This window comes from Streptococcus porcorum, assembly GCF_053203725.1.
Genome location: NZ_JBRUDG010000006.1, coordinates 1 through 57,671, shown reverse-complemented (window position 1 = coordinate 57,671; position 57,671 = coordinate 1). Strand labels below are relative to the sequence as shown.

Sequence of the window (57,671 nt, the reverse complement as noted above, 5' to 3'; positions counted from 1 at the left end):
AAATTTAAAGCTTTAGAAATCACTGATGATTTTTTTTGAACGTTTTTGATAGATTTTTGGCTATTACTTAATTCTTCCTGTAAATGTGTTTTCAGTTCTGCTCCACCATGAACACGGCAGAGCTTACCTTCTAGCTCCAATTCATCCAAATCCCTACGGACCGTTGATTCAGACGACTCTAACAAAGGGACCAGATCCTCTAAACTGACAAATCCATGTACCGATAATTTATCCATGATAATTTGTTTACGTTCAGATTTTAACATTTCCCCTCCTTCTGAAATCGTTTACAAATATTATTATACCTCTTTTTTACATTTTGTCAATAAAAATCTTCCAAAAACTTCCAAAAATCGTCAAAAAAGAACTCGCCCTTCATCTTAGCACCATCAATCAGACTAAATAAAGTTTAAACCATATAAACTTTACTGTTAATCTCATACCCGCTAACATGTCAAACAAGTTCTTAATAATAGAGTTGGTCTTTCAAGTTAATCTCTTATAAGTATCTTAATAAGGATAATAGAACTGAGAGAGTAACCAAAAAGACTACAATGAGATAAAATAAGGGTTTTCTATCTTTTTTCTTTTTAGAAGGTTTATACCTTGCTTCGTCAATGTTTTTTAAGATATCTTCATCTAATAATTCATTACGCTTTGCCATATGCCCTCCCTTCATTATATGGTGAGTGGATGTTATTAAAAATCACTCCGAATTGGATATAATACTAGACAAAATAAATAGAGTGCTTACCATCTGGAGTTTTATCAACACTACTCAACATCACGTTTCGAATAATCTTTTTCTTGACTTCCTCACCCAAACGGTCATAAGACAATAGGGATTCCTCATAGTATTCAAACATCCCATTACGTTGAGCAATTTGACGGGTAGAAACCACACTTTTTAATTGTTGGAGGTGATCAACTTGTTCAATCCAACATTCATCAATCGCTTTTAGGATAGAGACACGATAAAACTCTGAAATTTTCTCCGGATTATCAATGATTTCTTCTTTTCGAATTGTCTCATTACGATACAAATGCCAAAGCAATCTATAGACTGAATGATCAGATCTTATATCAAAATCTTGAGAGTAATACTGAAATTTATAACTATAATTATCTAAAATATAACGACGCAGACTTTGTAAGGTACGCTTAGGATGATGAGCAATATAATACTTGATCATTTCTTTAAAAATAGCATCAATTTCATCTTTAACAGATTCTTCATCAAAGATAAGACTATCTCTCAAAGCATATATTTTTTTACGCTGAACTCTCAGACTTTCATCATATTGGATAGTAAAATTACGCGCACTAACCGCAGCATCCTCACTTTTTTCTTGTGCTTGTGCTACAGCTCGCCTAAAACGTTTTTGCGTGAGTAACTTCCCTTGACTTTTATCTTTATGATTTTTGAAGTAACGTCTCACCCACTTAGGACCATGATTGATTAAAATCTCATCTTCCAAAGATACAAAGAATAGACTCATCCCTGGATCACCTTGTCGCCCAGCACGGCCTCTCAGTTGCCAATCTACACGACTATTTGGCATGCGTTCTGTCCCAATAACAGCTAGACCACCTAATTCTTTAACACCTTTCCCTAATTTGATATCCGTTCCACGTCCTGCCAAGGGAGTCGCTACCGTCACTGCTCCCAATTGACCTGCTTCTTTGATAATCAAAGCTTCCTTAGCAACATTTTTCGCAGTCAATACACTATGAGCAATTCCTTCTTGCAGAAGTAGTTTCGAATAGATTTCTGAAATATCAACTGTACCCGATACCAATAAAATTGGTTGACCTGTTTTATGAATTTCTTTCACAGTATCAATGGTAGCCTGTAATTTTTCAGGAAGGGTTGTATAAACCTTGTCAGGAAAATCAATTCTTTGGACTGGTGTATTTGTCGGAATCACAATGACAGGTAATTTATAAGTTGAAATTAGCTCATCTTCTGCAATTTTAGCAGTTCCAGACATTCCTGCGATTTTAGGAAACATGTTAAAAAGCGACTGATAAGTCACAGAGCCCATTGCTCTAGATTCCTTTGTTTTTTTAACTTTTTCTTTGGTCTCGATAGCTTGATGGATGCCAGATTGCAAACGTGTTCCTTCCAAAATTCTACCCGTTCGAATATCTAAGAGCTTAACTTCATCATCCTCAACCACATAATCTTTATTTTTTTTATAAAGATTATGAGCTCTCAAGGCTAAATTAATATGCCGATTTAATTCAAAATTTTTATTAGAGTACAAATCATCAATATCAAAATACTCATCAGCATAACGACTACCTTTGGACGTTAGGTAAACGACCTTATCTTCTTCATCGTAATAATATTCTTCCTCGCTTAGTGTTTGAACAAATTGGTCAGAAATATCATACAAGTTAGATTGTACCCGTGGTGAGCCTGAAATAATCAGTGGCGTCTGAGCACTATCTAAAAGAACTTCATCTGCTTCATCAACAATAACGTAATTAAAATCACGCATAAACTTCTCGTTTTTTGAAGCAACCAAATTATCTGTTAGATAATCAAATCCTAACGCAGTACTGGTTGTATAGGTAACATCAGCATCATAAACAGCCTTACGTGTCTCCGTATCAACATCTTCATCATCCTCGAAAACACCGACACCTACTGTCAAACCTAACCATTTAAAAACTTGCCCCATTTCCTCAGCATCACGTTTAGCAAGATAGTCATTGGTTGTCACTAAAATGGCACCTTTGGAAGATAGCCCGTTTAAATATAAAGGAAAAGTGGCCGTTAGAGTCTTTCCTTCACCTGTCTTCATTTCAGCAATATTACCTTGGTGGAGGGCTATCCCCCCTAAGATTTGGACATCGTAGGCAAACATCCCCAAAACTCGTTTATTAGCCTCTCTAATTGTAGCGAAAGCTTCAGGAAGGAGGTCATCTAATGTTTCACCATCATCTAAACGTTGGCGAAATAAGATGGTTTGATTTTGGAGCTCTAGGTCAGATAATTTTTCCATGGTAGCTTTTAGCTGATTAATTTTTAAAAGTATTTTTTCAAATCGTTGTAATCTTATTCTATCTAATAAAGATCTCTGCTCCACTCTTATCCCCTTTCTAAATAGTTGTAATCAAAGTCTTAACAAAATTCAAATCTTGAGGAATATCACTTTCTGTATAGCGTTTAGAAAGTGGTCTTTCAAATTTTATCGCTACTTTCTCATCTTCATGAAAAATCGATAAAGAGCGGAACACAACAGCACTACAGCCACCACTCATCAACGTAATGGTATAAGAGAAGGCATCCTTTGGATATGTAAATTCTTGTTCAACGCTTCTTAGTACTGTAAACCCAATATTTTCGTTTAATCGATTCACAAAATCTAAACGAATGAAGACTCTGTTCATAGGAGTTGACTCCAAATCTGCTTTTAATAAATATGTCTTTCCTGGTTTTAAGACAGGGAGAGCAGGACTCCTACGATTCCCTTGATAATTTGTTCGTGATTGCCAACGGCTAATTGGTTTTCCTGATGCCATTAAAAGATTTTCAAAAGAGACACTATCTTCTAAGAATTTAATCGTTGAGCCATAAAGATAAGAATTACCCGATGTTACTCTATCCCATTTAATCGTAGCTAGTAAGGTTTTAGTCATTAATAACTCCTTCCGAATCGCTCTGATAAAATGGTAATATATTGTCTCATAAACCACTTATTGATGGCACTACTATTATCATTGTGACGGCCTTCATATCCCTTTGTATAGATATGGGCATTTTTATCAGATAGATTTTCTACTAATTCTTTGGTAGCAGTTCCATCATAATCATCATTTTCCATAAAAGCAATTGCAAAATCTGTATTGGGAAAGTCTGATTGATTAAATTTATTCCAAAATTTATGATTTAACTGCTTAATATTTTCCTTTGTTGTGCCACCAGTTAAATTTCTCAACATGTCTCCCATGGTTTCAAATTCATCTGGACGTTTTAATTTCATCCCAACAGCAGTATTTCCTAAACTAGCAAAGGGTTTTCCAACAACAATACCACTTGGATTAAAGTGAGATGCGTAATATAAAGCCCCAAAAGTTCCCATAGACAAACCTGATAAGATGAGTTGAGAAGAATCAAAACCAAGATAATCTAAAGACTCTTGGATACTATCTTCAATAGCAGCTTCTAATTCTGGTGTTCCACCATAGAAACTGCCACCTTCCAATCTAGGATCTCCAATCAGCATAAACGGAGCCTTCATTGATTTCATCATAAAGAATCCCTCAAATCCTTCAGCTCCCCTAAAACCTGAAAAATAAACATTTAGTGGCGGTTTCATATCGCCAGGATTGAAATAAGAAATAAACTCTTGTCGTTTAGAGTCGCTAAAGCGCCGCCCTCCTAAGACAAACTGTCCTAACCCTTTTCGAGAATATCGCCAATGCATTGGACCAAATCTTAAACTTCCACTACCTTTTGCATAAATTGTAACACCATAGTATCCCTCACCATCTTCTGGGTCAAGAATAAATGGTGTTTCAAGTGCTTTCCCTGAAATAAATAGCGTTCGACGGATATCATGCAAAGAACCTGCATAAAAACTAGTAACTTCAATTGCTACCTCACAGTTATCTGATGCAATATATTCTTGCCACAATTCCAAAGCCATTGAAAACTTACTTAGATTATATCTGTAAGTATAAAGTGGTTGAAAATCTTCTCCAAAATCTCCTTCAAAATGAACAGCAACATGGCCTTCATAGGTCACTTTTCCATTGAAATCTGGTGTCACATCAATTTCTGGGATTTTTAACTTAGCACCATATTGCCCAGAAAAAAGATTCTGCTGTAAAAATTTAACAATCTCTTCTTTACTTCCAGCAAAGGGTAACGTTTTAGCTACTTTCTTTCTGAAAAAACCATCGAAAGATTTAGAAGAAAAAGGAATGCCTTGTTCAAAAAAGACAGCATGTGCTTCAACTGCACCATTCAACAAATCAAGTTGTTCCTCTTCTACCACAGAAGTGATAAAGAGGGCATTGAATCGTAAATTGATTTTAGGAACTTCTTCTCCAACTTTAACTTTGATTTTTGATAGTTCTTCAAGCTTAAGCTCCTCTAAGTAGTCGGGTAAGTGATCAATATCAGTGTAATACCAACTGATATCCTCGGGCATCTCAACATCTTGAGCCCAATCACTTTGCCCAATTTGTAATATTTTTATGGCCATACCTTACCTTTCTAAAAGCGCTTTCCATTGCTCTAATATACGTCCACTTGTGTAGTCAGCCATTTTTTGAACTGAAAAAACTAATGAATGGTTCCAATTTTTTAACCCATCAAAATAATAATGGATAGCTTTAGATAGCTCCTTATCATCTGCCAATATCCAACCATTTTCCTTGTGTGAGACATATTCTGTCTTCACGGCATTAATTTGTGGGACGCCTGCACTAATACTTGCAATTTGAGTATAAAGATTGGGATGACGACCAAGATCAATCACAAGGCGAGCAGAGTCTAGAGCTTTTATCACTTGATTTTCATTAGTAAATAAATTTAGAGTGACTCTATCTAATTCCTCTGCTGCTCCATCCACTTTATTTTCACCTGAATCTTCTCCATCAGTCACAAATTTCTCCATATGGAATTTAGACGCAATCATTTCTGTGATGTCATCCTTAACTTGTTTGATAGGGTAATTTCTATCATAGGTCACCAAATCTAAATAGATCAATCGATTATTTTCCATCAAGCCTAGGATGGTCTCAATATTGTCAAAAAGTTCGGTCTTTGAAATACTGTCAATGAAAAAGTGAATTCGCAATTCTTTAACATTTTGACTATGTCCCAACCTCAAACGTGTATCAAAGGGTGAAATTCTCATCACAGTTTTATCTGATAGCTGATTTTGATGGAAGGCGTCTCTAAGGGTTGACTCCATACTTTCAGTATCAACAACAAAAAATTTAGCAATCTCATGTAATTTTTTAAGATCAGATAATTGAGACGTTACATCACGTTCGTGATAAAATGAAAAAATCTTATCTTGACTAGGAAAATTATCCATTATTAGCTGATTGTGTTGAGGATTAGAAGCGATCACTAAGTGGTCGGAATCTTCTAACACCTCTTTTGAAAATAATGTTAGACGTTCCTCTAATAACTGCTCCCAATTAGTATAATAACGTTGACCAAAGGAGAAATCCGCAAATAGATTAATCTCAATTTGCTTATCACCTGTTAAATGCTCTCTAACTTGCCAAACCCCATTTTCATTTAGATAATCTCGATGTGATTCTACTCCATTTTGATAATAAAGAATACTAGATAAAAAACCACGATCATCAAATTGATAAGTTCGATCTTTCTGATTTTCCACCCTAAAATCAACATCTAATAAGTTTCCATTTTCAGCAAAATTAATATAGGCTAAAATTTTTCCTTCATGCTTTGCAATAACTACAAAGGGAGTATAGACAAAAGTTGTTTTAGGTGGCCAATTCAATGATTTAAAATCAATAGCTTGAACTTCAGTCCTATGAATATTTTGAATATCATCAAAAAAAGACCAATAAGGTAAACCAATTAAATCTTGCTTATGCAGAAAATACCGTAGTTGTGGCTGATAATTTAAAATAATAGCACAACTTGGCTCATCGACATTGTAAAACATTTTCAACTGATTAACCGTGTCATCAAATGTCATTTGCTCAAATACACGAAACCAAAGCGGTGTATTGTCCCCCCACTTTGAAGTTGTGTTATACCATGATGGTACAAAATAAAACATAGTTTCTCCTACAATAACTTACCGTATTTTCTCCATGTCAATAGCACATTGACTTGCTCTACTATTCCTAACATTAAACTAGTGACAACAAAGATATTACTAACTAACATGGCAATACTAGTTTTATCACCTTGACCAATAATAAAAAGTAATGGGACAACGCCAATAACACAAACAAAAATGGCACCGATTTGAGATAGAATCGATAAATATCGACGTAAATATAGCTCAGTTTCTTTGCCTGGTCTAACAAATTCAATATAATCTCCACCTTGACGCATGGTTTTTGCGATATTAACAGGGTCATAATTGTAATAAGTAAATCCAATTGTCAAAGTGTAAAGAATAATAGCATAAATTAAAGCCCCTGTCCAAGTAGATAACCCAATATTTTGAGATATCAATACTAATGTTTCATTATCAGGAAATAATCCCATTAATCCTTGAATAATGACGGGTGGTAACATCATCAAAGTCATTCCATACATGAATGGCATTCCTCCTGCAGGATTGACACGAATAGGGATATAATTTTTATCGGTGTAACTATTACTAACACTAATTCGACGAATGGGAATACGATATTCTCCTCGATATGAAAAAATAGTCACTAAAATCAATGCATTAACAGCTATAATAAAAATTAAAATTTGTCCCCAAACAACTGGTGACTGAAGTGATTTCCCTTCAAAAAATGATGAAATATTACTAAAGAAGGTTAAAATCATATTAACAATAATAATAACCGTAGGGCCACCTAACCCTTTTTCTGCATTTCTATTCCCTAACCACATCAAAGCAAAGGCACCTGAGATGATCATCGTCATTGTCATGACACGCAATACTATTGGTGATTGAAAAAGACTTCCTTCCACTGGTAAAAATGTACTAGAAGCTGTAATTCCAAAGGCTTGGATAAGTGCGACAACAAACGTTAAAGTTAAACGCGCGCGATCAGATTGAGCTTTAGTTGAACTTTTAAAAAGCTCAAATACTGTCACAAAACGCCATAAGATCATAGAAGTCATCCAAGGACTCAACCCTAGCGAAAATAAAGTAATACTACTTAATTGACCACCTGTAATCGAAGCTAAACTATTTAAAGCATTGGCAGTGGCTGCGTCTCTAGCTACTCCTGTATTAATTGGAACAGTCACTACAGGCAAGCTACGCCCTAACATATAGATAAAAATAATTCCCGTTGAAAATAGAATTTTTTTTAGCAATAATGAACTTCTCAGTTTAATTTGTAATTTTCTAAACATATATTTCCTATACTTACAATACTAGCAGTATGCCCAATTGCTTTAACAGAAGATTAAATGTTCTCTGTATGATGATTGAGCTTTCTAAGATGACATAATCATTTTAAAACCAAAATAACATGTTTTAATTTTAATCTTAAAATAATAAAATCTATTCTATTATAAATTCCCTATCATTGTCAAACATTCTATCAAAAATGACCTCATTACGAATTCCACTTTGATAGAATTTCTAATTTTTGAAGGGTTTGTTTATAATGATAGTAATCACCTGAAGCGAGATATGAATCACGATGTTTATCTAAACGCCATCTATAAGCTCTTAACTCCGATGAAATATCAAATCCAATTAAACTTAATAAAGTGATTCTTTCTTCAATACTCTTAATCGGAAAAACATCTACAAAATTCACTGTTTTCGTCACACTAGATGAACGTTTTCTATGGTAATAAATCCCAATATGACTATAGACAATTTTATTAGCCAATAGATAAATTTTCCAAGTAGTATAGTCATCCTCCACTTTCTCAGAAACTGGATAGAGAATATTTTCAAACAGACTAGCTTTATACAATTTTGACCATGGAACTGTGAAACATTGACTAAAGGCATTTTGTCCCACATATTGTTTGTCAAACCATTCTTTTGGAGTAAAAACTTGTTGGTAATAATCCTCGCTTCTTAAATGAAAGTGATACACTGATTTATCCTCGATAAATTCAGTGAAATTAGCAACGGCAATATCACTATCTGTTTCTTTTAAAGCGCAGTATAGAAGCTCAATATGATTAAGTTCTAGCCAATCATCATTATCAACAAATAATATATAATCGCCCGTCACTAGGGACAGAGCCGTATTACGTGTCGCTCCAACACCACTTCCACCAAGTGGCTTATGATGCACACGAACACGAGAATCTTTTTCTCTGTATTGCTCACAAATGAGGGCAGAACCATCTTCAGAGCCATCATTAATCAATAATACTTCAAGATTCGTATAAGTTTGATTTAAAATACTATCAATACATTGGTGTAAATACGGTTCTGCATTATAAACAGGTACAATAACCGTTACTTTTTCCTTCATTGCCCCTCCTGATTTTGATAATGGTTGATTAGATCGAGTTTTGCAGATAATTCTTGATATAATTCAATCTGTCCTGCTTGAAGGCTATCTGTTTGGCATTTTTTCAATCTGGCAATATACGATGCTACATGTTCTGTAACATCAAACCCCATACTAGCTAATAAGGCAATTCTTTCTTCTGCATTAGAAATCATAGAAGCGATATCATCCAACATACGTGTCCGTGACAAGCCGTCCTGTCGCTGAGAATAATAATACAGACCAGCATTCACAAATGTAATCTGATCAGCTTTTAAGTAGAGTTTATAGATTGTTGCATCATCCTCACGCAACCTTCCTAAAGGAAAACGTATCCCTTCAAATAATTCCTTTTTAAAAAGTTTAAGAGGTGAGAAAGTAAAAGCCATATACAAATTATGTCTAGCCATATTTTCTTGATCTAGCCATTCTTGACGCTTATAATTTTTTTCAAAATAATTTTCTGAAGTAATAAAGAATAAGAAGCTTTGGCGTTCTTCATTAAAAGATGAAAAATTAACAGCAGAAATATCCGAGCCATTATCCTTCAGAGCTTTATAAAGTTTTTCTAGATAAATATCCTCCACAAAATCATCTGAGTCAATAAAGGTTATATAGTTACCGTTTGCCTTATCAATTCCCAAGTTACGTGCAGCAGAGACACCTTGATTGTTTTGATGATAAAGATGAATACGAGAATCTTTTTCGACATACTCTTGACAAATTAAAACACTTCCGTCAGTTGAGCCATCATTGATCAGTAGCAATTCAAAGTCTGTGTGAGTTTGTTTTAAAATAGAGTCGATGCAACGTTTTAAATAAGGTGCAACATTATATACGGGAACAATTACACTAATTATTTCTTTGTTTTTATCTAATTCTATCATTTCTACCTTATCCTCATCACCTGATAAAGATACTTTTTCTAAAATTTGAGAAGAGTAACTTGTATCATCATCGAACACAATGTCTTTATCGTAATTAAATTCAGCTGTATGTTTATTGGCTAATTTCACTTTATGAGTCGCCCCCATCTTAAACCACTCATACTCTGAGTCAATATGCCCGATATCAATTGCTTGATACCCTTCTTGAGATAAATCATAAGCAAGAACTTTTGCTGTAGGACCTAACATTAACAGGATTAATTTCCCTTCAGCATGGCGTTTTATTGCGTTATAAATCGCAGAACGCTGTTCAAATGCATCTTTTGATGGACAAATAATACGTGAAATTGAGGCTGCATTGTCAAATAAATCATTTCCCACTCCTGAGCGTGAAGTTTCCCCTTCCACAATTAGAATATCTCTACGCTCCCATAATTTTTTCAACTTCTGAAAAGAAGACTTCGCCTCTGTTTTATCTTTTAAATCGATATAGGGACGAGAAATAAATGTTGAGCCATACCAATCTGATTGACAATATTTATCATAAAATGATGAATATTGATTAAAGTGATGATGCCAGAAAGACTGGGCTGATTGATTGTATCTCTCCAAGTGCTCAAAGACATCAGGTAAACAAACCATTAATTGAGAATTACTAGGAGTTAACAAAATTTGTTTCAAAAATGCTGCTAAAGCAGGATCATATTTCTGATAAGGAATACTTCTCCCCATCATGATATCTACTTCACCATCACCGAAACGAGCAACAGAGGAAAAATGCTCTAAAACAAAATCTAAGCTCTCACTAATCGAAAGAACATGTACCGCCTTCATTACTATCTCCCTTATTCACATAATGCCGAAAAGACCGCATCTGTCAGCAATTTTTTTGTAAAGTACCCTTGCCTAATCAGAGGATTAAATTTTCTCACTGATGCTACCTTTTCTAAATATTGCCCATCTGTCATCTGTTGGATCATTTCCACAACTTCATCTAAACTATCCACTACCCAACCTAAATTATTATTTTCGATAATTTCCTGATTAGCAATTCCCCTTTGAACAAATACTGGTATCCCTGCAGCAATGAAGCTAGCCAGTTTATATGGGCAATAAAGTTTTTGGTAATCCTTATCGTGATCGTCCATCCATACCAAACCGAAACCACCTTGTGACATATCTATCAGTAACTCTTCATTAAAACGCCAAGGTTCTCTAACAACAGTATCGGGTAGTTCAACCTGTTTTGAGGAGTAAAGGTGCAAGGGAATAGAATAGTTCCACTTGGTAATAAAGCTAAATCGAACAGGATCCCCTGGAAAATGAATTTTTCTATCAAGTCTAGCTTGTTTCATAGGAACTTGAGTTGGATGGTCCCACATTCCTTGAATAATAGCTTTTTTCACTGTTAAACCATGATCTCGTAAAGTGTCTAACATTTGTTGACTCGGTACAACAATAACATCTGCTTTATTATAGTAAGAAACAGTCTGATCCATCAGGTAATAATTACCTGCAAACATCAAGGGTACAACATCATGGACAAAAACTACAATTTTAATTTGGTAAGCTTTTAATTTATTCATCACACGTTCATCAAACGCTGTCGTATTCCATGTGGGTGTTTGAAAAATAACAACATCACCATGTCTCAAACCTGCTACAATACCATCTAAACGCTTACTCAATTCATTTTCACTGTCACCATGGAAATTATAAGCATAGATCCCCAACTCTCTATAACCTAAAGTAGATGCAATATCAGTAACAACGTTTTGAGCTAGTTGAGCTGTACTTTGAAGTGATTGTCCATTAATATTTGTAATATAAACTCTCATTTTCTCTTACCATATTTTTCCATCAACTTAATTCTAAATTCTAGATTTTTATAGGAGACAACATCACCATTTCTTAATTTAGAGTCACGATTAATCTGAGATCGCCATTGGTATGCCTGAATTTCTCGAGAAAGATCCAAACCTAAAAGCCCTAGAACTTCCAGACGTTCAGTAACGGGAACAGTAGAAAAAATTGTTGCTTGATCAGCAACTTGAGTCATAGAACCTGCATTAACACGATAAATCAATGTGGAACGATGCATATAAGCAATCCTATCAGCCATTAAATAGGTTTTCCAAGTTGTACGATCATCCTCACCAAACCCATCAGTTGGATATAAAATATACTCAAATAAGGATTTCTTATACATTTTGCTCCAAGGAACAGTAAAACACAAACTCAAATTATGTGGTGCCCCATATTGATAAGCAAACCACTCTTCTGGCGTATAAACTGCCTCATAATAATCCTCTGGGTTGATATGAAGATTGTATCGCCCTTCTGATTCAATGTATTGACTAAAGTTTGAAATAGCGATATCGCTATTTGTTCTTGTTAACAAGTCATATAAATCACTGACATGATTAGGGTCAATCCAGTCATCAGCATCAAGAAAAACAATATAATCACCACTTGCCACATCTAAAGAGGTATTACGAGCTGCACCTAGACCTTCATTTTTATATTTATGAATGACCTTTACACGAGAATCCTCTTGACGCAATTGTTCACAAAGTAAGGCGCTACCATCTGTTGATCCATCGTTAATCAACAAGATCTCCAATTTCTCATATGTCTGCTTAAAAATACTTTCAACACACTGCCTTAAATGTTTTTCTCCATTGTACACTGGCACAATAACACTTACCAAATTACTCATTTTTCTCTCATTTCAATTTTATCTATAAATACCATAATATTGGTGAGCACTCCACAAGCCTGTTACAAACGATTGGATCAATTCTGGATCATTTAAAAACTGCTCTAAGGGGCGTCCATTAAGGTAACCTGCTTGGCTTTGAAATCCTGTAAATTTCTGACAACGACGCTCTAATTCTGCACGAATCTTTAAATAATCTGTAGGATTTTCCAAAGGATTATTGATATCATAACCTTTAGATAAAAACTCTTCTACTGTCATATGATGTGCTAAGTCTCTAAGCCCTTCAAATCGTCCTGGTTCAAAATTCGGTAATTCTAGATTCAAAACAGGTGTCCCCAAGGCTAAACAAGGTAGAGTGCCATGAAGCCTCGTTGTCACAACAAAGCGTGCGGATTGATACAGATAGAGATAATACTGTGCTATTTTCATGCGTCTCTCAGGTGACATATATCGATGATTTGTATCAGCACTCATACGCAAAACAGGATACTTAGATTCCTTCTCAACTTTATTAAAGACATCATTTGGCAAATCAATTGCCAGAATAAAATCTTGTTTTGGAATATTTTTTTCTGGCTGTAACGTCAGAGTTAAACAACCTGAAAAATAAGACTCTACTCCCAGACTAGCCATATAGCGTTTAGTATCAAAACTTCTCGCTCCCACGGGTCCATACTTTTTAAAAAAGTTAACATTAGCCTCTGACGAAAAAGCTTCCTTAACCTGATCATCAAAATACATTGACAAAAGTAAGGGATTAATCTGTTCCAACGTCAAAGGGAAATTTTCGGGGCGATGTGAATACCAACCATTCATAATCAGCTTAATTTCTTCATCAGAATCTACTTTAAATTCATTAGAATAATCTCGGTTGATATAATAATCAACCCGTGGCAAAAATCGTTTAGCTGCTAGTGATTGAATCTCATCGCCAATGTTTCCTGTAGAGTAGGTAAACAGTGCATATTTTGTCATTTATCAATTCCCCATTTTTGATATCAATATATCATCTATTTCTATTTATCAGTCTCTTATATATTAAAAAACCTATTATATTATTTTAGTTTAAAAACATTATTTTGTCAAAAATACCAATAAAAAAGGGGGCTCTCCCCTTTTTTATCAATTAATCAACGATGTACTATGAACAACACGATTATCTCTATCAGGATAAATATAATTGATAGCTTGGTTTATCGCGACTGGTGCTTCTCCAAAACCTGTTGCAATCAAATCAACTTTTCCATCATAGGCAGCAGCATCCCCAATTGCATAAACACCTTCTTGACTTGTTTCAAACAACGAGGACACAAAAATGCTACTTCGCTTGCTATCAAGATTCCAATTTTTTAGGTTTTTATTAGAAGTTGAAAATCCAAAACTCACAATAAGAGCATCAAGAGGAAGTTCCACCTGTTCCTCCTCTTTTACCTTTTGAATGACAAGAGACTGTGCCAAGTGGCCATCTCCTTTTAATTCAAGAGGCAGATAAGGTGTGAACACTTGCACATTTGATTGCCCTAGAAGTTCAACACTGTGTTCATGGGCGCGAAAAACTTCTCGACGGTGGACCAAGCTCACTGATTTTGCCAAGCCATCAAGCGCTAAAGCCCAATCAAGTGCAGAATCCCCTCCTCCGCAAATCACAACATCTTTTCCAGCAAACTGATCTAACTGATGAACATTGTAAACAAGGTTAGTGTCAGCATAAATCTCTTCATTTTCCAATCCCAAAGGGCGTGGAGCAAAAGCTCCATTACCACAAGCAATAACGATGGCTTTAGAAAAATGTTGATTCTTGTTGGTTTGGATAGTAAATAGACCATCTACTTTTTCAAAAGTTTTAACTTCTTCTTTTAAACAAATGGTTGTACGGTCTTCAAAGCGCTCTAATTGTTTTAGGAGGTTTTCGATGAGCTCAGCACCTGTCACTTCTGGATAGGCTGGAATATCATAGATTTTCTTTTCAGGATATAAAATAGCAGGTTGTCCACCTAGCTCGGATAAGCTTTCAATGATTTTTACGGACATACCACGTAAACCCGCATAAAAAGCCGCAAATAAGCCCACCGGTCCACCACCAATAATTGTAATATCAACAACTTGTTTTTCCGTCATTTATTTTCTCCAAATATTTAACTTTTTTCATTTAGTGCACGTAAGATTTAACTCAAAATATTTTCTAGGCTTTTAAAAATTGAGCTGATGTCCTTACTCGGCTTTGATCTTCTCCAGCAAAGCCGCCTCTTCTTCAGTTAGGCTGTAATTTTCTAATAAGTCAGGACGGCGCTGATAAGTTTTTCGTAAACTTTCTTCCAAGCGCCATTTACGAATATTTTCATGATGCCCACTCATCAGCACATCTGGCACCAGCATCCCACGAAAGTTATAAGGGCGTGTGTACTGAGGATATTCTAAAAGACCAGATGAAAAGGAATCGTCTTGATGACTTGCTTCTTTTCCGATAACATCTGGAATCAAGCGAACCGTTGCATCTACTATTGTCATCGCAGCTAATTCACCACCTGTCAGTACAAAATCTCCTAAGGACACTTCATCTGTCACTAAGGTCTTAATGCGCTCATCGTATCCCTCATAGTGTCCACAAATAAAAATTAACTCGTCTTCTTGAGCTAGCTCTTCTGCAAAAGATTGATCAAAGCGACGCCCCGCAGGATCAAGCAAGATAACACGTGGTTTTTCAGCTCCAATCTTTTCAATTGTATCAAAAATTGGCTGAGCTCTAAGCAACATCCCTTGACCTCCACCATAAGGCTCATCATCTACATGACGAGCTTTTTCCGCATTTTCTCGGAAATTATGATAATTAATCTCAAGCAAACCTTTATCTTTCGCTTTTCCAACTATAGAGTGCTCAAGGGGAGCAAACATCTCTGGAAAAAGGGTCAAAATATCAATCTTCATCATCCAAACCCTCTAAAACATCAACGTCAACACGATGATTAGCAATGTCAACATTCAAAATAACCGGAGGAATATAAGGAAGTAATAAATCCCGCTTTCCTTTACGCTTTACCACCCAAACATCATTTGCTCCTGGTTGAAGAATTTCTTTAATTTGACCAATCAGGAGATCATTTTCATAGACATCTAAGCCAATAATTTCATGGTAGTAATACTCACCATCATCTAAATCTGTCAGATGTTCTTCTGCCACTTTTAAACTAAAACCTTTATATTTTTCAATGTCATTGATATGATTCATATCCTTAAATTTAATAATATCAAAGTTTTTATGTTTACGGTGTTTTGCAATTGTGACGACAGAAACAAATTGATCCTTATCATCAAAAAGAGCCAGCTCACTCCCTTTTTTAAAGCGGTCTTCAGCAAAATCAGTCACACTCAAGACACGCATTTCACCTTGAAGTCCTTGTGTATTGACAATTTTTCCAACATTAAAATAATTCATCTTCTCTCCACTCTTGGCTACCTAGGCACCTTTGCCTTTCAATATTTTTTCCTTCCCCACCAAACACTAGCAAATCTCTTTTCTAGGTAATTGGTCAGACAAACTTAGAGTAGCCATTCTTACCCATTCTATCATGATTTCTCTTTTTTCTCAAGATAACAAAAAAGAGCTAGAGTAATGCTACTCTATGCTCCTTCATCAATAACGATTCTTGCTTTTTTACCTTGAGTTGGAACCGAATAGACAATCGATCTTATTGTTGTGATGGTCCGCCCTTTTCTTCCGATAACACGTCCAATATCACTGCTAGCAAGATGAAGATGATACTCTAAAAATTCAGGGGTATCTTCAATTTTTATTGTAAAAGCATCTGGTTGTGAAATCAAGGGCTTCACAATTGCAATAATGAGATTTTCAATCGTATCCATAAGCTAAATTATTTTGAGAATTTTGAATCGTGGAATTTTTTCATAACGCCTTCTTTTGAAAGGATGTTACGAACTGTATCAGATGGTTGCGCACCATCAGCCAACCATGCCAGAACACGCTCTTCTTTAAGTGTTACTTGGTTTTCAGCAACAAGTGGGTTGTAAGTTCCAACTGTTTCGATAAAGCGACCATCACGTGGTGCACGTGAATCTGCTACGTTGATACGGTAGAAAGGTTTTTTCTTAGAACCCATACGAGTTAAACGGATTTTTACTGCCATTTTAAATAATCTCTTTTCTGTTTTATTATTTTTGGTTTCATTGAATAGCACAGCCATCAATTTACCTTTACTATTATAACAGATAATTACAAGCTGTCAAGTTTTTTTCTTGACAGCTTGTATTTTTTTAATCTGACTGGCTAAACTGGCTATAATACAAGTCATGATAAAAACCTTTTGCTGCCAATAAACTCTCGTGATTGCCTTGTTCTATAATCTGACCATCTTTTAAGACTAAAATCTTATCAGCTTCTTGAATTGTTGACAAGCGATGAGCAATCACAAAAGAAGTTCGCCCCTGCATCAAGCGCTTCATAGCTTTTTGAATTAATATTTCCAGTCGTGTGTCAACCGATGAAGTCGCCTCGTCCAATATTAAAATAGCTGGATCTGCAAGTAAGGCACGAGCTATGGTTAACAATTGTTTCTGTCCTTGTGAAATATTGCTAGATTCTTGATTCATCTCCATGTTATAGCCACCTGGAAGCGTGCGGATAAAATGATCTACATTTGCCATCTTAGCGGCTTCAACAATTTCTTCATCTGTAGCCTCTAGCCTGCCGAATCTCAAATTTTCTTTAATGGTTCCTTCGTATAGCCAAGCATCCTGCAAAACCATACCAAATTGCTGGCGGTAGCTTTGGCGATTAATCTGGCGAATATCATGGCCATCAACAGTAATCGCACCACTCCTCACATCATAAAAGCGCATCAAGAGATTAATTAAAGTGGTCTTACCTGCACCAGTGGGACCAACAATTGCAACCATCTCCCCAGGTTTAACTTCTAAATTAAATCCCTGAATCAATGGCTTATCTGCCACATAAGAGAAATCCACCGAATGAAAGGAAACCTGCCCTGTTAAAGGGGAAGTCAACACCATCTCTTTTTCACTCTTTTCATCGATTTCATCCAAAACTGAAAAGATACGCTCTAGCGAGGACTTAGCACTTTGTAGTTGTGGTGCAAGCTGTGTCAATGTCTGTACAGGTTGTGTAATCTGCCAAACATACTGGACAAAAGCCTGCATATTACCAATCGTTAATTTTCCAGCCATAACTTGAAGACCACCTACAAAGGCAACAACCATATAAGTCACGTCTGATAACCCATGTAATAATGGCATCAACATACTGGACATAAAACTGGCTTTAAAACCGACTTCTTGTAAGTCAGAGGTAATTTTTTGAAACTCTTGACTTGACTGTTCTTCTCGTCCATAGAGTTTGATAATGTTAAAACCTGTCAAATTTTCTTGAACAAAACCATTTAACTGTCCCAAGATATCTGCCTGAGCTTTAAAATAAGGTTGAGATTTCTTCATGATCAACCTTGAACCAAAATATGTCGCTGGCACCATCAAGACAACAATCAAAGCTAATCCAACATTCAGGTAAAAGACCATCACCAATACTAATATCAAGGTCAGCACTGCATTAACAATTTGAAGAAAACTTTGTTGCAAAGCGTTAGATACAGCTTCGACATCACTAGTAAAGCGGCCTAATAAATCCCCAAATTGATGCTTGTCAAAATAAGAGACTGGAATACGATTAATTTTTCGACTCAAATCTTCTCTTAAGTCCATCACCGCACCTTGCACCCCTTTAGTCATGTAATAGTTAGAGCCATAGGCACCAATTTCATAAAGCAAGGCACGAAAAGCATATAAGGCTAACAAACTGACAATATAAGGGACATTGATTGCTGCACCAGCCACTCCTTTTGCTATAGCTAATAAATTAGATGTTAATTCTGTGATGATTAACCCTAGAACAAAAGGTTCTAAAACATTCATGATACTGCTAAGAATCTTTAAAGAAATAGCCAAATAGATGGAACCTTTATAAGCTGAGAGGTAGGTCCAAACTCTTTTAAACACCTTAGTTTCTTTCATCTTAACCTCCTATTTCTCTGTCAGTTTTTGACGATTCAACTGAGAATCGGCAATTTCTTTGTAGATAGGGTTTGTGGCCATCAATTCATCATGAGTCCCACGTCCTACAATCTCACCTTTATCTAAGACAATAATATGATCGGCATCCATAATCGTTCCAACACGTTGTGCAACGATTAAAACTGTCGCTTCTTTAGTTACTTCCTTCAAACGTCGTCGCAAAGTAGCATCAGTTTGATAATCTAAAGCTGAGAACGAATCATCAAAAATATAGATATCTGGTTCTTTCACAAGAGCACGCGCAATAGATAAACGCTGTTTTTGACCGCCAGATAAATTGCTCCCACCTTCTGATAAATGTGTATCAAAACGCTCCTGTTTACTGTCGATAAAATCTTTGGCCTGGGCTACCTCTGCTGCTTTATGAAGATCCTCAAGACTGGCATCATCCTTACCATACTTTAAATTCTCTGCAATCGTCCCTGTAAAAAGAAGAGCCTTTTGAGGAATAAATCCAATCTTCTCACGCAAACTTTTTAAACGATAGTGTCTGACATCTACCCCATCTACTAAAATACGACCCAAGGTGACATCATAAAACCGTGGAATCAAACTCACTAAAGAGGATTTTCCCGATCCTGTTGAACCAATAAAAGCAATTGTCTCGCCTGGCTTGGCCTTAAAGCTAATATTGTGTAAGACTGGGTTTTCTGTCTCACCAGGATAAGCAAAGGTAACATTGTCAAACTCTAAATAACCATGCGTCTTTGTTTCGGTTATCCCATCTTCATTTTTAGAAATGGAAATAGGTAAATCCAAGACCTCTTGCAAACGTTGGCTAGATACTTGCATCCTTGGATACATGGTAAACAAATTGGCAAACATCAAAAATGAAAACAAGGCATGAAAACTATATTCAATAAAGGCTACCAAGTCCCCTATTTGCAAACTTCCTTGAGCTAATGGATCTAAAGCAAACCAAACGATAGCTACAATCATAGCAATAATAATCTGAACGAATAAGGGTTCTGTCAATCCCGTCAAAACAAAAAGTTTTTTAGACGTTTCAGAATAGGATTGATTTGCTTGATGAAAACGCCCTTCTTGAAAGTCTTCTCTGGCAAAAGCACGAATGACCCTCAAACCTGTTAAATTTTCACGAACATACTGATTGATTTTATCAAGTGTTTTCTGCTGTTGTTCTGACAAAGGTCTGGTCTTAATGGCCACATAAACTACTGTCAAAACAAGAAAGGGCATCGCAACTGCAACTGTCCAAGCCAAACTTGGACTAGTTAAGAGCGTCATTACTACACTAGAGATCATCATCATCGGGGTAATAATCCCCAATTTCAGTGACTGTTCTGAAAATTGCATCAAGACAAAGGCATCACTTGTTATCCTTGTAACGAGTGATGAGACTCCTATCTTTTCATATTCATGGTGAGAGTAATCTTGCAATGCCTCATAAACATCATTACGAATGTCCCTTACCATATGTGTTGTCAATTTTCCAGCTGCATAGGCCAACAATAGCCTTCCTACAATCCCAATTAAGACCACAAGAAACATCATTTTAGCCCAAAAATACAGAGCTTGCTGATCATTTTGCGTTATCCCTTGATCAATCATTCTCGCTAGGATCGTTGGCAGACCTAGATTAACAACAACAAATAAGAAGGCCGCAAATACATCTAAAATTAGCCATTTTGGATACGGCTTCAAATAATTCCATATTAACTTCATCTCTTCTCCTCCCTAAATTTTTACACAAATAATGGTCTGGAAAGTTTTTCTAGACCATTATTTCTCTAATTCACTCAAATATTCATAACGTTCATATTTTTCTAACAGTTGTTCATTGTTTTCATCTAATTCACGTTGAAGAACTGCCAATTGACCATAATCACTACTATTGGCTAACATCTCCGCTTCAATTTGTTCAATTCGATCCTCTAAAGCTGTGATGGCATCCTCAATAGTAGCCCATTCTTGTTTTTCTGCATAGGTCATTCGTTTTTTAGACTCTTTGATTTTTTCTGTCTTAGAGCTTTTTTCTTTTTTCATCAGAGTGGACTGAGTCTCGATAAAAGCTTTTTCATCAAGGTAATCAGTATAATCTCCAAAAAACTCTCTAACTTGACCACCCTCAAATGCTAAAATCTTATTGGCAACCTTATCCAAAAAATACCGATCGTGACTCACTGTGATCACAGGACCAGAAAAGCTTTGTAAAAAGTTCTCCAAAACAGTCAATGTCGCAATGTCTAAATCATTTGTTGGTTCATCTAATAATAGAACATTGGGTTTTTCAATCAATATTTTCAAGAGGTATAAACGCTTCTTCTCTCCCCCTGATAACTTAGAAATCAAGGTCCCATGAGTTGATCTTGGAAATAAAAATTGTTCTAATAAGTCTGTTACGCTTGTGGAACCTACACTCGTTTTCACTTCATCCGCTATTTCTTGTAGATAAGTGATGACACGTTTATTTTCATCCATATCAATTAGCTGTTGTGAAAAATAACCAATTCGAACAGTCTCACCAATTTCCAATTTACCTGACTGGGGGCTAATCTTTCCTGCAATAAGATTCAATAGCGTTGATTTACCAACACCATTATCACCCACAATACCAATACGGTCCTTGTTTTGAATCAGTAAATCAAATTGATTTAATAGCAATCGATCAGAAAAACCAAATGAAACTTGATCAAATTGAATCACTTTTTTACCAATTCGAGTTGTCTCAAAATTGATTTCCATCTCTTGATGAGCGACACTTTGATGAACATCATTTTTTAAATCATGAAAACGATTGATACGTGCCTGTTGTTTAGTAGCTCTAGCCTGTGGTTGCGTTCGCATCCAAGCCAACTCTTGCTTGTAGAGTTGTTTTTTCTTATGAAGATTAGCCGCATCTCGTTCATCTTGTTCAGCTTTTAATCGTACATAATCCTGATAATTTCCTTGATATTCAATCAAATTTGCATTCGCTAATTCAAAAATACGTGTTGCAATATTATCTAAAAAATAGCGATCATGCGTGATAAAAAGTACAGTTTTCTTGCTATTTTTAAGGTATTGACTTAACCAAGCAATCGTATCAATATCTAGATGGTTGGTTGGTTCATCTAAAAGTAATAAATCAGCATCAGCCAAAAGCACTTGAGCTAATTGCACACGGCGACGCAAGCCTCCTGATAAAGCACCAACCTGTAAGCTTAAATCAGAAAGTCCTAACTTAGATAAAACTGTCTTAACTTCACTCTCGATTGACCAAACATCAAGAGCATCCATTTCTGCCATTACTTTTTCTAATCGCACTTGATTGGTTTCAGAATAGGACGCCAAAAGACTTTCATACTCTTTAAGAAGGACCATTTCCTTTAAATCTGATGAAAGAACCGTATCTAAAATTGTTTTTTGATCATCAAAGTCAGGTTCTTGCGTTAGATAAGCAATCTTATAATCACTTGGATAAGAAAATGGTGAGCGATCACCATCAAAACCTAAGTGACCTGAAATAACATCTAATAAAGTCGTCTTCCCAGTTCCGTTGACGCCAATAATCCCAATCCTATCTAGAGGATGGATAATAAAGGATAAGTCTCGAAAAACAGTCTTATCTCCGACTGACTTGGTCAATCCTTCTACTAAAAAATCAGCCAAAACTCAGCTCCTCTCTCACAAAGGCATCAATTGCCTCCTTGGTATTACATAAATGACCGTCCACAATCGCCATTTCAATGCTTTTTAATATTTTCCCCAGCTCTGGACCAGGTTTTAGACCAAAATCTCGCATCAAACTTGCCCCATTGACGACAATTTCATGTTTATCATGAATAGCAAGTTCTTTATCTAGCTCCTCAATAATCCTAAAATCTACTGATAACCCCGCTCCTTCTCTTAACTTTTCTGCTAGGAAGACTAAATCTTTACCATATCGGTATAAGGTCGCTTTGTCAACTGCTTGATTAAGGCGTTTTTGATAAATCTCTAGGATGGATATAACGTTTTTTTGGAAGTCATTAGAGGTTTTCCATTTTTTCAAAAACAATTTTGGATTAGCATGATGACAATAAATCAAAAGTGCAGCCCATGCCTGTTCTGACGAGGTAAATAAAAAGTCTGAAGCTAATGATTTTAACATTTCTGATAAGGCAACATCTTGTTTGGCTAAATCAGGTAAATAATGATAAGCTTTACTAGCTATTAAAGCCTCTACGCCTTTACGCCAATAAGAAGCTCTTAGGAGCTTATCTAATTCTACAAAAGAGCGCTCAACCGAAATTTTTTCTAATAATGGCGCCTGTTGCGTCATGGCATCAAAGGTTGTCTTATCAATTGAAAAATCTAAGGTTGCCGCAAAACGAAGTCCTCTCATGATACGAAGAGCATCTTCTCCAAAACGTTCCTCTGCTTTACCAACGGCGCGCAAAACCCTATTTTCGAGGTCCTCTAAGCCATTAAACAAATCAATAATTTGTCCTGTTTCATCTAGAGCAAAAGCATTGACCGTAAAATCTCGTCGTTTCAAATCTTCTTCAAGTGAACGGACAAAATTGACGGAACTAGGACGCCTAAAATCAACATAAACATCCTCTGTTCTAAAAGTGGTCACCTCATACTCTGATTGATTCTCAAGAACTAAAACAGTTCCATGTTCAATCCCTATATCAACTGTTCGATGAAAAATAGACTTGGTCTCTTCTGGATAAGAGCTGGTAGCAATATCCACGTCATGAATGGAACGCCCTAATAAAACATCACGAACAGATCCACCAACAAAATAAGCTTCATAACCAGCTGACTTAATTTTTTCTAATACGGGTAAAGCCTTCTGAAATTCAGAAGGCAATTGTTTTAATCTCATAATAAATTTTCCAAACCATAAACAAGCTGATTGCGTTTAACCACTTCCTTGATGGCATGGTTCACACCACCCATGAAAGATACGCGATCATAAGAATCATGGCGCAAAGTCAACCCTTCGCCTTCTGCACCAAACAAAACTTCTTGATGGGCAACTAGACCAGGCAGGCGAACACTATGAATACGGAAACCATCAAATTCTGCACCACGCGCACCCTTAAGGAGTTCCTCTTCATCAGCAACACCTTGATGTTTTGAGGCACGAGTTTCTCGAATTAACTCAGCGGTCTTGATGGCAGTACCACTTGGGGCATCTTTTTTCTTATCATGATGTAATTCAATAATTTCCACATCAGGAAAATACTGAGCAGCCTTGGCAGCAAATTGCATCAACAGCACTGCCCCAATCGCAAAGTTAGGTGCAATTAATCCACCTAAAGAAGCTTCTACAGATAAATCCGTCAACTCCTCAATTTGCTCTGGAGTAAAGCCTGTTGTTCCAACAACAGGGGCAAAACCATTCTCTAAAGCAAAACGTGTATTTTCATAGGCTACCTTAGGCATGGTAAAATCAACCCAGACATCTGCTTCTAGACCGATTAAGTCCTCTTTTTTATTAAAAACAGGAACACCATCAATTTCTTTTTCCGTTGCAAATGGATCCAGTAACCCAGCTAGAGTAAGACTAGCATCTTCACTCACCATTTGATAAGCAGCCTGCCCCATTTTACCCTTAAATCCTGCAATAATTACTCTTATCGTCATATATTAATCCTCAATAATAGGTGAAATCCCAATCGCTACAGCTCCTTCACCCAAGTGCGTAGCAATGACAGCTGAAAACTCTGAGATACTCAAATCTTGATACCCAGCCTCTATTAGTAACTGACTAAATTTATCTGCTTTTTCAGAAGCATTTGAGTGAATCACTGCGACTTCATATTGACCATCAGCGGTAAACTCTTTTAAGATGTCCACCAAGCGTTTAATCGCCTTTTTCTCTGTTCGGACTTTCTCATAAACTTCGATTCGCCCATCATTAAAATACAAAATAGGTTTAATACTCAATAGATTTCCTAAAAGTGCAGCACCATTTGAAAGACGACCACCTTTCACAAGATGATTTAAATCATCGACCATGATAAAGGCTGTTGTCTGATCAATTTGTCGATTCAACTTAGAAACGATTGTCTCAAAATTAAGACCCTCTTGAGCCCAATCAAAAATATTTTTTACCATCAAGCCCAGTGGCACACTCGTGATTTTACTATCTGGAAAGACAATCTCCAAGGGCTTATGCTCTTCTACCAAATATTGAATATTTTGGTAAAAACCAGAAATGCCACTTGATAGGAATAAACCAATCACATGCGTAAAACCTTGATCTGATAGTTGAGTTAATAAATCATCTAACTCTGCTAGACTCGGTTGACTCGTCTTTGGAAGATCAGAAGATTTAGCCATCTTATCATAAAACTCAATAATCGAAAGATTTTTCCCTTCTACAAAAGACTCTTGGTCAATCGTGATGGGAATATCCAAAATAAAAAGATTCTCTTTTTGCTCAAAACCTTTTGGTAGAGAAATCGATGAATCTGTAATTACAGCTAACTTCATCATTAAAACTCCAAATTGACACCAGGCTGATCAAGAGCAATCTCAGTCACTTCATAACTTAAGCGTTTGAGCATATCTAACAAAGGTTTTGATAAATTCTCAACCTCTTCTTGTGAAAACTCACTTGGCTCATTGACAATACGATTTTTGATGTGAACCATCTGAGAAATCGCACCACTTAAGACATACTGTTCAAAAACAATAATAAATTGTAAGACAGCTACAATAGTAGTTTGATTTTTTTCGGTATTTTTTTCAACCAATTGAAAGGTCACTTCAACATTTGTTTCAGGTTGACCATGTTCTTTTTCCCACTCTAAATTACGGGCATCATAGTGATATTGATTGACAAATTCTTGTTCACGAACTAATTCCATGATCTTCTCCTTAGTTTCATCATTTCTCTAAATTATAGCATAAATCTACCTTATGCGAAAGCTAGAATTTCTTTTGAGGATGCTTAGCAATAATCTCTGGATACCGATTTAGTAAGGCTTCTCCTTCTTTAGATAAATGGTAGCCACGAATAGAAAATTGTCTTGCCAATTCTTCCTCTGTAAATTCCTCAGCTATAGCTTTATCTAAGTCCTCACGTTTCATTTTTGAAAGCCCCTTAACACCTTTTTCTTTCAAAAGAAGTTTTAATTTCCCTGCAGGTAAGTGCGTTAATGAGGCTAAAGCAGTATCTTCAACAACCAGACCATTATGAAGTAAAAACTCCAACTCTTTTTGAGCATCAATGCCATAACTGTATTCAAAATATTTTGAAATCACAGTTTTATTCGTATAAGTCCCAAATTGAATACGCCATAAAAGAATTAAATGCCCTGGAAGGTACCCTTCTGAAACACGAATCATATTTCGTTTTGGAACCAACTTACCAGAAGAAATCGCTACCTCTTCAAGAAATTTTGCTATATCACGCTCTGGTGAGATATAGGGAAACTCTGCATGAGATTGATACAACTGTCTTAATTTATTTTCCATAAAGGTCATTGTACCATATTCAAAAGCAATTTAAAAGAAGTCGGACAAACAACAACCTGGTTGCTCACTCCAACTTCTCTCACTATTTTATTCGTATCTCAACGCTTCAATAGGGTTAAGTTTACTAGCTTTATTAGCTGGTAAAATTCCAAATATGACACCTACTACTGCAGAAAAAAGGATACTTCCTACAGCAGAGGTTACTGTAATAACAGGGGGGCCACCAAAGGTTGCATTGAGAGAATCACCAATCATTGCCACACCTCCATAAGCTAATAATAGACCAATAAGGCCACCTAAGGCAGTCAACACCATAGACTCAATTAAAAATTGTGTCAAAATATTGCCCCTTGTAGCTCCTAAGGCTTTTCTTAGCCCTATTTCACGAGTCCGCTCTGTAACAGATACTAGCATGATATTCATAACGCCTATACCACCAACAAGAAGTGAGATACCACCAATAGCTCCCATAACCAGTTGAATCCCCAAGGTTTGTTGTCCGATATAAGCTAGACCACTACTAACATCATAAACTTGATACTCGCCCTCTTTAACACCAGATAGTTGTGTTAAGCGTCGAGCTGCTGCACTTCCGACTTCTAAGATACGTGAGACCTCTTTAACATGCACAACAACCTCTGAGATCTCAGGTTGATTATATTCAGCTGCCAGTTGCGTATTGGCCATCATAATATTCCCATTAGATTGAGCTGCTAGGAGAGCATTTTGTGCATCTGGGTCCTTGTAAACACCAATAACACGATAAGAACTTTCACCTAGTGTAATCACTTGATTAAGAGCTTGTTGAGCGCTATCAAACAATGTTTTAGCTAATTTTTCATCTAATAAAATCACCCTGGCAAATCGACGATAATCATCATCAGTTAGCTGACGACCAGCAACCATTTGATATTTTTTGACTTTAAAATAGGTATCGTTCACCCCTGTAATTGCAACATTATTAACCTTCTTATTTTCAAAACTAACTTTAGCTGTAGTGCTGTTAGTCACATAATAGTTATCAATGCCATCAATACTTAAAAGTTGTTTAACCCATGATTCTTGGACATCTGGTGCTTTTTTATTCGCTAACTGATCCGTTGTGGCACTATTCATGGCTTGTTCTTGGAGTTCTGCTTGGGTAATGATCCCTTTTCCTCCCTTACTCTTAATCGGAGAATAGTTAATAGAAACATTTTGTTGATCCTTAGTTAACATTTTGGTGAAGGCTTGATTGATCCCACTTCCCAAAGCTACAATGATAACAACAGACATCACACCGATAATAATACCTAACATTGTTAAGAATGAGCGCATTTTGTGCGCCATGATGGAATTAATGGCAAATTTCCAATTCTCCATTACTCTACCTCCTTACTAGTGTCAGAGGTAATCAAACCATCTCTAATAACGATCTTACGACTGGCATATTCTGCAATCTCAGGCTCATGCGTTACCATAATAATCGTTTTGCCCTCCCGATGTAACTCTGTTAACAAATCCATAATCTGAGCACCTGTTTTAGTATCTAGGGCACCTGTCGGCTCATCTGCAAGAATAATAGAAGGACTATTAACCAAAGCGCGTGCTATAGCCACCCGTTGCTTTTGTCCACCAGACAGCTCTGATGGGAGATGATGCATTCGCTCTGATAACTCCACTTTTTCCAAATAACTTTCAGATAATTTTTTTCGTTTCGCCGAAGGAACACCAGCATAAATTAAAGGTAACTCTACATTTTGTAGCGCTGTTAATTTTGATAGAAGAAAAAATTGTTGAAAAACAAAACCAATCTCACTGTTTCGCACACGCGATAAATCTTTCTCTGATAAATTTTCAACCTCTACGCCATTTAAAACGTAACTTCCTTCACTTGGACGATCTAAAAGTCCAATAGCATTCATTAGAGTTGATTTTCCTGAGCCAGATGGCCCCATAATAGCTACAAACTCTCCTTCATGTACGGTTAAATCAATACCTTTTAGAACTTGCAACTCTTCATCACCATTCAAGTAAGACTTAATGATACCTTTAAGCTTGATCAATTCTTTTTGTTTTTGATCCATTAGGTTCCTCCTTACTCAGACGATTTCGTATCTTTAGTTTGGATTTTCTGTCCATCTTTAAAAGATTTACTTGGTTTTTCAACAATCCATTGACCTTGGGATAGCCCTCCTGTCACTTCCTGATCTGTGGCATCTGCACTACCAAGAGTAACTTCTGTCTTTGTCACTGTTCCTTTGCTATCATCATAGACCCAAACATAATGTTTATCTTTGTCTGTAACCAGAGCTGATAAAGGAACAATCGGATGATTTGCTGTACTCAAGACCTCAACACTAACCTTAAATCCTTGTTTTAGTTCAGCGGCATCACTTGTAAAATTAACTTTGAAGGGATAACTAGAAGAGCTACTAGATGAATTAGCATCTGTCCCTGGGGCTTCTGGATAGTTGGAAATATAAGAAATTTTTCCAGTCCATTCTTTATCAGGATAAACTTTTGATGTTATCTTAACATCTTGATCAACTTTTAAGTTTGCGAGATCGTACTCTGTCACCTTACCTTCGACTTGTTGTTGTCCTTGACTGACAATATGCACCAACACTTGTCCCGTCGTGCTAGTAGAAGATGGATTTACAGAGGTATTAACTTCAACTACTGTACCAGCTACTTTACTATAGACAACTGTATCATTTAAGGCTGCTTCTGTCTTATTAATCTCATCTTGAGCATTAGCAAGTGAATCGTTCAAATCATTTAATTGACTTTGATAAGAACGCTGTGTCTGTCCACTAGTATCTGCAACTGTTGTTCCATCTTCTGATAGTGACGTTGCGTCAGATTGAACAACACCATAAGTTTGTAAATCGGATAATTGTCTGCTCACCTTATTGTAGTTGCGGATGGCTTGGTCATAAGCTGCTTGAGCAGCTGTGCTATCATACTGTACCAAAGCCTGTCCCTCTTCCACTTGATCCCCAACTGCAGGAATAACTGAAACCAAATCACCCTTATTCGTTTCGTAATAGACATACTGCTCTCCGTCAGATTTGACTGTTCCTGTCAACAAGGTACTAGATGCAACAGATCCATTTTTTACTTCACTCACCGCATAGGTTTTAGTTGTGGCTTGACTTGTGTTTTTACTAAAAACACTCATAAAAGCAGCGGCAATTATCGCTAAGAGAGCCAGTATTCCAAGCAAAATCTTAAATGTTTTGCTTAATTTAAATCCAGACTTTTTCTTTTTACGCATCAATCTTCTCCTTTGTATTGATATTTTAGTACAATAATAACTTTTTTTAGATATTTTGTCAAGATTAGAAAAAATAAACTTTTAACTCTCCTAAACATTAAAACTATGCCATCGTTCTTCTTAACAAGAATATCTCGTTAAGAATAGGATACTCTACTTTTACCTGTTTGATTCTTACAATATTGTAAGAAAAAGAGCAAGACAACTTTAATTAGAATTGTCTTGCTCTTTTTAATTTAAATTGGATTTGTCGTAAAGCTACGGCTTTCTAAAACTCGAACCATAGCATCTGCTGTGTCAAGAGCTGTAAAGAGAGGAATGCCTGCTTCAATTGCTGAACTACGAATAGTTTGTCCATCTTCATCTGCAGTACGTTTTGTGCCAACCGTGTTGACAATTGCCTGTACCTTTCCTTGACGAACCAGAGCTGGAATATCATTTTCATCATCTTCACCAAGTTTATTGACTAGGATCGCAGAAACACCATTAGCTGTCAAGAATTTCTGAGTTCCTTCAGTTGCATAAATACCATAGCCAATCGATTCAAAACGACGAGCCAGATCCAAGGCTTCTTCTTTGGTATCATCATGGATAGTAAAGACAACATCTCCAAACTCTGGCAAGTGAAGGTAGCTTGCTTCAAAAGCTTTGTAAAGGGCTTTTTCAAGCGTCGTATCAGATCCCATGACCTCACCGGTTGACTTCATCTCAGGTCCAAGTAGGCTATCTACTTTTGCTAACTTGGTAAATGAGAATACCGGTGCTTTAACATGGACATTGCTAGATTCAGGATAAAGACCATCTTCATAGCCAAGGTCTGCTAAAGTTTGACCTAGGATTAGCTTAGTAGCTACTTGTGCCATCGGAACATCTGTCACTTTAGACAAGAATGGTACCGTACGGCTTGCGCGTGGATTAACCTCGATAACATACACTTTTTCATCCTTAATGACAAATTGGATATTCATCATACCAATACAATTTAACCCGATAGCCAAACGTTTGGTATAATCTGCAATGGTATCTTGGATTTCTTTAGAAAGCGTTTGTGGTGGATAAACGGCCATCGAGTCACCAGAGTGGACACCAGCGCGCTCGATATGCTCCATAATCCCTGGAATAAGAACATCCTTACCATCAGAAATGGCATCTACTTCGCACTCACGACCCACAATGTAAGAGTCAACCAATACAGGATGCTCTGGACTAGCCTTAACTGCAGTTCGCATATAAGAGCGTAGATCATTTTCGTTTTCTACAATTTCCATTGCGCGTCCACCCAAAACATAAGATGGGCGAACAAGTACAGGGAAACCGATTTTACGAGCTGCTTCGACCGCTTCTTCTTCATCAGTTGCTGTTTGACCTGGTGGCTGCGGAATATCTAAATCTTTGAGAGCTTTTTCAAAAAGATCACGGTCTTCTGCACGGTCAAGATCCGCAACTTGTGTTCCTAAAATCTTAATACCTGCATTCGATAAAGGCTCTGCCAAGTTGATAGCCGTTTGACCTCCAAATTGAACAATAACACCTTTTGGTTGTTCAAGGTCAATGACATTCATGACGTCTTCAAAAGTCAATGGCTCAAAATAAAGTTTATCTGAAACGGAGAAGTCAGTAGAAACTGTCTCTGGGTTTGAGTTCATGATGATGGCTTCATAACCTGCTGCTTGAATAGCCTTCACAGAATGTACGGTAGCGTAGTCAAACTCCACCCCTTGACCGATACGAATCGGACCTGAACCAAGGACCAAAACAGACTCTTTATCAGACTTGATAGACTCATTTTCCCACTCATATGTTGAGTAGAAATAAGGCGTTGAACTTTCAAATTCTGCCGCACAAGTATCTACCATTTTATAGACAGGAACAATCTTATTCTCAATACGAGTCTGACGAACCTCATCTGCTGTTTTATTCCAGAGCTGTGCAATCTTCTTATCTGAGAAGCCGTTGCGTTTCGCTAGTTTGAGGGTAGTTGGATCACCAACATTAGCCTCAAGCTCTTTTTCGATTTCAACAATATGAAGCAACTTGTCTAAGAAGAAGATATCAATCTTAGTCAAATCAGCAATCTCTTCAATGGTAAAACCACGACGAATAGCTTCGGATACATAGAAAAGACGGTCATCTTGCGCTTTAACCATTTTTTCAACCACAACATCATCACTAGCATTAGCCAACTCAGGCATTTCATTATGTGAGACACCAATTTCAAGTGAGCGACAAGCTTTCAGAAGACTTTCTTCAATGTTACGTCCAATAGCCATAACCTCTCCTGTTGCTTTCATCTGTGTTCCTAAACGACGTTCACCTTTTTCAAACTTATCAAATGGGAAACGAGGAATCTTAGCGACAACATAGTCAAGGGCAGGTTCAAACATGGCATAGGTTGTTCCTGTAACAGGGTTAACCATTTCATCTAAGGTTAAACCAACCGCAATCTTCGCTGCTAATTTAGCAATTGGGTAACCTGTTGCTTTAGATGCTAGAGCAGAGGAACGTGAAACACGAGGGTTAACTTCAATCACATAATACTTGAAGCTATGTGGATCAAGTGCAAGTTGAACATTACATCCTCCTTCAATCTTAAGGGCACGGATGATACTCAAGCTAGCATCACGCAACATTTGGTTTTCAATATCAGAAAGCGTCTGTGTTGGGGCAAATACAATTGAGTCTCCTGTATGGATACCTACAGGGTCAAAGTTTTCCATGTTACATACCACAAGAGCATTGTCTGCGGCATCACGCATCACTTCATATTCTATTTCTTTGAATCCTGCAATAGAACGCTCAATGAGACACTGTGTCACAGGAGATAGTTTAAGACCATTTTTAGCAATCTCGCGAAGCTCTTCTTCATTGGCACACATACCACCACCAGTACCACCTAGGGTAAAGGCTGGGCGTACAATAACAGGATAGCCAATCGTATTTGCAAAAGCCACCGCTTGCTCAACTGTCTCAACAATCTCAGACTCAGGAATTGGCTGATTGAGGTCTTCCATCAATTGCTTAAATAAGTCACGATCTTCTGCTTGGTCAATAGCAGATAATTTTGTTCCCAAAAGCTCAACACCAAGCTCATCTAGAATACCAGCTTTTGAGAGCTCCATTGCCATGTTAAGGCCAGTTTGTCCTCCAAGAGTTGGGAGAAGCGCATCTGGACGCTCTTTACGAAGAATGCGAGTCACAAATTCAATGGTAATCGGCTCAATATAAACCTTATCTGCAATTTCTTTATCCGTCATGATGGTCGCAGGGTTTGAGTTCACCAAGACAACGCTATAACCTTCTTCTTTTAGAGCAAGACAGGCTTGGGTTCCTGCATAGTCAAATTCAGCAGCTTGTCCGATGATGATTGGACCTGACCCGATCACCATAATTTTTTTAATATCCGTACGTTTTGGCATAATCTATGATACAAAGCCCGTTAAGAGGAAAAAGCGAAAATAGGAAACGTGGCGCTGATGCTTCAAGCATCTAGGCGACGATTATCTTTTTCGCACAGTCCTTAGGCGTGTTCGAATTTGAAAACATCAGTTTTCTCGAACCTGTATCTTCTCCTTTCTATTCGTCGCATCTCTGTGCGACATTAAATAAGATGTTTTCGACATCAGTAAATGATAAATTCAAAGTAAGCTCAAACAAGACACTTATCCTACTTTTTACCACTATAACGTTTAAAATGCCTCACTTTTGGTTGGCGCGCTCTGCTTGAAAAGCATCAATTAGCTCTAAAAACTCATCAAACAGATAGCTTGCATCGTGTGGACCTGGTGCTGCATCAGGGTGGAATTGTACTGAAAAGGCTGGATAATGTCTATGTCTAACACCCTCTACTGATTTATCATTAATCTCCTCATGGGTGACAATTAAATTCTCTGGAAGACTCTCACGATCAACTGCATAGCCATGGTTTTGACTGGTAAAATCAACACGTCCTGTTGCAATCTCACGAACCGCATGGTTAAAACCTCTATGACCAAACTTCATCTTATAAGTCTTAGCGCCATTTGCTAGACTAAACAATTGATGTCCCATACAAATCCCAAAAATCGGAATCTTTCCTTGCACTCCGCGTATCATGTCAAGTGCCCCTGGAACATCTTCTGGATTTCCTGGTCCATTTGATAACATGACACCATCTGGGTTAAGGTGAAGAATCTCTTCAGCGCTTGTGTCGTATGGTACGACAGTGACGTTACAGTCACGCTTTGAAAATTCCCTTAAAATAGAATGCTTAAGACCAAAGTCAACTAATACAATATTTTTTCCAACTCCTGGTGCAGGATAGGCTGTTTTTGTTGAAACTTGCTCAATATTATTACTTGGTAAAACTGTTGCACGGAGCTGATCTTGTAGATGCTCCAAGCTATCTCCATCACTTGCTAGAGTAGCCTTCATCGTCCCGTGCTGACGAATAATTTTAGTTAAAGCGCGTGTATCAATCCCTGATATTCCTGGGATATTTTTAGAAACTAAAAACTCATGCAAACTCATCTGATTACGCCAGTTACTTGATCGGCGTGCACATTCTGCCACTACTACCCCTTTACATGTTGGAGTAATAGACTCATAATCATCGCGATTTATCCCATAGTTGCCAACTAGAGGATAAGTGAATGTTAAAATTTGGCCATTGTAGGATTGGTCCGTAATGGACTCTTGATAGCCTGTCATCCCTGTATTAAATACAATTTCTCCAGTAACATCAATATCTGCACCAAAAGCTGTACCTTCAAATACTGTTCCATCTTCTAAAATCAGTAATCTTTTTGCCATTTTTCTACCTTTCTCGTTTGCCCTCACAGGAGCATCTTAACGTCTAAGCTTTCCCATTTAATATCGCTTCAATAATTGCCATTCGGACATAAACACCATTTTGCATTTGAGCCACTATGCGTGACTTAGGTGCTTCCACTAAATCATCATCGATCTCTACATCACGATTGACAGGAGCTGGATGCATCACAATAGCACTATCTTTTAATTTCTGATAACGCTCTTCTGTTAAACCGTAAGTCTTATTATAGCCTTCTTTAGAAAAACTCGTACTCCCATCGTGACGCTCATGTTGTACCCGCAATAGCATTAAAACATCTAAATCTTCGATAATATCATCAAGGGCAACGTGGTTTCCATAAACATCAAATTCCTCGGAATACCATTCACGAGGTCCTGCAAAATACAAGTCCGCACCCAAACGTTTTAAAATCTGCATATTTGATTTTGCCACGCGCGAATGGGTAATATCACCAGCTATAGCAATTTTCAAATTTTCAAATTGACCAAACTCTTCATAAATAGTCATCAGATCCAAAAGACATTGACTAGGATGTTGACCAGAGCCATCACCACCATTGATAATAGAAGTTTGGATACTACGACTATCAACCAGTTCCTGATAGTAATCCTCATCAGAGTGTCGCACAACGCAAATGTCCACTCCTAATGCACTCATCGTTAAAATAGTGTCATATAGCGTCTCACCTTTATTAACAGAAGAGCTCTTAGCATCAAACTCGATCACATCTAAACCCAGTTTTTTCTCAGCTACTTCAAATGACTTATGGGTCCGTGTCGAACTTTCAAAAAATAAATTTGATGCAAAATATTGTCTATCTAAACGAAAATCTGCCTGATTTCTTTTAAAGTCCGAACCACGTTTGATCAGTCCTAAGACTTCTTCATTTGACAATGTTTCCATGGTCACCAAGTGCTTTAGCGAAACTTTACCGTCTGTTACAGCCATCGTCGTCTCCCTTTTTAAATGTCTTTTATATGCGGTATCTATCTTGGATCAACAATAGAGACGGCATCACGACCGTCAATTTCAGTCATTTCCACCACAATCTCTTCAACAGCACTTGTTGGGATATTTTTTCCAACATAGTCTGCTCGAATAGGCAATTCACGATGACCACGATCGACCAAAACTGCTAAACTCACACGACCAGGACGTCCAAGACTAACAAGGTTATCGATTGCTGCACGGATGGTACGCCCAGTATAAAGAACATCATCAACTAGAATCACATCACGACCCGTAATATCCACTGCCATACTGGTTGTGTCTTCTTCAACTTTAACATCATCACGAAATGGTTTGATGTCCAGTTCTCCAATAGGAAGATCAATCCCTTCGATTTGTTTTAATCTCTCCTGAATGCGACGCGCAATAAAGACACCTCTTGTCTTAATCCCTGCTAGGACGAGATTATCTAAGTTTTTATTACGCTCAATAATTTCATAAGTGATTCGCGTAATCGCACGCTTTACGGTGACATCATCAACAACTTCTTTTGTCTTCATGAGAAACAACCTTTCTAATATAGAAAAAAATCTCCTTAAAACAAGGAGATTACACAAAATATGGGTACAGCAAAGCCTGCACTCTTTTTCTTCTGGCTCTCCTTGCCTGCCTCACAGGACAGGTTTAAAGGAATTATTCATTTAACTCATTATACCATAAGTTCTATTTTTTTCAAGCATTAATATAAAAACCTGGGGAGCTAATCTTTTTGTAAGATGACAGCTATCCATACTTAATGTTTTCTCAAGTCATCTAGTGTCTTTTCAAAAATTTCGGGAACCTCTGCTGAGAAGACCATCTCTTCTTTAGTTGTTGGGTGAGTAAACCCTAATGTTGCTGCATGAAGAAATTGTCCATTACCCTTCAAACTTTTTTTAGGACCGTATAAAGGATCTCCTGCCACAGGATGACCAATATAAGCCATGTGAACACGAATCTGATGCGTGCGACCAGTCTCTAAAGTTAATTCAACCAAGGTATAGTGACCAAATCTCTCTAACACTTTGAAACGCGTCAAGGCATCACGTCCCCCTGCAATAACTGCTTGCTTCTTACGATCCTTGTCTGAGCGTCCGATTGGTGCTTCAATCACGCCACGATCATTGGGAAGATTGCCGTGAACAATGGCTAGGTACTGACGGAGAGATTTTTTGTCTTTAAGTTCTGCCGCTAATGAACGATGAGCATTATCATTTTTGGCAATCATCAACAAGCCTGAGGTATCCTTATCAATTCTATGAACTATTCCTGGGCGTACCACCCCATTGATTGAAGACAAATCTTTGATATGATGCATCAAAGCATTCACTAAAGTTCCAGATGTGTGTCCAGCAGAAGGATGAACCACCATCCCTTGTGGCTTATTGACCACTGCGACATCTTGATCTTCGTAGATAATCTCCAAAGGAATATCTTCGGCTAAAATCTCTAAAACTTCCTCTTCTGGTAAGTGATAGATAATTTCATCACCTTCCTTAACAGCATACTTGGCTTTGACAACTTTTCCGTTAACTAAAACCTCACCTTTTTTTATCGCTTCATTAGCTTGGCTACGTGTTAATTCTGTTAAATCTGCCAAAGCTTTATCTAGACGCACACCGGCATCTTTAATTACTAATTCCATCATCTTCTCTCCATAATACTAACATCAAAATCGCAACACCTACTGTCAGATAGGAGTCTGCCACATTGAAAATTGCAAAATTGATAAAATCCAAATGAATCATATCAATCACATAACCTAGTCGCAGACGGTCAATAAAGTTGCCCACTCCACCTGAAATGACTAAAGTTAAACCTATCAAAAACCAGATATTACCATTGATGTTTTTAACAAAATAATAACCTGCGACACTCAAAAAAATCACGGTTACCACTATAAAAAACCAACCTTGATTTTGAAAACTGGAAAAGGCTGCACCGTTATTTTGTAAATAAGTCAAACTCACAATGTTTGGCAAAAAGCTTTTGATTTCACCTAACTTGATATTTTTTACAGTTGCCCATTTGCTGATTTGATCTATGGCTACTAATAGTAGGGCTATGATGGGGAAGCTAATTTTTCGCATCTCTCCTCCTATGGCTGATAAGTTTTAAAATATGTCGTCATGACCTCAACAAAATGATTAGCACAAGTGGACAAGGTTACTCCTCTACGTTTCACATACACCATCTTGTTATCATGGGCATCTTTCAATGGAATCACTTTGATACCATTAACACTCTCACTATCTAAAAATCCCGATCCCGTAGCGTAGGCATTTGTCCGCTCCAAAATACCATTTAAAGTGGCTCTATCTGTTACATTAAAAATTTGAGAACTATCTGTTGTATCAATCAGATTTTCGGAATAATAAAGATAAGCATCCTTTTCTTGTGTAAAACGTACCGTTGGTAAGCCCACCAAGTCTTGCATTGTCAACTCTGACTTTTCACACAGCGCATGTGTTTTTTTGAGGTAAATATGAGTTTGAAAAGAAATCAACTCTTCATACTCCAAACCAAGCTTATCCATTTTTTGAATAATCCCTTTGGTATTTTGTTGATTCAGATAGATAATGCCTAAGTCACTATAACCTTGGGCTACTTCATCTAAAATCTGAACGGTTGTTGACTCAAAAATCCGCATATCCTTGTGTTCAGGAAACTGGCGTGAGTACTCGGTCATCAAAGGGGGAAGAAAGTCATAGTGTTGACTAGCAATCGAAAATTGTTTCTGACCATGTTCTTTATGATGAGAATATTGATTTTCAAACATATCAAAGTTTTTGACCAACTCTAATGATTTTTCATAAAAAACCATCCCTTGGCTTGTTAGTACTGCCCCTGTTGTGGTCCGTTTAAAAATATCAAATCCTAGCTCTTTTTCCAAATCCTTCACAGCTACCGAAAGGCTGGGTTGACTGACAAATAATTTATTGGCCGCTTCTCTAAAGGTGCCGCTATTAGCAATCGCCACGACATAGCGGAGTTGTTGAATGTTCATACGACTAACCTTTCACTATAAACTCTTTTTATTATATCAAAATTTTAACGTTCTTGATAGTCAGGAAAGGATAAGAAAAACGCCACCTCAAATGGTAGCGTTTCAAAACACTAATTCAAATCAAGAATAGCTTGTGTATATTTTCCCATCAAAGCTTTAGAAGCAATTGGACCTCCATAGTAATAAACATCTGCATAGTCCATTGTTACCACTTGATTGGCTTTTACGGCTTTAAGTGTTTGCCAAATTGGGTTCTCTTGAAGTTTTTCATACTGCGCTTTATCTGCTTCAGCAAAGTCAACAAAAATATAGTCCGCATCAAAATCAGCTAAACTTTCAGCATTGATTTCTTTCCAACCATCACCATCTGATAGCGCTTGCATCCCTTTACTTTGCTTAAATCCAAGACCTCGTGTTAAAGCTTGTCCACCACGTGCCCAGTTATTACCATAAGCATAGATTTTATCCCCACTCAACTCAATCAGTGAAATCGTAGTATCACTTGGAGTAATATCTGCTTTTTCCAGTTTAGCGATTTGTTTGTCTGCTTCTTGATCAAACTTTTTCAAGAAAGTTTTCTTAGCATCCTGGGCATCATAAACTTTAGCAAAATAGTCCAAAGTTTCATCTAAGCCTTTGATCGAATTGTACTCCACATAAACTGTAGGGGCGATTTTTTCATATTTTGACACTTCATCTTTTTGAATGGTCACAATTAAATCTGGTTTTTGAGCTGCTATTTTCTCTGCATTCATAGGCGCTCCTAGATCTTTTAAGACTTTCTTTTGTGCCTTACTAATATAGGGGTTTCCAGCATCCCATTGACTTGTTCCAACCACATTTTGTCCCAAAGCCAATGCTTCATCAGGATAAGTATCTACTACAATTTTCTCAAGATCATTTGGAATCTTGACTGTACGACCAGCTGAATCTTTAAAGTTATGAGTTTCTGCTGCTTGGGCAGTTGTCGTTGCATTAGCCAAAACTAATAGTGAGGCCAGACCTAATATATATTTTGAAAAACGTTTCATTGTTTTCATCCTTTAACCTTTTATTTTTCACAAATGTGATAGAAAAATTATAGCATATCATCAGATAGAAATATAGGCTTTCTCGCATATTGAAATCATTACAAAAAGGAGATCGAACAAAACTCAACTAACCAAAAAACCTCCCCCACTCCAATCAACTACTACACTGGGGTGTACGAATCCTAAAAAGCCATCCTGAACTTTTTGTCCTTAGTTTTTTAAGACTAAATAAATAAAATACGGTGCTCCAATCACACTGGTCACTAAGCCTAGTGGTAAAGTGGTTGGAAAAAGAAGCATTTTGGAAACCAGATCACTAATAACCATCAAATAAGAAGCCACTAAAGCTAGCATCACCAACTGCGCTTTGAGACGAAAAGGAACTAGACTTTGTGCGATACGACTTGAAATAATTCCAATAAATCCTAAACTCCCCACACTTGCAACACCTACGCCTGCGAAAATCACTGAAAGAATGACCAATTTTTTGACTTCTCTATCATAGTTTACTCCTAAACTAATTGCCATGTCTTTTCCCATTTCTATTAAACGCAATCGAGATAAAAAACGAGAAAATATCAAAATTAACACTCCTAGCAACAAAAGCAATAAGAGTAAGAGGTCATAAGAGGCATTCCAAACATCCCCTGTTAGAAATGGCACAACTGCCTGAAAATCAAAACTATTTAATAGTAGTTGCAGCAAGGTCATTAGGGCTTGAAAAACAGCTGTAATCGCCACACCTGTCAAGACTAACTTAACTCCAGAAAAGTTTCTTCTCAATGCCAAAAAATAAAGAGAAAGAAATCCTAAACCTGCACCTAAGATTGCCCAAAAAGGATAGGTTAGCGCTTGAGCAAAAGGCACAGCCAACCAAGCACTCAAGACAAAACTCAAAACTAGACCAAAAGCTGCCCCTGCATTGATCCCTAAGATACTAGAGTCCACCATCGGATTCACACTAACTTTTTGCAAGATATAACCTGATAAGGATAAAGCAATCCCACCTATAAGGACAGCCAAAAGGCGAGGAAGTCGAAATTCGATTAAAATTAAGCGATCAAAATCACTTAGCTGGAATAGATTCAATGGGTTGACCCAAACTTCCCCAATGGCTAAATCAAAGCCAATTAAAAATAATAGTGTCACCCCTAAAATAATAAAGCGCCTTTTCATCGCCTAATCCCCCTATCTACTTGTCCTACTAAATACAAAAAGAATGGGGCGCCTAAAAGCATGGTCAGTGCACCTACAGGAAGCTCGTAAGGTAAAAATAAGGTCCGTGCTAGTAAATCTGCCAAAGATAAAAAAACACTTGACAACAGGATATTTAGCCATAAGGTCTTCACAAATGAAGCTCCTGCTAGTCTTCTTGCCATATGAGGCATCATTAACCCTAAAAATCCTAAGACACCTACAGTAGAAACCACTACTCCACTTGATAGGGCAATTAAAAGCACCAAAATCCATCTCATCTTGATAACATCTAATCCCAAACTTGTCGCCAATTCTTCCCCAAAAGATAATAATTTAATCTGCCTTGAAAAGAGAAAGCACACTCCTAGTTCCACAAAAAAACAAAGTCCCAACAGTAAGGTCTTTTCTTTTGAGACTGCTGAAAATGAACCAACTGTCCACATAAAAAAACGTTGTGACGAATTACTATAATAGGCAATTCCACTGGCAAGTCCTGAACAAAACATCCCTAAACTCGTCCCTACCAGTAAAATCTTAATAGGCTGAAAAGCAGATCGAAGCGTTAATAACCAGACTAAACATAAACTACAAAATGCGCCTAAAACACCGAAAATCAAACTAGACATCAGGCCTGTTCCCAACCCTAAAGCCATTAGAACAGCCAAAAATAAGCTCGCTCCACTTGAAATCCCTAAGGTTGAACTTTCTGCAATAGGATTTTGTGTCATAATCTGCATCAATTGACCCGATATGCCCATCAAAGAAGCTGCAAAGATACTAGCCAAAAATCTCGGCAGACGAAGCTCTTGTATAATAGGGTTTGTCCATAGTTCTGATATCAAATAAGTTTTATTGCCAAACTTCATTGACAAGATAAATATTACAGTAAGCGTAAGGAGAGCTATAAAAAATGTTACATAATAATATTTTTGTTTAATAATCAACACCTACAATCATGGGAGTTTGTGAAAAGCTATCTGTCCCAATTGACACCTTAACCTTAAAAGCTGATTCAATCATCTTTTTATCAAATACCTTTTGAGTCACACCTTCTGTTAAAATCTTCCCTTCTTGCATCACGATCAAATAGTCCGAAAAACGAGCCACTTGATTTAATTCATGCAAAACATAAACCACTGTCTTACCATGATTTTCCACTAGATCTTTTAACAAAGACAAGATCTCGTATTGATGGACAATATCCAAATAAGTAGTCGGCTCATCGAGTAAAATAATATCTGAGTCTTGTGCCAAAACCAAAGCAATCCAAACTCTTTGCCTCTGTCCTCCCGACAATTGATCCACTGCAACATCTCTTAATTCCCAAACGTTAGTAATGGTCATCACCTCTCGAATCAGTGCATAATCTTCCGAAGAGAGATGTAATTGCGTTAATTTTTGATGAGGAAAGCGCCCCAAACTCACTAAGTCTAAAACCGTCATTCCTTCTGGTGCTCTTGCACTTTGAGGAAGAATCGCCAGTCGCTTAGCAACCTCCGTTGTTTGATAACTCTGAATATCTCGACCATCCAAGACAATTTCTCCATGACTTAACGGATGTAAGCGCGCTAAAGCCTTTAACAAAGTTGACTTACCAGAACCATTAGTCCCAATAATAGCTGTTGTTTGTCCCATAGGAAGCGACACCGATAAACGATTAATGATACTCTTATTTCCATAAGAAACAGATATCTCTTTTGCTTCTAGCATTTTTAACTCCCTAACTTCATTTTATTGCTATATTATAGCAAAAATCTCAAGTTAATGACCGATTTCCAACCATTTTAGAATTATTATTATCTGAAAATAGTGAAACATATCAGTATCCTATCAAACCATAAGGGGTGTCCATACTCGCATTTTTTAAAATATAGGTAGCAAAATGGGTATCAAAACAAAAAAACAGGCCTTCCGAAATCTCGGAAAGCCTATTGTTAAGCCATTTTCAGACTTATTTAGCGATTGGGTAAACAGATACTTGTTTTTTATCGCGTCCTTTACGTTCGAAACGAACAACACCTTCAACTTTAGCAAAAAGTGTATCATCTCCACCACGACCAACGTTTACACCTGGATAGATGTGTGTTCCACGTTGACGGTAAAGGATTGATCCACCTGTTACAGTTTGACCATCAGCAGCTTTAGCACCAAGGCGTTTAGCTTGTGAATCACGTCCGTTTGATGTTGAACCTCCACCTTTTTTGTGGGCCATAAGTTGCAAGTTAGCAAGATTCATTTTTAACATAATCTCAATTTCCTCTCGTAGTTAATTTGGTGTGATAAGTAAACTTATCTAACTGAAATACTAAGTATTCCACGTGTTATTAAGCGTTGATAGCTTTAATAACAACTTTTGTATAAGGTTGACGGTGACCTTGTTTACGGTGGCTACCTTTTTTAGGTTTGTATTTGTAAGTTACAACTTTCTTTTGTTTTCCTTGTTTTTCAACAGTTCCAACAACAGTAGCGCCTTCAACAAGTGGTGTACCTACAACTGTTTTTTCACCACCAACAAGAACAACTTGATCAAAAGTTACTTCTGCTCCTGCTTCAACATCAAGTTTTTCAACGTAGATAACTTGATCTACTTCAACTTTAACTTGTTTACCGCCAGTTTTAATGATTGCGTATGTGCTCATTATGCACCTCCTATAAAAATATAAATAATTGAGATAAATCTCGTGTGAAGACTCGCCTAAAATCGTGAGATGACTCTACTTAGTGACGATTGTCGTGCGGTTGCACAGGATGTGCATATAGTCAACATTATTATACTATCATACTTTATATCTTATGGCAAGAAAAAAGACAGAAAATCTGCCTTTTTCTTATTTGAGCTAACACCTAGATAGGATGAACTTCGGAGCTCACTGAAAAAGTAAGCTCTACTGTTCAACTAAAATAAAAAAAGAGGAATCTATCTCCTGCTTGGATAGATTCCTCTTTACTTTTTCCTATTTTCGGTTGATTAGGGCCATAATCCTTTTCATATTTACCACAAATATGGTTGTGGCTGCTTGCAACTCCATGTTGAAAAGACCTGATGCTCTAGCCACATCAAGAACATGTCTATTTTTAAGTTCCGCATTTTTGGCTTCTATCTTGTAGCGATGTTTCACCTTTTCTTTAAAATAGGGTGTTTCCTGAAACCTCTTCTGAAAGAAATGTTCATCGCTCTTAAGTGTTATCGAATAGGTTTTAGTCCTTGCTCCTTCTTTATAACAGCCCACTTTTGAAGGGCAGGTTTTACAGTGATGGATGTCAAAATAGTGAGTTTCCTGAGTATTATATTTTTCCGCCGTTCGCCCTGTTTTTGCCTTTCTTATTGCCATATGTCCCTCAGGACAAACAAAAAGACCTGCATCTTTTGTTATAGAAAAACTCATCTTCCTTCCTACGAAAGCCTTTTGAAACTTAGCGACTAAATGGACGCGTTCTTTCTTGGTGAATTGAATATTATCTTTCTCAGAGTAAGCCTTATCTCCAACAATAGCTTCAATTGTTACATCATTCTCCTTAGATTTTTGATACAATTCTTCTAAAAAAGACCATCACTTTTTTCACCAGACGTCACAACACAGGCTGTGATAATACCTTCATCTGTCATAGCTCATGCTCTTTATACCCGTAAAAGGAACTATCCGCTAACTTATGACCAATTCTTGCATCCTCCTTAACAGAGGACTCCAAGTGATCTAAGTCGTCCTCCACAGCTTCTTTTAGGTAATTAAACTTTTGTGAAACAGTTGGTATTCCAGTTAATTCGTCATGCTTCTCAAGGACGGATATTAATTCTTGTGTATATCTTAGTTCAGCTAATAGAGTATCTTCCTGAGGCTTACTAGGAAATTCTGTCTTGATATCTTCCGAATACTGGTAAATCGTTTTACGCAAGGCTTTTGAGCATTCTCGGAGGACTTCTTGGGGTTTTTTATGATTGTAATGAGCTTTGGTATGTGTCGCATCCACAATGAGAAGGTTACTATTAATCAGGCCTAGCTCTAGTGCAATCTGAACGGATTTAGTGATGAGCAAATCAAGTAACCGTTCATCTTTGATTCGAAGTTTTCGGAATTTAGTCAATGAGGATGGTTCAATAACAGGGGCTTCTGGAGCTAAATCAAGAAAGTATTTGAAGGCCATATCAGAATAGGAGCGCTCCATCACATCTACATCGGACAACTGATAGATGTCTTTCAATAGGAGATACTTGAACATCATGATAGGAGAGTAAGCACGACGTCCAAAGTCAGGATGATAATTCTTTTCTAGCTCTTCATAAATAAAGCTAAAATCACATAGATCTGTTAACTGACGTAAAAAATGAGTCTTAGGAACAACAAATACAGAGTAGAATAAGGACTGACATCTAAAGTCAACTGATTATTAAGCATACCATCACCTCATCTTTAGTATAGCAAAAAAAGCCATCATACGATGACTTTTTCAGTGGGCTCATAAATTGCTCCTCTCCTTTTTTTGTTTAAGGCAATCAAAATCTATTTTTTAAAGTTTTCCTAGCTTTTGAAAATAAAGTCATATTGATTAACTCTTTTTGAATAGTAATATCTAGAGGATTGCTCTTAGGTGTTACAGTATTCATATCTAGCTCTAGATATGATTTTATAGTTTATTTTTATTGAAAACGTCTCCTGTTTTTATGATAAATTTTCAATAAAATGGTATAATGAGATGATCATATAAACTGAAAGGTGTTTGACACGATGAAAGGTATTATTTTAGCAGGTGGTTCGGGGACACGTTTGTATCCTTTGACGCGTGCAGCATCAAAGCAGTTGATGCCTATTTATGACAAGCCGATGATCTATTATCCTCTATCAACGCTGATGTTGGCAGGGATCAAAGAAATATTGGTCATCTCAACTCCTCAAGACTTGCCCCGCTTTAAAGAGCTGTTAGGTGATGGTTCTGAACTTGGGATTTCTTTAGAATACGCAGAACAACCGAGTCCAGATGGACTAGCGCAAGCTTTTATCATTGGTGAAGACTTTATCGGAGATGATAGTGTGGCACTTATTTTAGGAGATAACATCTATCATGGGGCAGGTTTATCTAACATGTTGCAACGTGCAGCAACTAAGGAAACTGGTGCAACAGTCTTCGGTTATCAAGTGAAAGACCCAGAACGCTTTGGTGTGGTCGAGTTTGATGAGGAGATGAATGCGATCTCTATCGAAGAAAAACCCGAACACCCTCGTTCAAATTATGCAGTTACTGGTTTGTACTTCTATGATAATGATGTTGTAGAGATTGCTAAAAATATTAAGCCATCTCCACGTGGAGAGCTTGAAATCACTGATGTCAACAAAGCTTATCTAGACCGTGGTGATTTATCTGTTGAACTTATGGGGAGAGGTTTTGCTTGGTTGGATACAGGTACGCATGAAAGTCTTTTGGAGGCTGCTCAGTATATCGAAACAGTTCAACGCTTGCAAAATGTTCAAGTCGCTAACCTTGAAGAAATCGCCTACCGCATGGGTTACATCACAAAAGAACAGGTGCTTGAGCTAGCACAACCGCTTAAGAAAAATGAATACGGACAATATTTGCTCCGTTTGATTGGAGAAGCCTAATGACAGAGAACTTTTTTGGTAAAACACTAGCCGCTCGTCCAGTAGAAGCTATCCCAGGGATGTTGGAGTTCGATATTCCAGTCCATGGTGATAACCGTGGGTGGTTTAAAGAAAACTTTCAAAAGGAAAAAATGCTTCCACTTGGTTTCCCAGAGAGCTTTTTCGCAGAAGGCAAACTACAAAATAATGTTTCCTTATCTCGTAAAAATGTTCTTCGTGGACTTCATGCAGAGCCATGGGACAAGTACATCTCAGTAGCCGACGAAGGAAAAGTCCTTGGAACTTGGGTTGATCTTCGTGAAGGTGATACTTTTGGAAATACCTACCAAGCCATTATCGATGCGTCAAAGGGGATTTTTGTACCACGTGGTGTGGCAAATGGTTTCCAAGTTTTATCTGATAAGGTAGCTTATAGTTATCTCGTTAATGATTACTGGGCTTTAGAACTCAAACCTAAGTATGCTTTTGTTAACTACGCAGACCCTAGCCTTGACATCAAATGGGAAAACTTAGCAGAAGCAGAAGTTTCAGAAGCAGATAAAAACCATCCGCTTTTAAAAGATGTGAAACCATTGAAAAAAGAAGATTTGTAATTTATTAATTCCTTTTTAAAAGATGCTTACTGAGATGAGCGAGATACTCCATGTGTGATCGCCGTCGGGATAAGCTCTTGAGTTTTGCTGAGGAGCTAGGGAATCTATGGACTCATAGATGAAAGATGCTAGTCCTCACTACCTAAGGAAACTATTAAAAAAAGAAAAACTTTTCGGAGAAAAAAATGTCTCAATTTAAAAACATTATCGTAACTGGTGGCGCTGGTTTCATCGGTTCAAACTTCGTACACTATGTTTATAACAATCACCCAGATGTTCATGTAACTGTCTTGGATAAACTCACCTACGCTGGGAATAGAGCCAACATCGAATCCATCCTTGGTGACCGTGTGGAGCTTGTTGTTGGTGATATTGCAGATGCTGAATTGGTTGACAAATTGGCTGCTAAGGCAGATGCCATTGTTCACTATGCGGCAGAAAGCCACAACGACAACTCTCTCAATGATCCAAGTCCTTTCATCCATACCAACTTTATCGGTACTTACACTCTTCTTGAAGCGGCTCGTAAATACGACATCCGTTTCCACCATGTATCAACTGACGAAGTGTACGGTGACCTTCCTTTGCGTGAAGATTTGCCAGGTCATGGTGACGGTCCAGGTGAGAAGTTCACTGCAGAAACCAACTACAACCCATCATCACCATACTCGTCAACCAAGGCTGCTTCAGACTTGATTGTTAAAGCATGGGTGCGTTCGTTTGGTGTCAAAGCAACGATTTCAAACTGTTCAAACAACTACGGTCCATACCAACACATCGAAAAATTTATCCCACGCCAAATCACCAACATCTTGGCAGGAATCAAACCAAAACTTTACGGTGAAGGTAAAAACGTTCGTGACTGGATTCACACTAATGACCATTCGACTGGTGTTTGGGCAATCTTGACAAAAGGCCGTATGGGTGAAACTTACCTAATCGGTGCTGACGGTGAGAAGAACAATAAAGAAGTGCTTGAATTGATTCTTGAAAAAATGGGTCAACCAAAAGATGCTTATGATCACGTGACTGACCGTGCAGGACACGATTTGCGCTATGCGATTGATGCAAGTAAACTTCGTGATGAGCTTGGCTGGACACCACAGTTTACCGACTTCTCTCAAGGTTTGGAAGAAACTATTCAATGGTACACTGATAACCAAGACTGGTGGAAAGCTGAAAAAGAAGCTGTTGAAGCCAACTACGCTAAAACACAAGAAGTACTTAACAAATAAGAGCTCTATAATTTCTGTAGTGGGTAAAACCACTATGGAGATTATAGAGCCTTTTTGAGTATAGAAAAAAGTCCTATATGACCTATAATGAAAAGCGACGAAACTGACATTAGAAAGACTCACATGGAACAACTAAATCTTATCACAAATTTTCTTAGAATTAAATACCAAAATATCCTTATCACTGATGAATTCGATAGGGGAACTCACTTAGAACTCCACGGTCGCTTGGATTACACAGCCCCTAAATGCCCTTCCTACAAGGAACAAATGGTCAAATACGACTTCCAGAAGGCCTCTAAAATCCCCTACCTAGAAACTGCTGGCTATCCCTTGCTTATCCGACTTAGAAAGCGTCGTTTCAAGTGCAAGGAATGTGGGAAAATAGCGGTCGCTGAAACTCCTCTTGTTAAGAAGAACCACCAAATCTCCGTTGCTGTTAACCAGAAAATCGCCCAATTGCTCATCGAAAATCAAGTATTGACACATATCGCACACCGGCTATCCATCTCAACATCATCAGTTATTCGAAAACTCAATGACTTCAAGTTTGAAACGGATTGGAATACCTTACCTGAGGTGATGAGCTGGGATGAGTATGCCTTCAAAAAGGGGCAGATGAGCTTTATCGCACAAGATTTCAACTCCCTAAACGTCATTGCCATTCTGGACGGAAGAACTCAAGCAACCATCCGAAACCACTTTCTACGTTATCCTAGAAAGGTTAGAAATCGCGTCAAAGTCATTACTATGGATATGTTTAGTCCCTACTACAAATTGGCTAGACAACTATTTCCGAATGCAAAAATTGTACTCGACCGCTTTCACATTGTGCAACAGCTTAGTCGTGCTATGAACCATGTCCGCATCCAAATCATGAATCAACTTGATAGAAAATCGCAGGAATACCGAGCTTTGAAACGCTACTGGAAATTGATACAACAAGATAACCGTAAAATCAATGATAAACGATTTTATCGCCCTATGTTTCGGATGCACTTGACTAACAAAGAAATCCTAGAAAAACTACTGTCCTACTCGGATGAGTTAAGACAACACTATGAACTCTACCAACTTCTCTTATTCCATTTCCAAGAGAAAAATTCAGGTCATTTCTTCCAACTCATCGAACAGGAAATAGCCACTGTTAATCCTATTTTCCAGACAGTATTTAAGACATTTCTAAAGGATAAGGAAAAGGTTTTGAATGCCCTAGAGTTGCCTTATTCTAACGCCAAGTTAGAAGCTACTAACAATCTCATCAAAGTCATTAAGCGAAATACCTTTTGATTCAGGAACTTTAAAAACTTTAAGAAACGCATTTTGATTACCTTAAACATAAAGAAAGAGAGAGAGAACGAATTTCGTCCTCTCTAGGTGTTAGCTTTTCATCTACCCACTACAAGTTGACAATGAGCTATATGTTAGCAGTTCATCGTCCTACTATGAATAACGTAGAACCTCAAAAACTCTATAAAAATGACACTATATTTTTCTCTTCTTACTTTTAATTAGATTTCCAGCCAATCCAAAGCCAAATAGTCCAATCAATGAGTAGATAGCTGTACTGTCTTCACCAGTTTTTGGAAGTTCTGCTTGATAAGCAACCTGTTTTTTCTCTTTTAAGACTGCATTCGTCGCATGTCTTGTTAAGACTTTGTTATAAGCAGCGTTAATTTCTGCTTTTGTTACTTCTGTTGTTGATTTTTTAGCAATTTCAGGCTTAACCTCTGGCTTTTCTTCTGGTTTTTCCTCTGGTTTTTCCTCTGGCTTAACCTCTGGTTTTTCTTCTGGTTTTTCCTCTGGCTTAACCTCTGGCTTTTCTTCTGGCTTAACCTCTGGCTTTTCTTCTGGTTTTTCCTCTGGCTTAACCTCTGGTTTTTCTTCTGGTTTTTCCTCTGGCTTAACCTCTGGCTTTTCTTCTGGTTTAACCTCTGGTTTTTCCTCTGTAGGCAGTATAGAGTTTGTTGTTACGGTCATTGTTGACTGGATAGTAAGGCTCATCTCCACGTTTCCAAGTCTTAGAATACTCGCGGGTAATAATAGTTTTTTCTTGTATCCCAAACTCGAAATGTTTGTGTTCGATAATACGTGTATAAGGTGTTTCACTATCTGTGTAGTTTACAACCGCGTTACCTTGGTAGTTTTCCATATCCAAGACTTCCGTTTCAAAACGAAGGCTACGATATTCCAATTCACCCAGTTCGTAATCAAAGAACTCGTCAATCATACCTGTAAAGACAATTTTGGGATAACTTGCCAAGTATTCTGCTTTATGGGCAAAGAAATCAACATTTGTTTCCACATCGATATTTTCATGATCCAACATTTTTTCAACAATCTGAGTATAACCACCAATTGGAATACCTTGATAAGTGTCGTTGAAATAGTTGTTATCATAAGTCAAACGAACAGGTAAACGACGGATAATAAATGCAGGCAATTCCGTGCATGGTTTTTCCCATTGTTTCTCAGTATATGATTTGATCAATTTTTCATAGATGTCTGTACCAACCAATGAGATTGCTTGTTCTTCCAAGTTTTCAGGAGTTTTTCCACCCAAAACTGCACGCTGCTCAGCGATTTTCGCTTCTGCTTCAGCAGGGGTTACCACTCCCCAAAGTTTGTTAAAGGTATTCATGTTAAATGGAAGATTGTAAATCTCACCTTTGTAGTTGGCAACTGGCGTATTAGTGTAGCGGTTGAACTCTGCAAATTGATTGACATAGTCCCAGATTTCCTTTTCAGAAGTATGGAAAATATGTGCTCCATATTCATGAACCTGAATACCTTCTACTTCTTTTGTATAGATATTACCAGCTATGTGATCACGCTTCTCGATCACCTTGACTTTTTTACCTTTTTGGGCTGCTTCATGGGCAAATACTGCGCCAAAGAGACCGGCTCCAACAACTAGATAATCGTAGTTAGACATAATTAACTCCTTTTAAATTTTATAAGTAACGAATTGATAAATTCCATTAGTAATGGTTCTTTAGTTACTAGTAGAACGAGGCCATATAAATTAAAAAAAGAAGCCCCTGTAATAACTAACATCAAAAACGGCCCCATATTTAGTACATTTAGCAGATAGATAGTGACCACACCACCTAACAATACCCCAGCAACTAGTTTAAAATAAGATACTTTTGCAAATAATGGTAGTATTAACTCCCTTAAAAAGTAGAGCTGTAGCAAAGCCACACTAAATTCTGCAACACTTGATGCAAAGGCAGCTCCTGATGGACCAAATAAAGGAATTGCAAACAAGTTAACGAGAATGTTTATAATCGCTCCAACTATAGTTGATCTGACAACAACATTTTCATGATTGGTAGGTACTAGCACCTGGATTCCCATAAGGTTTGATAAACCGATAAATAAAACGGTTGGCATCATCAACTGCATCGGAGGTGTTGCCGGTAAAAAGTCACTCCCGGATAAAAATAGGATACTTTGTTTTGCGATTAAGGTAAAATAAACCACTATCGGAAGTGCTATCACAAAAACAAAGTTTAGAGCTTTTTGAACCAGAGATTTAAATTCGTCATATTTCCCAGCTTCATAGTAATAGGACAGACGTGGTAATAAAACCGTACCCAGCGACGTAACAATACTAACTAATATCTGTTTTAATTTTGTAGCAGCTGAGTAATATCCTACAGCATCATTACCTTTGATGAAACCTAACATTGTTGTATCAACATTGACATATATCGTTGTTGAAATGTTAAGCATAAAGAACGATAGGGTCGGTTTAAGGTGTTGTTTAAGATTTAGTTGACCAATAGGTTTGAGATTAACAAATTTTCGAAGGTTGATAAAGTTCATCAAATTCGATCCAACACCAGCCAACACCGTTATTGCTGCATAAGCGAGATAGTCATCAGACTGACGAACAAATAGAAACAAGGCCACCATCGAGATCACTTTAAAGATGATGGAACGAATCGTAATGTAACTGTATTGTTCCAAGGAGCGATAAAGCCAATCAACACCAAGAACATTGAAAACCAAAGTGGAAGATAAAATCAGATATAGCGCTTTATTTGACTCCAATTTACCTATGGTGGCTACTGTCAAAACTAAACCCATAATAGCTATAAACATCACGATACTGTTTAGCAAAACAATTTCTTGGACGGTCTTGTCTAACTTTTCTTTGTCATCTCTAACTTTAGCACATGCTCTAATACCATAAGTTGGTATACCAAGCATACCTACCATTGAAAAGTAGTTAACTATAGAGGCCGCAAACGTAACGGTTCCGACTCCTTCAGCCCCTAACACTCTAGATACATACGGAAAGGTAATCAAGGGAAAAATAAAGTTTGATATAGTTAGAATAAAATTCATAATGAAATTTATCTTGACCGAGTTATTTTTTTTCATATAGTCACCAATATGTTATAAAAGAAGTAAATAGGATTTTACTTACTTCCTTCTCGTTTCAAAACGACTCCTATTGTTTTCAATAGAATTTTGATATCTAGCCAAACAGACCAATTTTTAATATAAAAAAGATCAAGCTTGACAACATCTTCAAAGTCAGTGATATTACTCCGTCCCGAAATTTGCCACATCCCTGTAATACCAGGCTTTGCAGCCAAACGTTTAAAATGATGTAATTCATACTTGTGATATTCCTCAAGTGTTGGAGGTCTTGTCCCAACAAGTGACATATCTCCCTTCAGGACATTTAAAAATTGAGGAAGCTCATCTAAGGACCAGTCCCTAATCTTTTGGCCAAATGGAAAAATACGTGGATCATGATCCATCTTAAACATCAAATCTGTCTCAAGATTATTTTGGGCCATTAACTCTTTTTTGCGCTCTTCGGCATCTAAATACATGCTTCTAAACTTATAAAGCGTAAAAATCTTTCCATTTTGCCCTACCCGTTTTTGTTTAAAAATCAAGGGACCTTTAGATTGTTTTTGAACAATTGGATAAATCAGCACTGCTACTAAACCCGTCAAAATCAACCCTATAAGGGAGCCTATAATATCCATCAGACGCTTTAAAAGGACTAATCGATAATCTGCATTATTTAAAGCGCTTGTCACAAATGTCATATTTCCTAATTGTTGTACAAACACACTTGATAAGTTATCTTCTGACAGGCTCAAAGATACTGGAATTCCCATCGCATTAAAGAAATCTTGTTCTTCAATAAACTCTTGTCTAGCATCGCTATCGATAAAGACCTCTTGAATCTCATTATGCTGTAACAAATGTTGAACTTCTTCAAAATTGCGTAAGATAGGTTCTTTTACTAATTCACTAATATGTTGACTGAGATACGCGACTACTTGATAATGATTTTTTTCCAATAATTTTAACATCTGAAAATCAGTCGTAAAATTGGTGACAAAAAGTATTTTCTTTTTCTTAGTTGTTAAATTATCTGAGGCTTTTCTTGACAAGTAGCGCAGAGAAAAAATTAAGATAAATTGAACTACAAACTGAATCAAAAGATAAGATAGACTGAGTTGTGTCACATAGGTTTTTCCTATATATTGACTCAAAAAGATAATAACAATAAAAACTGTACTCAACTTGACTGCAAAGGTAAAGGTATAAACTATTTCTTGTTTTAAGCGTCGTCTATGCGCTAAAGAATAATCATTAGATAAGATAGTAAACGTAAGAGTCAATAATAGTTGGAGAAGTAAAAATTTCCAGCTATTGAAAAATCCATAAGAGAACCTAAGGGACAGGAGATAGAAAGAAATGATAACTGCTAAGCTATCAGCTAGTAAATAAAAAATTTTCCTTAGCGATGATTCCGTGTACATATAGGTTCCTTCCTACAGATTATTATTTTTTCTTATTTCGACGATTTTTTGATTTTGTCTTTTTTGTAGTTTGTCCATACTGTCCATACTGTCCATACTGTCCATAAGTATCTCGGGTATAGTCAAATTTATTCAAAATAATCCCAAGGAATTGTGCATTAGATTGTTCCATTTGCTCTTTTGCTTTTTGGACAAAGCGACGTCTAACTCCATTTGCTTCTGTCACAATGATGGAAGCATCACAACGCTGAGCGATAATAGCTGAATCAATCACCAAACCAATCGGAGGAGAATCAACAATCACATAATCATAAAGTTGCTTAGTCGTTGACATCAAAGCGTCAAAATTTGCATTCTGTAGTAAACTAGTAGGATTTGGTGGGACATGTCCTGATGGAATCACATACAGATCCTCAACGGTTGTATCACAAATAGCCTCAGACAACTCACAATTTCCTGATAAAAAGGCCGTCAAACCTTGAATACGAGTCGTCGGCTTAAAGGTTCCTGAAATCACTGAATTGCGCACATCGGCATCAATCAGCAGGGTACGATAGCCAGCGCGGGCAAACGAAATCGCTAGGTTGGCAGCTGTCGTTGACTTTCCTTCCCCAGGTTGTACAGACGTTAAGACAATTGTTTTAAGACCTGCCCCACTAAATTGAATATTGGTACGAATCGAGTTAAAATACTCTTCTACTTTCTTAGCTAATAAAGCCTTATTTCTAACTAATTCTAACTGTGGCATTTTTTCTCCTATTTCAGCTTATCTGTATTTGGAACGACACCAATAAGCGGTAAACCTAATACTTCTTCAATATCCTCTGGACGCTTAATACGATCATCAAGGACTTCTCTTACAAGAATCGTCACAACAGCAATAAAGCCTCCAATTAAAAATCCAAGAGCAACATTTCGCTTGATGTTTGGTGATGATGGTTCAGTCGGTGCTTCTGCTGGATCGACCTCTTCAACATTATCTACCTTTGTGACTGCTTTAATTTTTTCAGATGATACAACTCGCAAAGCATTTGCAATACGTGCTGCCTCTTTTGGGTCCCCATCTTTGACATTAATCGAAATAATACGTGTATCAACTGGAATATCTACTGTCATTTTTTCCAATAACTCTTCTGCAGACATGCTCAGTTTTTCTTCATCAATGACTTGTTGACGAACATCTTTAGACGTAATGATTTCTTTATAGTCTTTAACAAGATAGCTTCCAGCTTGTAAATCTTGAGCAGTCAAGGCGTTTTCAGCAGCAGCTTTTTGGTTTCCAACGTAAAAACTTGTGGTAGAGGTGTAGGTTGGTTTAATTAAAAACAATGATACTAACAGTGCAATGGTTGCAAAAAATACTGCCACTAAGGTAATTAAGAATTTTTTCGACCATAACTTTTTTAGCAATAACAACACATCAATTTCCATACTTGGATTTTGTTCCTTCATAATATCTCCTATAATGTTATATAAATTTATCTTCTAGTAAGAGTTGGGGATTTGTTTTAAACAACTCTTCTGCTTTTTCTTGCCCATACTCAGAAGCGATTGTATCAAAAGCTGCTTTCATATAAGGAGGGCGTTGGTCAAGATTGTGCATATCACTTGCAACACAATGAACCAAATCATTTTCTAAAAAGTAACGCGCCCGTTTTTTAAATTCCTTATGTTTGTCTGCCATTAACTTAGGCTTTAAAACATGGTTACTGTTGATTTGGGTATAACATCCTCTGCTAATCAACTCTAAGACACGCTCTTTATGAAACTCCAAGGCATCATAACGTTCAATATGAGCAATAACTGGAGTTACTCCCAAAAGCAAGATATTATTAATGGCTTCTTGCATCTCGCGCCAAGGTGTTCCTTTACTAAACTCCAATAAAATATAGCGCGTATAATTTAATCTTGGAACTTGCTTTTTCTCAAGTTTACTAGATAACTCTTTAGTATAGTACAACTCGCCACCAAAGCCTAAGATTAAATCAGGAAATTTCTTAATTGCTTCCTCTCTAACTTTTGCAAAATTAGCTTTAATGGTTTCCTCTGGCGTTTCAAACATCCCTTTGCGACGATGAGAGGTTGCAATAATCACCCTAACACCTTGTGCATAAGCCTCTCCAATCAAAGCAAGGCTTTCATCTAAGTTTTTAGGACCATCATCAACTCCGAATATAATATGAGAGTGGATATCAATCATTTTAATTTCCTTCCATTGTAGATTGGATTTTAGCTTTCATCTGCTCTAAGCTAGCATCATCAACTTTCATCATATAAAGACTGGCACCTGGCATAGCATATGAAGTCAGCTCTCCTGTACTTCCTGTTCCCTCTAGAGCTTGAGATGCAACAGTATAAGAGCCACCTGAATCAAGCTGTGCATTTGCCAAAGTCATCATAGTATCCACTGGCATATTCGTTTGGATAGAATCTGATAAGCCTTCAATAATGGCATTGTAGTTTGAAATAGAGTTAATAGAGGCTAGTTTATTAATTAAAGCAGCAATTACTTTTTCTTGGTTTTTTCCGCGATCATGATCACCATTTGTAAGAGAATAACGCTCCCGTACAAAACCTAGGGCTTTATCTGAGTCTAGATGAACCTGCCCAACTGGGAAATGATAGTTACCATGCAAACTCGTAAATTCTTGATTATTGACCACATCTACTCCGCCAACCAAGTCAATCAATTTTAAGAAACTCGTGAAGTTTAGACGGGCATAGTAATTAATATCAATACCATACAGATTTTCTAATGTATGGATGGAGGCATCAACACCGTAGATACCAGCGTGAGTCAATTTATCATACTGATCATTTCCGCCATCAGCAATTTTAACATATGAATCACGTGGTGTTGTCGTCAACAAAACTTTCTTTGTTTTGCGATTAACCGTCATAATGATATTAACATCAGAACGAGAGACAGATGATATTGATCCATATGTATCAATCCCTGAAATATAGACATTAAACACATCTGTTGAGGAAGTATTCTCCTTAGCAGAGGAAACTTCCTTTTCAATCTTGTAGGTATAAATCGTACGGAGTTTATCAGCATAATCTGGATAGGTCAACTCCAAAAGATTAGCATAAGCACTATTCAATACCATGGCTTTACTTGAATCTGTCAAAAGATTTTCATAGGCTTTTTGATAAGATTCTACTTTGTCTAAGGACAGTCTCTTACCTTCTTTTGTCTCAACATCTTGAACAAGAGCATCAAGATTGGCCTGGTCATTGTCTGTCGGTGCTAAGACTGATGTAAGATCTGCCACACTATTGATAGTACTATCTTTAGGAACAACGATGGTCATCTCATACTCTGACACAGATGCTGTTTGATTCATTCTATCTAATGCATCAATAGTTGTTCTTGATACATAGATCATTAGACCAGTCACTATAAGGCCTAGTACTAAAATAATTGTTGTAAAAATTTTAAATTTTTTGAATAAAATAAAAACCAAAGAGATAGTACCTATCCCTAAAAGTATAGCTACTATTATCAAATTTAAATTTTCAATATCTAAAATTTTATAAGTTAACATTATAAATGTAGCTAAGCTAGCTAGTAACATATAAAATATCAACAGGCATATATTGAACAAAGATAAACTGCGAGACCCTCTATTCTTTTCCTGACGATGTCTTGAACGAGTCAACATTGTATTTCTCCTACAGGATATTTTTTAAACAATCTCATTATATCTAATTTTTAAAATATTTGCAAGATGTTCATACACGCCGTCCTGTAGCGTTACAATAGATGTGAGACTTCTAGAAGTCAAAAAGAAGATTCCCTGATATGATAAGAGTACCACCACTCACCAAAAAGGAATCTTCTCATGACTAGTATATCACAAAATCTTCGCTATTT

Annotated in this window: 50 protein-coding genes, 4 pseudogenes and 1 other annotated feature (1 of these 55 running past the window's edge); of the genes and pseudogenes, 4 read left to right on the top strand and 50 right to left on the bottom strand. The window is 37.1% G+C overall.

Annotated elements, in window-relative coordinates:
* The 42 genes and pseudogenes from ACVRWY_RS02720 to ACVRWY_RS02515 form a co-directional block, all read right to left on the bottom strand.
* Positions 1 to 266, bottom strand: the start of a protein-coding gene (locus tag ACVRWY_RS02720; protein ID WP_354368050.1) for a DeoR/GlpR family DNA-binding transcription regulator. 481 nt of this gene lie to the left of the window's left edge; the window shows 266 of its 747 coding nt (coding positions 1–266); the start codon lies at positions 264 to 266; the stop codon falls past the left edge of the window.
* Between the two features lie 233 nt (positions 267 to 499).
* On the bottom strand, positions 500 to 664 hold the full coding sequence (locus tag ACVRWY_RS02715; RefSeq protein ID WP_354368048.1) for a hypothetical protein: 165 nt from the start codon (positions 662 to 664) through the stop codon (positions 500 to 502).
* A gap of 64 nt (positions 665 to 728) precedes the next feature.
* A complete protein-coding gene (secA2, locus tag ACVRWY_RS02710; RefSeq protein ID WP_354368046.1) occupies positions 729 to 3,095 on the bottom strand; it encodes an accessory Sec system translocase SecA2 in 2,367 nt (788 codons plus the stop codon).
* 13 nt (positions 3,096 to 3,108) lie between these two features.
* A complete protein-coding gene (asp3, locus tag ACVRWY_RS02705; RefSeq protein WP_354368044.1) occupies positions 3,109 to 3,648 on the bottom strand; it encodes an accessory Sec system protein Asp3 in 540 nt (179 codons plus the stop codon).
* A complete protein-coding gene (asp2, locus tag ACVRWY_RS02700; RefSeq protein WP_354368042.1) occupies positions 3,648 to 5,219 on the bottom strand; it encodes an accessory Sec system protein Asp2 in 1,572 nt (523 codons plus the stop codon). Before asp2 ends, asp3 begins: the two co-directional genes overlap by 1 nt.
* Before the next feature lie 3 nt (positions 5,220 to 5,222).
* Positions 5,223 to 6,782 (bottom strand): accessory Sec system protein Asp1, encoded by a 1,560-nt coding sequence (asp1, locus tag ACVRWY_RS02695; RefSeq protein WP_354368040.1) that lies wholly within the window; start codon positions 6,780 to 6,782, stop codon positions 5,223 to 5,225.
* A gap of 8 nt (positions 6,783 to 6,790) precedes the next feature.
* Positions 6,791 to 8,047: an accessory Sec system protein translocase subunit SecY2 gene (secY2, locus tag ACVRWY_RS02690; protein WP_354368038.1), complete on the bottom strand. Its 1,257-nt coding sequence runs from the start codon at positions 8,045 to 8,047 to the stop codon at positions 6,791 to 6,793.
* Positions 8,048 to 8,253: 206 nt separating this feature from the next.
* Entirely contained in the window at positions 8,254 to 9,135 is an 882-nt protein-coding gene (locus ACVRWY_RS02685; protein ID WP_354368036.1) for a glycosyltransferase family 2 protein, read from the bottom strand.
* A pseudogene (locus ACVRWY_RS02680) lies at positions 9,132 to 10,865 on the bottom strand (SP_1767 family glycosyltransferase); the annotation flags it as partial. The pseudogene ACVRWY_RS02680 and the gene ACVRWY_RS02685, both read right to left, overlap by 4 nt.
* 20 nt (positions 10,866 to 10,885) lie before the next feature.
* Positions 10,886 to 11,878 (bottom strand): sugar transferase, encoded by a 993-nt coding sequence (locus ACVRWY_RS02675; protein ID WP_354368034.1) that lies wholly within the window; start codon positions 11,876 to 11,878, stop codon positions 10,886 to 10,888.
* The gene (locus ACVRWY_RS02670; protein WP_354368032.1) at positions 11,875 to 12,759 is read right to left on the bottom strand and encodes a glycosyltransferase family 2 protein; all 885 of its coding nucleotides are present in this window, start codon (positions 12,757 to 12,759) and stop codon (positions 11,875 to 11,877) included. Before ACVRWY_RS02670 ends, ACVRWY_RS02675 begins: the two co-directional genes overlap by 4 nt.
* Before the next feature lie 18 nt (positions 12,760 to 12,777).
* Entirely contained in the window at positions 12,778 to 13,737 is a 960-nt protein-coding gene (locus ACVRWY_RS02665; protein ID WP_354368030.1) for a polysaccharide pyruvyl transferase family protein, read from the bottom strand.
* A 147-nt stretch (positions 13,738 to 13,884) separates the two neighbouring features.
* A complete protein-coding gene (locus ACVRWY_RS02660) occupies positions 13,885 to 14,880 on the bottom strand; it encodes an NAD(P)/FAD-dependent oxidoreductase (protein ID WP_354368028.1) in 996 nt (331 codons plus the stop codon).
* Positions 14,881 to 14,973: 93 nt separating this feature from the next.
* Positions 14,974 to 15,690, bottom strand: coding sequence for a tRNA (guanosine(37)-N1)-methyltransferase TrmD (gene trmD / locus ACVRWY_RS02655; RefSeq protein WP_354368026.1), 717 nt, complete (start codon positions 15,688 to 15,690; stop codon positions 14,974 to 14,976).
* Positions 15,677 to 16,195: a ribosome maturation factor RimM gene (gene rimM / locus ACVRWY_RS02650; protein ID WP_354368024.1), complete on the bottom strand. Its 519-nt coding sequence runs from the start codon at positions 16,193 to 16,195 to the stop codon at positions 15,677 to 15,679. Before rimM ends, trmD begins: the two co-directional genes overlap by 14 nt.
* Before the next feature lie 185 nt (positions 16,196 to 16,380).
* On the bottom strand, positions 16,381 to 16,623 hold the full coding sequence (locus tag ACVRWY_RS02645; protein ID WP_354368022.1) for a KH domain-containing protein: 243 nt from the start codon (positions 16,621 to 16,623) through the stop codon (positions 16,381 to 16,383).
* A gap of 8 nt (positions 16,624 to 16,631) precedes the next feature.
* The gene (rpsP, locus tag ACVRWY_RS02640) at positions 16,632 to 16,904 is read right to left on the bottom strand and encodes a 30S ribosomal protein S16 (protein WP_354368020.1); all 273 of its coding nucleotides are present in this window, start codon (positions 16,902 to 16,904) and stop codon (positions 16,632 to 16,634) included.
* A 127-nt stretch (positions 16,905 to 17,031) separates the two neighbouring features.
* Positions 17,032 to 18,801 (bottom strand): ABC transporter ATP-binding protein, encoded by a 1,770-nt coding sequence (locus ACVRWY_RS02635; protein ID WP_354368018.1) that lies wholly within the window; start codon positions 18,799 to 18,801, stop codon positions 17,032 to 17,034.
* A gap of 9 nt (positions 18,802 to 18,810) precedes the next feature.
* Entirely contained in the window at positions 18,811 to 20,547 is a 1,737-nt protein-coding gene (locus ACVRWY_RS02630; RefSeq protein WP_354368016.1) for an ABC transporter ATP-binding protein, read from the bottom strand.
* A 57-nt stretch (positions 20,548 to 20,604) separates the two neighbouring features.
* On the bottom strand, positions 20,605 to 22,473 hold the full coding sequence (locus ACVRWY_RS02625) for an ABC-F family ATP-binding cassette domain-containing protein (protein WP_354368014.1): 1,869 nt from the start codon (positions 22,471 to 22,473) through the stop codon (positions 20,605 to 20,607).
* Positions 22,466 to 23,677, bottom strand: coding sequence for a CCA tRNA nucleotidyltransferase (locus tag ACVRWY_RS02620; protein ID WP_354368012.1), 1,212 nt, complete (start codon positions 23,675 to 23,677; stop codon positions 22,466 to 22,468). The genes ACVRWY_RS02625 and ACVRWY_RS02620 overlap by 8 nt, the downstream gene beginning before the upstream one ends.
* Complete coding sequence (dapB, locus tag ACVRWY_RS02615) at positions 23,674 to 24,441, bottom strand: 4-hydroxy-tetrahydrodipicolinate reductase (RefSeq protein WP_354368010.1); 768 nt, start codon at positions 24,439 to 24,441, stop codon at positions 23,674 to 23,676. Before dapB ends, ACVRWY_RS02620 begins: the two co-directional genes overlap by 4 nt.
* Before the next feature lie 3 nt (positions 24,442 to 24,444).
* Complete coding sequence (locus ACVRWY_RS02610; RefSeq protein WP_354368008.1) at positions 24,445 to 25,293, bottom strand: DegV family protein; 849 nt, start codon at positions 25,291 to 25,293, stop codon at positions 24,445 to 24,447.
* Between the two features lie 2 nt (positions 25,294 to 25,295).
* A complete protein-coding gene (locus ACVRWY_RS02605; RefSeq protein ID WP_354368006.1) occupies positions 25,296 to 25,670 on the bottom strand; it encodes a DUF1149 family protein in 375 nt (124 codons plus the stop codon).
* Positions 25,671 to 25,731: 61 nt separating this feature from the next.
* Complete coding sequence (locus ACVRWY_RS02600) at positions 25,732 to 26,280, bottom strand: hypothetical protein (RefSeq protein ID WP_354368004.1); 549 nt, start codon at positions 26,278 to 26,280, stop codon at positions 25,732 to 25,734.
* Between the two features lie 87 nt (positions 26,281 to 26,367).
* Complete coding sequence (locus ACVRWY_RS02595) at positions 26,368 to 27,642, bottom strand: ABC transporter permease (protein ID WP_354368002.1); 1,275 nt, start codon at positions 27,640 to 27,642, stop codon at positions 26,368 to 26,370.
* Complete coding sequence (locus tag ACVRWY_RS02590) at positions 27,642 to 28,346, bottom strand: ABC transporter ATP-binding protein (protein WP_354368000.1); 705 nt, start codon at positions 28,344 to 28,346, stop codon at positions 27,642 to 27,644. The genes ACVRWY_RS02595 and ACVRWY_RS02590 overlap by 1 nt, the downstream gene beginning before the upstream one ends.
* A gap of 11 nt (positions 28,347 to 28,357) precedes the next feature.
* Positions 28,358 to 29,539, bottom strand: coding sequence for an efflux RND transporter periplasmic adaptor subunit (locus ACVRWY_RS02585; RefSeq protein WP_354367998.1), 1,182 nt, complete (start codon positions 29,537 to 29,539; stop codon positions 28,358 to 28,360).
* A gap of 236 nt (positions 29,540 to 29,775) precedes the next feature.
* Entirely contained in the window at positions 29,776 to 32,955 is a 3,180-nt protein-coding gene (gene carB, locus ACVRWY_RS02580) for a carbamoyl-phosphate synthase large subunit (protein ID WP_354367996.1), read from the bottom strand.
* A gap of 280 nt (positions 32,956 to 33,235) precedes the next feature.
* Positions 33,236 to 34,327: a carbamoyl phosphate synthase small subunit gene (locus ACVRWY_RS02575; RefSeq protein WP_354367994.1), complete on the bottom strand. Its 1,092-nt coding sequence runs from the start codon at positions 34,325 to 34,327 to the stop codon at positions 33,236 to 33,238.
* A 43-nt stretch (positions 34,328 to 34,370) separates the two neighbouring features.
* Positions 34,371 to 35,297 (bottom strand): aspartate carbamoyltransferase catalytic subunit, encoded by a 927-nt coding sequence (locus ACVRWY_RS02570; RefSeq protein ID WP_354367992.1) that lies wholly within the window; start codon positions 35,295 to 35,297, stop codon positions 34,371 to 34,373.
* A 38-nt stretch (positions 35,298 to 35,335) separates the two neighbouring features.
* Positions 35,336 to 35,857 carry a bifunctional pyr operon transcriptional regulator/uracil phosphoribosyltransferase PyrR gene (gene pyrR / locus ACVRWY_RS02565; RefSeq protein ID WP_354367990.1) on the bottom strand — a complete coding sequence of 174 codons (522 nt, stop codon included), beginning with the start codon at positions 35,855 to 35,857 and terminating at the stop codon, positions 35,336 to 35,338.
* Positions 35,858 to 36,090: 233 nt separating this feature from the next.
* Positions 36,091 to 36,981, bottom strand: a complete 891-nt coding sequence (locus ACVRWY_RS02560) for an RluA family pseudouridine synthase (protein WP_354368086.1) — start codon at positions 36,979 to 36,981, stop codon at positions 36,091 to 36,093.
* On the bottom strand, positions 36,965 to 37,426 hold the full coding sequence (gene lspA, locus ACVRWY_RS02555) for a signal peptidase II (protein WP_354367988.1): 462 nt from the start codon (positions 37,424 to 37,426) through the stop codon (positions 36,965 to 36,967). The genes ACVRWY_RS02560 and lspA overlap by 17 nt, the downstream gene beginning before the upstream one ends.
* A gap of 8 nt (positions 37,427 to 37,434) precedes the next feature.
* Positions 37,435 to 38,343, bottom strand: coding sequence for a LysR family transcriptional regulator (locus tag ACVRWY_RS02550; protein ID WP_354367986.1), 909 nt, complete (start codon positions 38,341 to 38,343; stop codon positions 37,435 to 37,437).
* Positions 38,344 to 38,453: 110 nt separating this feature from the next.
* Positions 38,454 to 39,374, bottom strand: coding sequence for an ABC transporter substrate-binding protein (locus ACVRWY_RS02545; RefSeq protein WP_354367984.1), 921 nt, complete (start codon positions 39,372 to 39,374; stop codon positions 38,454 to 38,456).
* Positions 39,375 to 39,584: 210 nt separating this feature from the next.
* Positions 39,585 to 40,550, bottom strand: a complete 966-nt coding sequence (locus tag ACVRWY_RS02540; RefSeq protein WP_354367982.1) for a FecCD family ABC transporter permease — start codon at positions 40,548 to 40,550, stop codon at positions 39,585 to 39,587.
* Positions 40,547 to 41,518, bottom strand: a complete 972-nt coding sequence (locus tag ACVRWY_RS02535) for a FecCD family ABC transporter permease (protein ID WP_354367979.1) — start codon at positions 41,516 to 41,518, stop codon at positions 40,547 to 40,549. Before ACVRWY_RS02535 ends, ACVRWY_RS02540 begins: the two co-directional genes overlap by 4 nt.
* Positions 41,505 to 42,281 carry an ABC transporter ATP-binding protein gene (locus tag ACVRWY_RS02530; RefSeq protein ID WP_354367977.1) on the bottom strand — a complete coding sequence of 259 codons (777 nt, stop codon included), beginning with the start codon at positions 42,279 to 42,281 and terminating at the stop codon, positions 41,505 to 41,507. The genes ACVRWY_RS02535 and ACVRWY_RS02530 overlap by 14 nt, the downstream gene beginning before the upstream one ends.
* A 241-nt stretch (positions 42,282 to 42,522) precedes the next feature.
* Positions 42,523 to 42,816, bottom strand: a complete 294-nt coding sequence (rpmA, locus tag ACVRWY_RS02525; protein ID WP_354367975.1) for a 50S ribosomal protein L27 — start codon at positions 42,814 to 42,816, stop codon at positions 42,523 to 42,525.
* Between the two features lie 79 nt (positions 42,817 to 42,895).
* Entirely contained in the window at positions 42,896 to 43,210 is a 315-nt protein-coding gene (gene rplU, locus ACVRWY_RS02520) for a 50S ribosomal protein L21 (RefSeq protein ID WP_354367973.1), read from the bottom strand.
* Positions 43,211 to 43,248: 38 nt separating this feature from the next.
* Positions 43,249 to 43,322, bottom strand: a sequence feature (ribosomal protein L21 leader region).
* A 203-nt stretch (positions 43,323 to 43,525) separates the two neighbouring features.
* A pseudogene (locus ACVRWY_RS02515) lies at positions 43,526 to 44,965 on the bottom strand (IS1182 family transposase).
* Between the two features lie 330 nt (positions 44,966 to 45,295).
* Between ACVRWY_RS02515 and rfbA the strand changes: the two are divergent.
* The 4 genes and pseudogenes from rfbA (at position 45,296) to ACVRWY_RS02495 (ending at position 49,370) form a co-directional block, all read left to right on the top strand.
* A complete protein-coding gene (gene rfbA, locus ACVRWY_RS02510; RefSeq protein WP_354367971.1) occupies positions 45,296 to 46,165 on the top strand; it encodes a glucose-1-phosphate thymidylyltransferase RfbA in 870 nt (289 codons plus the stop codon).
* Positions 46,165 to 46,758: a dTDP-4-dehydrorhamnose 3,5-epimerase family protein gene (locus ACVRWY_RS02505; protein ID WP_354367969.1), complete on the top strand. Its 594-nt coding sequence runs from the start codon at positions 46,165 to 46,167 to the stop codon at positions 46,756 to 46,758. Before rfbA ends, ACVRWY_RS02505 begins: the two co-directional genes overlap by 1 nt.
* Before the next feature lie 185 nt (positions 46,759 to 46,943).
* The gene (gene rfbB, locus ACVRWY_RS02500) at positions 46,944 to 47,993 is read left to right on the top strand and encodes a dTDP-glucose 4,6-dehydratase (RefSeq protein ID WP_354367967.1); all 1,050 of its coding nucleotides are present in this window, start codon (positions 46,944 to 46,946) and stop codon (positions 47,991 to 47,993) included.
* 123 nt (positions 47,994 to 48,116) lie between these two features.
* Positions 48,117 to 49,370, top strand: a pseudogene (locus tag ACVRWY_RS02495) (ISL3 family transposase).
* 108 nt (positions 49,371 to 49,478) lie between these two features.
* Here ACVRWY_RS02495 and ACVRWY_RS02490 read toward each other — a convergent pair.
* The 8 genes and pseudogenes from ACVRWY_RS02490 to cpsA all read right to left on the bottom strand — a co-directional run bounded on the left by ACVRWY_RS02490 (position 49,479) and on the right by cpsA (position 57,459).
* A complete protein-coding gene (locus ACVRWY_RS02490) occupies positions 49,479 to 49,973 on the bottom strand; it encodes an LPXTG cell wall anchor domain-containing protein (protein ID WP_354368084.1) in 495 nt (164 codons plus the stop codon).
* A pseudogene (glf, locus tag ACVRWY_RS02485) lies at positions 49,939 to 50,928 on the bottom strand (UDP-galactopyranose mutase); the annotation flags it as partial. The pseudogene glf and the gene ACVRWY_RS02490, both read right to left, overlap by 35 nt.
* A gap of 2 nt (positions 50,929 to 50,930) precedes the next feature.
* Positions 50,931 to 52,385 carry a flippase gene (locus tag ACVRWY_RS02480; RefSeq protein ID WP_354367965.1) on the bottom strand — a complete coding sequence of 485 codons (1,455 nt, stop codon included), beginning with the start codon at positions 52,383 to 52,385 and terminating at the stop codon, positions 50,931 to 50,933.
* A gap of 38 nt (positions 52,386 to 52,423) precedes the next feature.
* Positions 52,424 to 53,791, bottom strand: coding sequence for a sugar transferase (locus tag ACVRWY_RS02475; RefSeq protein WP_354367963.1), 1,368 nt, complete (start codon positions 53,789 to 53,791; stop codon positions 52,424 to 52,426).
* 22 nt (positions 53,792 to 53,813) lie between these two features.
* Entirely contained in the window at positions 53,814 to 54,539 is a 726-nt protein-coding gene (locus ACVRWY_RS02470) for a tyrosine-protein kinase (RefSeq protein WP_354367961.1), read from the bottom strand.
* An 8-nt stretch (positions 54,540 to 54,547) separates the two neighbouring features.
* On the bottom strand, positions 54,548 to 55,243 hold the full coding sequence (locus tag ACVRWY_RS02465; protein WP_354367959.1) for a Wzz/FepE/Etk N-terminal domain-containing protein: 696 nt from the start codon (positions 55,241 to 55,243) through the stop codon (positions 54,548 to 54,550).
* Positions 55,244 to 55,259: 16 nt separating this feature from the next.
* Positions 55,260 to 55,991 carry a capsular polysaccharide biosynthesis protein Cps4B gene (cps4B, locus tag ACVRWY_RS02460; RefSeq protein WP_354367957.1) on the bottom strand — a complete coding sequence of 244 codons (732 nt, stop codon included), beginning with the start codon at positions 55,989 to 55,991 and terminating at the stop codon, positions 55,260 to 55,262.
* Position 55,992: 1 nt separating this feature from the next.
* Complete coding sequence (gene cpsA, locus ACVRWY_RS02455) at positions 55,993 to 57,459, bottom strand: LCP family glycopolymer transferase CpsA (RefSeq protein WP_354367955.1); 1,467 nt, start codon at positions 57,457 to 57,459, stop codon at positions 55,993 to 55,995.
* Positions 57,460 to 57,671 lie beyond the last annotated feature (212 nt).

Excerpts from the sequence above, each read along its gene's own strand:
- ACVRWY_RS02540 (WP_354367982.1), bottom strand. The coding sequence starts at position 40,550 with ATGAAAAGGCGCTTTATTATTTTAGGGGTGACACTATTATTTTTAATT.
- asp3 (WP_354368044.1), bottom strand. The coding sequence starts at position 3,648 with ATGACTAAAACCTTACTAGCTACGATTAAATGGGATAGAGTAACATCG.
- ACVRWY_RS02590 (WP_354368000.1), bottom strand. The coding sequence starts at position 28,346 with ATGGATCAAAAACAAAAAGAATTGATCAAGCTTAAAGGTATCATTAAG.
- ACVRWY_RS02620 (WP_354368012.1), bottom strand. The coding sequence starts at position 23,677 with ATGAGATTAAAACAATTGCCTTCTGAATTTCAGAAGGCTTTACCCGTA.
- rfbA (WP_354367971.1), top strand. The coding sequence starts at position 45,296 with ATGAAAGGTATTATTTTAGCAGGTGGTTCGGGGACACGTTTGTATCCT.
- ACVRWY_RS02610 (WP_354368008.1), bottom strand. The coding sequence starts at position 25,293 with ATGAAGTTAGCTGTAATTACAGATTCATCGATTTCTCTACCAAAAGGT.
- ACVRWY_RS02600 (WP_354368004.1), bottom strand. The coding sequence starts at position 26,280 with ATGGAAAATAAATTAAGACAGTTGTATCAATCTCATGCAGAGTTTCCC.
- ACVRWY_RS02635 (WP_354368018.1), bottom strand. The coding sequence starts at position 18,801 with ATGAAAGAAACTAAGGTGTTTAAAAGAGTTTGGACCTACCTCTCAGCT.
- ACVRWY_RS02470 (WP_354367961.1), bottom strand. The coding sequence starts at position 54,539 with ATGCCACAGTTAGAATTAGTTAGAAATAAGGCTTTATTAGCTAAGAAA.
- asp1 (WP_354368040.1), bottom strand. The coding sequence starts at position 6,782 with ATGTTTTATTTTGTACCATCATGGTATAACACAACTTCAAAGTGGGGG.
- rplU (WP_354367973.1), bottom strand. The coding sequence starts at position 43,210 with ATGAGCACATACGCAATCATTAAAACTGGCGGTAAACAAGTTAAAGTT.
- ACVRWY_RS02670 (WP_354368032.1), bottom strand. The coding sequence starts at position 12,759 with ATGAGTAATTTGGTAAGTGTTATTGTGCCAGTGTACAATGGAGAAAAA.
- ACVRWY_RS02660 (WP_354368028.1), bottom strand. The coding sequence starts at position 14,880 with ATGACGGAAAAACAAGTTGTTGATATTACAATTATTGGTGGTGGACCG.
- rpmA (WP_354367975.1), bottom strand. The coding sequence starts at position 42,816 with ATGTTAAAAATGAATCTTGCTAACTTGCAACTTATGGCCCACAAAAAA.
- lspA (WP_354367988.1), bottom strand. The coding sequence starts at position 37,426 with ATGCGAAAAATTAGCTTCCCCATCATAGCCCTACTATTAGTAGCCATA.
- pyrR (WP_354367990.1), bottom strand. The coding sequence starts at position 35,857 with ATGAAGACAAAAGAAGTTGTTGATGATGTCACCGTAAAGCGTGCGATT.
- asp2 (WP_354368042.1), bottom strand. The coding sequence starts at position 5,219 with ATGGCCATAAAAATATTACAAATTGGGCAAAGTGATTGGGCTCAAGAT.
- ACVRWY_RS02665 (WP_354368030.1), bottom strand. The coding sequence starts at position 13,737 with ATGACAAAATATGCACTGTTTACCTACTCTACAGGAAACATTGGCGAT.
- ACVRWY_RS02480 (WP_354367965.1), bottom strand. The coding sequence starts at position 52,385 with ATGAAAAAAAATAACTCGGTCAAGATAAATTTCATTATGAATTTTATT.
- ACVRWY_RS02550 (WP_354367986.1), bottom strand. The coding sequence starts at position 38,343 with ATGAACATTCAACAACTCCGCTATGTCGTGGCGATTGCTAATAGCGGC.
- ACVRWY_RS02715 (WP_354368048.1), bottom strand. The coding sequence starts at position 664 with ATGGCAAAGCGTAATGAATTATTAGATGAAGATATCTTAAAAAACATT.
- rpsP (WP_354368020.1), bottom strand. The coding sequence starts at position 16,904 with ATGGCAGTAAAAATCCGTTTAACTCGTATGGGTTCTAAGAAAAAACCT.
- ACVRWY_RS02630 (WP_354368016.1), bottom strand. The coding sequence starts at position 20,547 with ATGAAGTTAATATGGAATTATTTGAAGCCGTATCCAAAATGGCTAATT.
- ACVRWY_RS02585 (WP_354367998.1), bottom strand. The coding sequence starts at position 29,539 with ATGCGTAAAAAGAAAAAGTCTGGATTTAAATTAAGCAAAACATTTAAG.
- dapB (WP_354368010.1), bottom strand. The coding sequence starts at position 24,441 with ATGACGATAAGAGTAATTATTGCAGGATTTAAGGGTAAAATGGGGCAG.
- ACVRWY_RS02465 (WP_354367959.1), bottom strand. The coding sequence starts at position 55,243 with ATGAAGGAACAAAATCCAAGTATGGAAATTGATGTGTTGTTATTGCTA.
- rimM (WP_354368024.1), bottom strand. The coding sequence starts at position 16,195 with ATGAATTATTTTAATGTTGGAAAAATTGTCAATACACAAGGACTTCAA.
- ACVRWY_RS02530 (WP_354367977.1), bottom strand. The coding sequence starts at position 42,281 with ATGCTAGAAGCAAAAGAGATATCTGTTTCTTATGGAAATAAGAGTATC.
- ACVRWY_RS02595 (WP_354368002.1), bottom strand. The coding sequence starts at position 27,642 with ATGGAGAATTGGAAATTTGCCATTAATTCCATCATGGCGCACAAAATG.
- ACVRWY_RS02685 (WP_354368036.1), bottom strand. The coding sequence starts at position 9,135 with ATGAAGGAAAAAGTAACGGTTATTGTACCTGTTTATAATGCAGAACCG.
- trmD (WP_354368026.1), bottom strand. The coding sequence starts at position 15,690 with ATGATGAAGATTGATATTTTGACCCTTTTTCCAGAGATGTTTGCTCCC.
- rfbB (WP_354367967.1), top strand. The coding sequence starts at position 46,944 with ATGTCTCAATTTAAAAACATTATCGTAACTGGTGGCGCTGGTTTCATC.
- ACVRWY_RS02675 (WP_354368034.1), bottom strand. The coding sequence starts at position 11,878 with ATGAGAGTTTATATTACAAATATTAATGGACAATCACTTCAAAGTACA.
- secY2 (WP_354368038.1), bottom strand. The coding sequence starts at position 8,047 with ATGTTTAGAAAATTACAAATTAAACTGAGAAGTTCATTATTGCTAAAA.
- ACVRWY_RS02645 (WP_354368022.1), bottom strand. The coding sequence starts at position 16,623 with ATGGATACGATTGAAAATCTCATTATTGCAATTGTGAAGCCCTTGATT.
- cps4B (WP_354367957.1), bottom strand. The coding sequence starts at position 55,991 with ATGATTGATATCCACTCTCATATTATATTCGGAGTTGATGATGGTCCT.
- ACVRWY_RS02560 (WP_354368086.1), bottom strand. The coding sequence starts at position 36,981 with ATGGAATTAGTAATTAAAGATGCCGGTGTGCGTCTAGATAAAGCTTTG.
- ACVRWY_RS02570 (WP_354367992.1), bottom strand. The coding sequence starts at position 35,297 with ATGGCTGTAACAGACGGTAAAGTTTCGCTAAAGCACTTGGTGACCATG.
- ACVRWY_RS02575 (WP_354367994.1), bottom strand. The coding sequence starts at position 34,327 with ATGGCAAAAAGATTACTGATTTTAGAAGATGGAACAGTATTTGAAGGT.
- ACVRWY_RS02475 (WP_354367963.1), bottom strand. The coding sequence starts at position 53,791 with ATGTACACGGAATCATCGCTAAGGAAAATTTTTTATTTACTAGCTGAT.
- cpsA (WP_354367955.1), bottom strand. The coding sequence starts at position 57,459 with ATGTTGACTCGTTCAAGACATCGTCAGGAAAAGAATAGAGGGTCTCGC.
- ACVRWY_RS02505 (WP_354367969.1), top strand. The coding sequence starts at position 46,165 with ATGACAGAGAACTTTTTTGGTAAAACACTAGCCGCTCGTCCAGTAGAA.
- ACVRWY_RS02545 (WP_354367984.1), bottom strand. The coding sequence starts at position 39,374 with ATGAAACGTTTTTCAAAATATATATTAGGTCTGGCCTCACTATTAGTT.
- ACVRWY_RS02490 (WP_354368084.1), bottom strand. The coding sequence starts at position 49,973 with ATGACCGTAACAACAAACTCTATACTGCCTACAGAGGAAAAACCAGAG.
- ACVRWY_RS02605 (WP_354368006.1), bottom strand. The coding sequence starts at position 25,670 with ATGGAATTAGTTCGTGAACAAGAATTTGTCAATCAATATCACTATGAT.
- carB (WP_354367996.1), bottom strand. The coding sequence starts at position 32,955 with ATGCCAAAACGTACGGATATTAAAAAAATTATGGTGATCGGGTCAGGT.